Origin of the sequence: Cohnella zeiphila (assembly GCF_014212055.1) — a bacterium.
GTDB classification, from domain to species: Bacteria; Bacillota; Bacilli; order Paenibacillales; family Paenibacillaceae; genus Cohnella; species Cohnella zeiphila.
Genome location: NZ_JACJVO010000010.1, coordinates 115,344 through 164,332, shown reverse-complemented (window position 1 = coordinate 164,332; position 48,989 = coordinate 115,344). Strand labels below are relative to the sequence as shown.

The window sequence follows — 48,989 nt, the reverse complement described above, 5'->3', positions numbered from 1 at the left end:
CATTATCACAGCACAACGACAAATCTCCATAATCAATATTGACTAGAGAATAAATTCGTCATATTATGAGGCGGGAGTCGGGAATACGTCCGAAAGCTCAGGATTCGCAATAGCGTCATCGAAGCGGAGAGAGAGGGAGAGGCCTTGGATAACGTACTGGAGAACGGGAAAACGCTTCTCAGCATTCGCGGCCATATGAGCGGTCTGACGAAGAAGGAGCAGAAGGTGGCGCAGTATATTCTGGAGCACGCCCAGGAAGTCATTTACCAGTCGGTTACGGAATTGGCGGAGCGGGCGGACATCGGCGAGACGACCGTCCTGAGGCTTTGCCGCAAGCTTAAGTTCAACGGTTTTCAGGACTTTAAGCTGTCGCTGGCGCAGGACCTGGTCAAGCCGTTCGAGCGCTTGCCGATGGAAGTGGCCGAAGGGGACGATCCGGTAACGATCAGCCAGAAGCTGATCTCCAGCCACTATCAGATTCTGGAGCAGACCCACGAGCTGCTTCAGCCGGGAGAGTTGAACCGGGCCGTGGACGCGCTGATCCGGGCGGACCATATCGATTTCTACGGAGTCGGCTCGTCCGGGTTCGCCGCCATGCAAGCCGCCAGTACGTTCATGCGCATGGGCAAGAACAGCTGCTATACGGCGGATACGCATTTTCAAGCGATGAAGGCGGCGCTTATGAAGCCCGGCGACGTGGCGGTCGGCATCTCCATTACCGGCAGCACCAAAGATACGATCGACAGCTTGACTCTGGCCCGAAAAGCGGGAGCGACGATTCTCGCGATTACGAGCAACGCGCGCTCGCCGATCGTCAAGCTGGCGGATATCGTGCTGCTGACGGTGGCGCGGGAGAATCCGTTCCAAGGCAGCTCGATGTCCTCGAAGCTGTCGCAGATGACCGTGATCGACGTCCTGAGCGTCGCCGTGTCGCTTGGAATGAAGGACGAGGCGTTCAAATACCGGGAGACGACGGCCAAGTCGATCGCCAACAAGATGATCTGACCGCAAGGAAAAAGAGAATACTCAAGATTGTTTGGAAGATATTCGATAGAGACGAAGAACCCTCCCTTCTATGATGGTTACAGGCGCTTCCCCATGCGCTGACCAACCTATAAGGGAGGGTTTTTGCATTGACGTTGCTTAACAGGAAGACGGCGGCCCTCGGGATCGCCGCGATGATGGCCATTGTGCCTCTGGCAGGCTGCGGTTCGTCCGACAACGGCAACAACGGGTCGGCTTCGTCCAGCGCGCCGGCGGCTCCGAGCGCCAGCCCGAGCGCGAGTCCGAGCGCAAGTCCAACCACAAGTTCAAGCGCAAGTTCAAGCGCAAGTTCAAGCGAATCGGCGAGCGCCGGCCCGAGCGCGTCGCAGACGAAGCTGACCGGCGACTTCGAGATTCAATATTTCGTCGGCGGCTACGGCGACAAGTGGTGGAAGAAGGTCATCTCCGACTTCAAGGCGGCGAACCCGGACCTGAACGTCATCGAGGACGGCGGCCCGAAGATCAACGACCAGAACAAGCCGCGCTGGATCGGCGGCAACCCGCCCGACTTCGTCTACATCGACGGCCCGAACCTGAACGACCGCCAGATGGTCGAGGACGGACAGCTGGAAGACCTGACGGACTGGCTGCAGACGGCGACGAACGTCGACGGGGACAAGATCCTCGACGTTCTCGCGCAAGCTCCGCAGCAATACGACGGCAAAATCTACAACATTCCGCTCGTGCTGAACTCCTGGGGCATTTTCTGGGACAAGGCGCTGTTCAAGGAGAAGGGCTGGGCCGAGCCGGCCAACTTCGACGAGTTCTTGCAGGTCAGCGACACGATCAAGGCGGCCGGCATCACCCCGTTCATCCATACCGGCAAATATCCCTACTATATCAACGGCGCATTCCTGTACCCGGCGATCGTCTCGAACAACAACGACGATTATACGATCCTGCAGGACATGGCCGCCAACAAGGTCGACGCCTACAAGAGCCCGGCCGTGCTGGCCGCGCTGAACCAAATCGTGCAGCTGCGCGACAAAGGGTTCATCGACAAGGCGTCCATTCAGATCAACCACACCGACTCGCAGATGCTGTTCCTGCAGCATAAAGACGCGTTCATCCCGAACGGCCTGTGGCTGCCGAACGAGATGGCGAAGGACGTGCCGCAAGGGTTCGACTTCGGCTTTATTCCTTCGATCACGCAGAAGGCTGGCGGCAAAGTCGTCGCGAACACGTCCACGGCCACCGTCGCGATCGCCAAGAAGGCGAAAAACCCGGACGCGGCCAAGGCGTTCCTGCAGTTCATCTTCTCCAAGGCGCAAGCTTCCCAATGGGCGGAGCTGAGCGGCGCGCCTTCCAACATCAAGGGCGACATCAGCAGCTCGAACGCGCCGAACTTCGTCAAGGACGCCGCCAAGTATTTGACGGACCCGAACACGGTCGTCATCCCGACGATCACGTTCAACGCCGACGTCGACAAGGCGATGCAGGACGCGACGGACGCGCTCACGATCGGCAAGATCACGCCGGAGGAATGGGTCAAGCGCGTCACCGACGCCGTCGCCAAAGTTCAATAACGCTGCGGCAGCCTCACTAAGCGCGAAGGGCGCCCCCGGGGCGGAACCCGGGGAAGCTCTTCGGCAAATCGACCGGAAAGGACGGCGGGCGGATGAAGGCGAGGTCTTCCAACTGGCAGCGCGGCGTGTTCATCGGGACGTTCATCGTTCCCACCTTCGTGTTCTTTTGCATATTCACGATCTATCCGGTCGTCCGGGCGCTCTATTACTCGCTGTTCGACTGGTCGGGCATGTCGGAAAACAAGACGTTCATCGGGCTCGGCAACTTCCGCGACATGTTCCGGGACCCGATCGTCTGGCGGGCCATCGGCAACGACTACTTCCTCGTCGCCGGCAAGATCGCCGGCATCATGCTCGTCGCGACGTTCTTCGCCGTGGCGCTGACGCGGTTCCGGTTCCGGCTGGCGGGCTTTTTTCGCTCGATCTTCTTCATCCCCAACGTCATCTCGGTCGTCGTCATCGGCGTGCTGTGGAACTTCATCTACAACCCGCAGATCGGCTTCCTGAACGCATTCCTGTCGCTGTTCGCGAAAGAGAAGGTCACGATCGCGTGGCTCGGCTTCGCTTCGCACACGATCTGGATGCTGCTTCCCCCGGCCGTATGGGCGGGCATCGGCTTCTACATGATCCTGATGATCGCGGCGATCCAGAACGTGCCGGAGTCGTTCTACGAGGCGGCGGAGCTGGAGGGGGCGGGGCAGTGGCATCAGTTCTCCCGCATTACGGTGCCGCTCATCTGGGAGCAGATGAAGGTGTCGATCGTCAACATCATGATGACGACGCTGAACGGCTCGTTCGTCATCGTCTGGATCATGACGGAGGGCGGGCCCGACAATTCGACCCAGGTCATGGGCTCGTATTTGTATCAGATGGCGTTCCGCCAGTACCACTTCGGCTTCGCGGCGGCGCTCGGCGTGCTCATTCTGCTGCTGTCGCTCGCGACGACGGTCGCGCTGCAGCGGCTGCTTCGCCGCGAAGTCGTCGAGCTGGGCTAAAGGAGGAAGACCGCGATGCGCAACGCCATTCGCAACCCCGTTTTAAGGGCGGTTTTCTACGCCATACTCGTCCTCTGGGGCGTCTCCGTGCTTTATCCGCTGCTGTGGACGCTGCTGGACGCCTTGAAGGACAACCGGCAATTCTTCTTCCATCTGCCGTGGGCGCTGCCCGACGCGCCGCTGCTCTGGTCCAACTTCTCCTATGTCTGGAACAAGTACAACTTCGATACGTACTTCTTCAATTCGCTGATCGTGACCGGAGGGTCCACGCTGCTCGGGCTGCTGCTGTCCGCTTCGACGGCGTACGTGCTGGCCCGCTACAAGTTCAAGGGAAGCGGCGCGCTGTACCTTCTGTATATCGCCTCGATGATGGTGCCGTTCATTCTCGCGCTCATCCCGCTGTTCTTCCTGATGAACTCGTTCCATCTGATCAACACGGAGATCGGACTCATCTTCGTCTATGCGTCCAGCGTGCTCGCTTTCGGCATTTTCGTGCTGGTCGGCTTCTTCCGATCGCTGCCGAAGGAGCTGGAGGAAGCCTCCATCATCGACGGCGCCTCTTACTACGGAACGTTCTTCCGGGTGATGCTTCCGTTGTCGCAGCCCGGCCTGGTGACGGTCGGCATCGTCAACGTGCTGAACATCTGGAACGAATATATCGTCGGCACGATTCTTCTCAACGACCCGAAGCATTACACGCTCCCGGTGGAGATCGGCGTCATGCAGGCGGAGATGCAGTACCGCACCGAATGGGGACCGCTGTTCGCGGCGCTCCTATTCACCATCATCCCGGTGCTGATCGTCTACATCGCGTTCCAGCGCAAGATCGCCAGCGGCATTACGGCCGGCGCGATCAAATAGAAGGCGCGGCTTCAAAATAAGCTCCCTTCCGTTCGAATTCCGAACGGGAAGGGAGCTTTTGCGTATGAGAAGCCGCGCTTCCTAATAAATTTGGAATACGGGACGAGAGAGACGACGCCGACCGATCGTTCCGGGAGGGGGAAGGGGATGTGGAATCGGCTGAAGCCGAGGAAGATGTATGCCAGCCTGTTTCTCTACTCTTGCATGGCCGTGTGCCTGCTCGCCCTGGCGTTTACGATCTACCTGAACCGGCTGTTCGCGCAGAGCGCGGCGGAGGAAATCCGCAAATCCAATCAAGAGAAAATCCGTCAGGTCGTGCAAACGTCCGAATTCACCCTGCAGAAATTGCGTCAGTTCGCCCTTCGGATCTATTCGGACGATAATATCTCGATGTGGCTGAACGCGAATCCGGACCATTATTCACCTCTGCTGCTGTACAGAGCGGCCGCAAGCGTGCGGGAGTTTGCGAGCAGCGAGCCGTTCATTCACGGCATCGACTTGTTCAATTTTACCCTGAATCAAATTTACGCCTCTTCGGACGCCAGTCTTTATACGCCTCGGGATTTCGACGACCCGTCTTTGCTGGGCGCCGTCAGAAGCAAAGGAACGACGCCGTATCTCCAATTTTTCGACCATGAGGCGAACGGTAAATCCTATCTCGCCCTTATCGTTCCGGCGGCCGGCCAGAACCGGAGCTATCAGGGCTATGCGGCGATTCTGTTCGATAAGCCGCTGCTCGACGAGCATATGCTGCAAGTCTCCCCGCAAGACCAGAACAAGATGATTGTCGAAGGCCCCAACCAGGAGTACCTGCTGGGAAATGCCGATGCGCGAATGGCGGCGGATCTGGCGGGCGCGAAGAAGCCGCCCCGGGATTCGTCCGGCTGGGAATGGTCCTCCGGCGGGGATATCTGGTCGGTTCAGTCGGCCAAGCTGCCGATCGAGGGCTGGACGGTTTATCATTTGTCCCCGATCTCGGCCTGGCAAGCCGCCATGAGCCGCATTCGGACGAATCTGATCGCGGCTTCCATCGCCCTCGTCCTGTCGCTGCTGCTGTTTCTGTTCTGGCAATCGTATCGCCGGTTGAAGCCGATCAGCGACTTGACGGCCCGACTCCAGACGAAGCTGGGATCGGACGAGCGGCCTATGACGGCTTCGACACGGCGGGCAGGCAGCGAGATCGATTGGCTGCACTCCGGCTTCGACAGACTGATCGGCCAGCTGGAACGGCTGGACCTGTCGCTTCGAAGCAGCAAGGCGATCGTGAAGGAAGATTTGCTCCGGCAGTGGATTCTCGGCTCCAAAGCTTCCGGCCCCGCGGCGCAATTCATTCAAGAGGAGACGAAGATACTTCGGACGGGCGCGTTTCGCATCGCGGTCATCCGTCTGGAATCGTACGGGCGATTCAAGGAGTATTACGACTTCGCTTCGCGCAAGCTTCTACGCTACTCGCTGGGCAACATCGCGGCCGAAGTGCTGGCGAACCACGGGTTTGCCGCGGAGACGGTCGATTTCGGCTCCGATCATCTCGCGGCGCTCGTCCCGGCATCCGCTACGGACGATGAGCCGGGCCGTCTCCTGGAGGCGATGGAAGACGTTCGGCTGCAGATCAGGCGTTGGCTGAAGCTGGAGCTTCAGGCGGCGGTCGGACCGGTTCTTGGCGAAGAGGCCGACCTTCAACAGATTTACGGGCGCGTTTACGAGCTGACCCAGCTTGCCTTTCTAATCGACGAAGACCGGGTGTTCACCTTGGAGGACATGGAGCGGTATCGGCCGGCGAAGGAAAGCGGACTGGATGAACAGCTGCTCAAGCAAGCCGTTCATGCCGTCCGTTTGCGCAATGCGGACGCGCTGCGCGCCGGCCTGGACGGCCTGACCCGGCACATGCAATCTCTCGACTACGAGGAGTGCAGGCTTCAACTGACCCACATGATCTATTCGATCATGAGAAGCCTGAGACACGACAAGACGCTCCAAGGAATGAAGAGCATTCATGCTTTCCTCGAACGGTTCTCGACGATCGGCGAGGTCAAGGAATGGCTGCTGCGGGAGCTGCTGGAGAGGATGGAGATGGATCGCCCGCGAAGCGGCTCCGTCCGCAAAGAAGAGATCGTCGCCGAAATGAACGAATACGTGCGCGGCCATCTGCACAACCCGATGCTGTCCGTGGACGATGTCGCCGCCCACGTTCATTTGTCCGTCAACTATGCGCGGCAGATTTTCAAAGAGTACCATCCGCTGTCCTTGTCCGAGCATATAACGGATCAACGGATCAAATATGCGATGCACCTCCTGGCGACGACCGAATGGACGATCGCGGACATCGCCGAACAAGCCGGCTTTCAGACCAAAAGCACGTTCTTCTCGCTGTTCCGACGGGCGTCCGGCATGACGCCGGGCCAATTCCGGTCGAGGCGGGCCGCCGGGCGGGACGAACCGGACTGACCTGCAAAATCGCTACCGTCCCCGCCGTTAACATCCGTACCGTTCGGTAAATCCCGTACTGTACGGAAGACCGCGCGACCGGGTATGATCGAACTCGCAAGCCGGGCAACCGGCGCCATCCGCCGAACGGCGTCCTTGTTCGGAAGAACGTGATCGGGAGGGATTCGGGTTGAGATTCGGTCGGAAAAGGTTCTGGTTGGCCGCCGCGCTATCGGTGGTACTCGCCGCGGCTTTGGCCGCTTGCGGCTCCAACGGCAAGTCGCCGCCCTCCGAAGACAGCAAATCTTCGGCTTCCAAAGACACACAATTGAAACCGGTTACGCTCAAAATTTTGTTCCCTGGAGATCCGCCGGCGAATTGGGACGAAGTCAAAGCGGAGATGGAGAAGCGGATGGCCGGCACGCTGAACGTGAAGCTGAACGCCGTGTTCATCCCCTGGTCCGACGTTCGCCAGAAGCGCCAAGTGGCGCTGTCCTCCGCCGAAGATTACGATCTGATCTGGGACAACGACCCGGCGCAGAACATCGCCGCCGGCCTATACGAGCCGCTGGACGATCTGATCGGCCGATACGGACCGGACATCCAAGCCGTCCGCTCGCCGGAGCTGATGGAAGCGAACAAAGTGAACGGCAAGCTGTACGCGGTTCCGCTGGAGGTGAACTTCATCCGCCCGTGGACGTTCGTCATCCGCCAAGATATCCGCGAGAAGCTCGGCGTCAAACCGATTGCCAGCTACCAGGAGCTGATCGACTTCATGTATCTGGTGAAGGAGAAGGTCCCGGACATCACGCCGTATATTCCGAACGGCACCGAGCACATCGGCTTGAAGCTGGCGGGCATGCTCGATCCCTCGGCGAATCTCGCGGGCGTGCTGAGCTATCCCGGGTTATATACGAAAGGCAACGACGGCAAAATCTATAATCTGTTCGACGATCCGGACCCCGCGATCATGAGCTCCTTCGAACAGAACCACAAGCTGTACCAGGACGGCGTCTTGGCGAAGGACGCATTGACGCTGCGCAATTCGGAGTTCGCCAAAGGCAAGGCGGCGGTGTCCACCTTCAACGACTTCGGCATCAACCTGAGCACCCGTACCGCTCTGGAAAAAGCGGTCCCGGGAGCGAAGGCGGAGGCGTTTACGCTCTACAAGCCGGACATGAAGCTGAGCTCCACCTACAAAGCGGGCAACTTCATCGCGGTTCCGGTCGTGAGCCGGAACAAGGAGCGGGCCGTTCAATTTTTGAACTGGCTGAACCGGAAGGACAACTACGACCTGCTCGCGTACGGCATCCAGGGCAAGAACTGGGAAGACGCGGGAGAAGGGCTGTATAAGCCGAGCCAGGATCAACCGTATGCGGGCATTCCGTTCGCTTGGGGGTGGAATTCGAAGCTGGACCGCATCGATGCCAGCCTGCCGGAGGACGTCATCGCGCTTAACAAGTGGGAGCGGGACCCGGGCAACTTTACGCCGGATATTTTGACGGGCTTCACCTTCGACCCGAGCCCGGTCGCGAACGAGGCGGCGCAGCTGGCCAACGCGGGAAGCGAGTACTACGATCCGTTCGTGATGGGCGTGACGGATCCGAAGGAAGGGCTCGCGAAGTTCAAAGAGGCCGCGTACGACAATGTGAAGAAGGTGCAGGCGGAGGTTCAGAAGCAGCTGGACGCCTATCTCGCCGCCAAGAAGAAGTAAACGCGCCGGCAGGCATTCCAAGCGAAGGGCGGGGATCGTCATGGGGATCGGGCGGGAGCTAATGAAGAACAAGTGGCTTTACGCCATGTCGCTTCCCGTAGTCGTCTATGTGTTCATCTTCTCCTACCTTCCGATGTCCGCCCATCTGCTCGCGTTCAAGCTATTCATCCCCGTGAAGGGGCTGTGGGGCAGCAGATGGGTCGGGCTTGACAACCTGAAGTTTTTTTTCGCCGGCCCCGATTGGCTGGGCGTGACGCTGAACACGATCTTTCTGAACCTGCTGTTCATGGCGGCCGGAACCGTTTGCTCTCTGGCCATTGCGCTGCTGCTCAATGAAATCCGGCTCGTCTACTTTAAGAAGGTGACGCAATCGCTCGTCATCCTGCCGCACTTCATCTCCATCGTGGTCGTGAACTTGATGGTGGTCAACTTCTTTAACGGCCAGGACGGCCTGATCAACCGGATGCTTGGCCGGGTTGGCGTCGATCCGGTGTACTGGTTCCAGACGCCGTCCGTCTGGCCCTGGCTGCTCGCGCTGATCTTTGTATGGAAGGGAGCCGGATGGGGTTCGATTATTTATCTGGCCACGTTAACCGGCTTCTCCGAGGAATATTACGAGAGCGCCAGAATCGACGGAGCGAGGAGCTGGCAGATGATCCGGCATATTACGCTGCCGCTGCTGCGGCCGACCATTATCGTGCTGACGCTGCTCGCGCTGGGGCGCATCTTCTACGGCGATTTCGGCCTGATCTACGGCATTATCGGGGACAACTCGCTGCTCTATCATTCGACGGACGTGATCGACACATATACGTACCGGTCGCTCCGCTCCACGAATATGAACAGTTACAGCAACGCGGCGGCGGTCGGGCTTTTTCAATCGGTCATGGGACTGGTCACGATTCTGTTCTTCAATTGGGCGGTGCGCCGGGTCGACAACGACTCGAAGCTGTTCTAGCTCCGTAGGAGGTGGCGGTTATGAAAACCAGGCTGCGCGATTCGTCCCAACTGACCGTGTCGGTCGCCGCTTACGTGTCGATCGGCGCGTTCGCCTTGTTCTGCCTGATTCCGTTCTGGCTCGTCTATATCGGTTCGTTCACGGCGGAGAGCCAGATCGTTCAAGGCTTCCGTCTGTTCCCGACCCGATTCTCGATAGACGCCTACCGGTTCCTGCTTCAGGGCGCCCAAATCTACCGGAGCGGTTTTGTCTCGATCTTCGTTACCGTCGCGGGCACGGCCGGAGCCGTGCTCCTCACGTCCATGTTCGCTTACGTCGCCGCGCATCCGAAGGTCAAGTACCGCTATGCGCTGTCATTCTATATTTACTTCACGATGCTCTTTCCGCCCGGCTTGGTCGGCTATTACTTGCTGATCTCCAATTGGCTCGATCTGCGGGACTCGATGCTTGCGCTGCTGCTGCCGCTGCTCTTCTCCGCCTTCAATTCGTTCCTGATGACCGCGTATTTCCGGACGCTGCCCTTTGAGCTCAATGAAGCGGCGACGGCGGACGGCGCCCACGAGCTGTATATCTTCTTCCGGATCATCTGGCCGATCTCCAAGCCCGTGATCGCGACGATTGCGCTGTTTTACGCTCTCTCGTACTGGAACGATTGGTTCAACGCGCTGATGTTTATCGACAATCCCCATCTTCATCCGCTGCAGATGATGCTGCGCAGAATCGTGTCCAACTCGCAAAATCTGGATTATCTCAATACGAATGTCAATCTGCCCGTCTCCGCGACAAGCGTGCAGCTTTCGGCAGTCGTCCTGACGATCGGGCCGATCGTCTTCTTGTATCCGTTCCTGCAGCGTTATTTCATGAAAGGGATGACCATCGGAGCGGTAAAAGGATAACGAAGGGAGGTGGTGTTATCGGCGAAAAGGATTTCCGTAAAATTGTAAGCGTATACAAACTTTGGGGAGGTATCTGCATGCTCGTAAGGCCGCGGGAAAATAAAAAAGGAGGAATTCGCGATGCGAAGCGGGAACAAGCGGTTGGCGAGATGGGTCGGCAAGCTTCTGTTGGCGCTCGCGATCGTGCTGCCGGTCGTCTCGACGGAAAGAGATCATGCGAATGCGGCGGGCGAACTGCTGAAAACCGGGAATTATTATTACGGCTTGACTCCGAACGCAGGCCAATCGCCGGACTACGGTGCCACGGGACTCGTGTCTTCGGCGAACGGCGTCCTAATGGACGGCTTGACGACGACCTACGCCGGATGGATGGGGAGCGCAACGGCTCCGGGATCCGTGCAAGTCGTCATCGATTTGCTCAAGGATTATCCGCTTGACTCCATCGGGCTCGTCCTGAACGCGCCTAACGTTTATTGGGGATTCAAGGAGGTCGCCGTCAAATACCGTAGCGAAGAGACGCCGGACTATTATTATATCGCCGGGAAGTATGCCAAGACGGGCACCGACTTGAAAACTTCGGTCACTTTTCCGCTGGGGAACCAGGAGGCTCGGTATATCGTCATCGACCTGAAGCGCACGCAGCCCTATCAGCACATTCCGCTTACGGAGGTTCAAATCTACGAAGGAACGGGCGACGAGGGAACGGAATCGGCTCCCGCTACGGTCGAGCAGATGCAAGCCGAGCTGAAGAAGGATGCCTTGATGGCCGACAAGTACGGTCAATGGATCTATGAGGACTGGGACGGCAAAGTCGCGAGCGACGAACAGCTGCGGCAGGAATACGCCGATGAAGCGGCCGCTTTGGAGAAGACCAAGCGGGACCGGAGCCTGTACGACCAGTACGGAGGCATCAAGAGCGGCGGGCAATATAAGAACACAGGATTCTTCAGGCTGCAGCAGATCGACGGGAAATGGTGGTTCCTTACGCCGGACGGATACAAGTTTATTCTGAAAGGAGTGGATGCCGCGAGCATATGGGAATGGGGTTACGGCACGCCGCTCAAAAAAGCGGACGGCACGCCGCGAGGCGTGTTCGAGGAGCTCCCGGACCCGAACCAGTATGCCCAGGCTTATGCGAATGACGCGAACGGCGAAAGGGTAAGCTTCGTGGTCGCCAACGTGATGAAAAAATACGGCGACGACTTCGAAGCGAAGTGGGAGGATCTGACCAAGAAACGGCTGATCGACTGGGGATTCAATGCCTTCAGCAAGTGGAGCAAGCCGAATCATCTCCCGTACTTCCCGTATGTCGACGTGCTGACGGATCCGGCCAGCTTGAAGCGGATTCAATGGACCTACGACGTGTTCGACCCGAATGCGCCGGCGATCATCGAAGATGCGCTCAAGGAGCGGTTGAAAGCGCTGAGAAGCGACCGGTGGCTGATCGGCTACACGTACGACAATGAAGCCGGCTGGAGCGCCGATATCGTCAAGATCGTCCTGACCTACGGCTCGGATTCCGCGGCCAAAGACGCTTTCGTCGACCAGATCGCCGCCAAGTACGACAACGACATCGCTGCGGTCAACACGCTTCTCGGAACGAACGCCGACTCGTTCGACGCATTGAAGGATACGCCCATCGACATCGCGAAAGTGCCGGCGGCGGACGTGTCGGCCTACATCCGGCTCGCTTCCCAGACGTATTACTCGACGATCAAAGGAATTATCAAAAAGTACGATCCGAACCATCTGTTCCTAGGGTCGGCGATCGTTCCGACGTGGCGCACCAGCCTCGATTGGGACGCCGCGGCGATGGATTATGTCGACGCCTTCTCCGTCGACAACTATACGAACGATCCGAACTGGATCGCCCGTTATGCAGTCTATAACAAGCCGCTTCTTAACCTGGAATACACGTTCAGCACGTCCGCGCACGGCTATTCCGCGGTCAATGCGGCGACGAACGTGTCTGGCGTGGAGGAGAGAGGGCAGGCATTCAAGCAATTCGTCGAAGGCGAAGTTTCGAGTCCGTTCTTTGTCGGTTCGGGTTGGTTCAGCTATTACGATCAGGCCGTTACCGGGCGGCGGGACAACGAGAATTACAACCTCGGCCTCGTGAACCAGCAGGATCAGCCTTATACGGACATGGTCCAGATCATGAAGAGCGTCAACGCCGGCTTGGAGGCCGTTCATTCCTCCTAATCCCGCGAAGCCCCCTTCCGATTCAGCCGATCGGAAAGAGGGCTTCAATACTTGTTTATTCGGTGGCTCATTTAACGAACACGATTCATCTCCATCACTTCGCCAATCCCCGTAAGCGGTGCGATATTGTACCGCAAGCGCGCCGGCTCGCCGCCGAAGTCCGGCGAATGAGCTCTCGATGCGATGATTTGCATCGTTAGCGCGCCGTGCCGGGCTTCGGAATGCGCAGCTAACGATGATTTGCATCGCAAGCGCACCGGCCCGCCGCCGAAGTCCGGCGAATGAGCTCTCGATGCGATGATTTGCATCGTTAGCGCGCCGTGCCGGGCTTCGGAATGCGCAGCTAACGATATTTTGCATCGTTAGCGCACCGGCGGCAGGTAAGCCCTGCGAATTGGGCATGCAGGTCCCACAAACTTTGTTAGTCCATCATGCCGTCGCTATTTTTTGGGGTCGCTTGATCAGCCGAGCCGAATGAGCCGGACCCCGTGGGGCGGCACGGATACGTTGATTTCGGGTTCGGTCTGTTCCCAGACGATGTTCCGCCACAGATCTTTGGCCGGCAGGCCGGACGGAGCGCCGATCGCCGATAAGGGCAGGGCGACGTCGATCTCCTGCTCGCCTACGTTGAACAAGGCGGCATAGCGATAACCGCGCGGCCCTTCGGCCGTCCACGCGATCCGGTCTCCGTCCCGGTACGCCGGCCGGGCGTTCTTTCCTTCCCGATGCAGCTCGAGCGCGTCGCGATTGATCAGCAGCGACAAGGTCCAGTCATCGTTGTCCCGCATCTCCCCGCCGAAGAACAAAGGGGACCGGAAAAGCATCCAAAGCGACATCATCGTGAGCTGCTCGTCCTTCGTGAACCGGGTCCACCGGTCCGCGCCGCCGCCGTCGACCGACCGGATGCCGATGTGCCCGAGCGGCAGCATGTCGCAGTCCGGCCAATTCCCGGGAGCCGGGCGGCCCTGCCACTGCTCGCAGCGGTCGAACATATCCAGGAGAAGCTCCCAGCGGTCCCAGAAGTCGTCGGTCATCCGCCACATGTTGGCGTGAGCCTCGAAGAATTCCGCCTCGCGGACCGGAGCGGGGCCGGGAGACAAGCTGAGAACCATCGGCCGGCCGCACTTGTCGATCGCTTGCCGAATCAGCGCGATCTCCGGCAGGTGAGACCCATAAAGCCTGGAAGCGGCGATGTCGTCCACCTTCACGAAATCCACGCCCCATTCGGCGTACAGTTGGAACAGCGAATCGTAATAAGCCTGCGCTCCTTCCTTCGCCGCGTCCACGCCGTACATGTCGGTGTTCCAGGGGCAGATCGAATTGGAGTGGGCAATCTCCCGGGCCGTGGCGGCCGTTCCCAGGATCGGCGTCCCGGCATGCGCCGCCTGTCTCGGAATCCCGCGCATGATATGGATGCCGAACTTCAAGCCCAAGCCGTGCACGTAATCGGCCAGCGGCTTGAAGCCTTTTCCTCCCGCGGCGGAAGGGAACCGGTTCTCCGCGGGCATCAGCCGCGAATAGCCGTCCATCTCGAGCGGCACGAACGGCCGGTATTGCGATGATACCGCGCCGGGCTCATACCATTGGATGTCGACGACGACGTATTCCCAGCCGAATTCCTTCAGATGGCGGGCCATATATTCCGCATTGCCCCGAACCTCCGTCTCGGTCACGGCTGCGCCGTAGCAGTCCCAGCTATTCCATCCCATCGGGGGCGTTCCGGTAACGTCTCGATGATTCATGAGTCAGCCTCCTTATGCGATCTCCGTGGCATGATATTGCCTCTCCAGATCATCATAAAGGCTGGCCGCCGCCGAATTCCACCGTAATTAATGCAAGCGAATAGCACGATATTGCTCTTCTTGAAGCACGCTAGTCGAAGAAGAACCGGGTATACGGGAGCTGCTTGCCCGACCGGAAGACGGCGGGCGTCTGGCCGGTGAGCCTGCGGAACACCTTGATGAAGTAGCTGCCGCTGGAATAGCCCACGGCCGCGGCGATCCGCTCCAGGCTCCAATCCGTGTGCCGCAGTAGCTCGATCGACTTTTCCACCCGGACCTTGCTGACGTATTCTCCCGGGGTCATGCCGACGTACCGGGAGAACATCCTTAAGAAATGGTATCTGGACAGGCCGAGGTCGGAGGCGAGCTGCTCTTGCCCGATCATCCGGCCGTAGTGACGGTCCATGTAATGGACGGCTTCCTTGACGGCCGGCGGCCACAGCGAATCCGACAGTCCCTTGGCGCGGGCGAACCGGGTCAGCTCCATCAGAAAACGGTAGGTGTGGGAGGACGCGGAGAACGGGTCGGCGATCCGGCCGGAGCCGGCATCCCAGATCAAATCTCTCAAGGCGCGAATCGGGCCGCTTCCTTGAGGCAGGAAGGGAGCTTCTCCGATCCGGTCCTTGACGCCGGTCCATAGCGAAAGCGCCATCCGGGGGCGAAGCAGGATGTAGATAAATTCCCAGGCGGGCGAGTCCTCGGGAAGCCGGTACCGGTGACGGCCGGGGATCTCCACGAGGAAAGCCTGTCCCGGCATCAGCCGGTGCAGGCGCTCTTCCACGGCAAGTTCCCCGCAGCCCTCGATCGTATATTGGAACAGCAGCAGCGGACCGTCCGTTCGGGCCAGCCCGTCCCAATCGTAAGCCGTCTGCGTCTCCCGCTCATGCCCCACCGCGAACAGCTCGCACAGCGGCAGCTCGTCCGCCGCCGCAAAGCGAAAGCCGAACGTCCCGAACGCTCGCCCGTCTCCCGTCATGCCCGATCTCCCCTTCGGTCGTCCGTCTTCATATGAAAAATAGCACGGTTTGTGTGCTTTTCACAAGACAACAGGCGGCGCAATTTAGGAGGCGGAGCGGATTTGCAAAGGCGGGGAAATGACTCATCCTAAAAAAGAACGACGACAATGCCGAGAATGGGGGAAAACGAATGGACGATGCGCGCGAGAGAACGGTCAAGTTTCACTTCGATAACGGCTACTTCGGGGAGCCGCTGTCCTACGGCCCGGTCAAGCTGTACCAGGTCGGCGATCTGAGCTGCGAGGGCGGGTACCGTATCGGCCTGCACCAGCAGGTCTGCTACGAGATCAGCTATATCGTCTCGGGCAAAGGCGTCTACGAGACGGACGGCGCCGCCTGCGAGGTGCGGGAAGGCGATCTGCTGTTCAATTACCCCGGAGAAATGCACGACGGCCTCGCCGACGCCATCGAGCCGTTCCGCTACTACTATGTCGGGTTCCAGTTCGACTTCTCCGGGGAGCAGGAAGATCATCCGCTGCGCCCGCTGCAGGAGCTGCTGGACAAGCGCAAGGAGCGGCGGGTGAAGGAACGGCTGGACATCGCCCACCCGTTCGCCGGCCTGCTCGCCGAGCTGCATCATCCCAGCAGCGGTTCGGGGCTTATGATTCACGCCTTCCTGCATCAAATCATCGTGCTCGGCTGCCGCAATCTGTACGAGCATACCGGACCGGTCGTGCCCTCCTACGCCCAGATCGACGAGGAGAAGCGGCTGGTCTACGAGCTGGTCCAGTACATCGACACGAAGCTGCTTCGCATTACCGAGTTGTCGGAGATCGCCGACGAGCTTTATTACAGCTATCCCCACCTCTCCCGCCTATTCGCCCGCGAGACGGGCCTGACGATCAAGGAATACTTTGACCGCAAGCGCTTCGAGCAAGCGATCCTCTGGCTGCAAGGCGGCGAATTCAGCATCACGCAAATCGCCGAGCGGCTGCATTACCGCACGATTCACACGTTCAGCAAAGCCTTCCGCAACAAGTTCGGCATGTCCCCGACGATGTACAAGCAGTGGCTCGCAAGCGGCAAAAAATGACCAATGCCCGATCAACCCAGGCTAAAGAATGCGCCATTCGTCCTTGCTATGATGGTTACTACCAAAGGAGGAGATGTGCAGCCATGGCCAGTCTGAAGGTAGCCGTCATCGGCTGCGGGACGATCGCCCGCAGCCAGCATATTCCGGCTTACAACCGCAGCGAAGCGGCGCAAATCAAGTACGTGATCGACGTGGAATTGGAGCGGGCGCGCAGCGCGGCCGAGCTCTGCGAAGGGGCGATCGCGCTGGCCGATTACCGCGAGATGCTGGCCGACGAAGAGGTGGAGGCCGTCTCGGTCTGCACGCCGAACGCGGCGCACGCTCCGATCGCCATCGATTGCCTGCGGGCCGGCAAGCACGTGCTGTGCGAGAAGCCGGCGGCGACGACGGCGCAGGAAGCGCGCCGAATGCAGGAGGAAGCCCGCAGCAGCGGAAGGATGCTGAACATCGGCGTCGTCAACCGCTTCAACAGCTCCGTAAACCGGATCAAAGCGATGATCGAGCAGGGCGAGCTCGGCCGAATCTACCATTGTTACGGTTCGTTCCGCGCGCATCGTTCGATTCCCGGCCTCGGCGGCCCGTTCACGACGAAGTCGATGTCCGGCGGCGGCGTGCTGATCGATTGGGGCGTTCATTTCCTCGATCTGATGCTGTACGCCATCGGCCAGCCGCAGATCGAGACGGTGTCGGGAGCGACGCACGGGCTGCTCGGCCGCAACCTGAAGGAGTACGCCTATGTCGACATGTGGGCCGGCCCTCCCGATTACGGCGGCGTTTATGACGTGGAGGATTTCGTTACCGCCTTCATCCGTACCTCCGGCCCGACGCTCTCGCTGAACGGCGCCTGGGCGCAGAACATCGGCGAATCCGCCATGTTCGTCGAATTCCTCGGCGACAAAGGCGGCGTCAAGCTGGACTACGGCGGCGGCTTCACCTACTACACCGCACGCGACGGCGCGCTATGCGAAGTCAAACCGACCTTCCGCATGGCCAACGCGTTCCAGGAGGAGATCGACAGCTTCCTCTCCAGCATCCGCACCGGCATTCCCAACCAGGCGCATATCGACCGGACGATCGTCACCTCCGAGGCGATGGACGCGATCTACCGCTCGGCGGCGGAAGGCGGGGAGGTGCGGCTGTGACGGCTCGGAAAATCGGCTTCATCGACTACTTCCTCGACGAATGGCATGCGAACAACTACCCCAGGTGGATTCGCGAGGCGGCGGGCGGCCGCTGGGAGGCCGCGCTCGCTTGGGCCGAGCTGGACGCTCCTCCCGACCGCGGACCGGGCGCGACGGCGGCGCGCGGCACCGAACAGTGGTGCGCGGAGCATGGCATCGAACGCGCGGCTTCGATCGGCGAGCTGATCGGGCGCTGCGACGCGATCGTCGTGCTGTCGCCCGACCATCCGCAGCATCACGAGCGGCTCGCGGCCGAGGCGCTGCGCTCGGGCAAGCCGGTGTACGTCGACAAGACGTTCGCGCCGAACCGGGCGGCGGCCGAGCGGATGTTCGAGCTCGCGGCCGAGTGCGGCACGCCGCTGTTCTCCAGCTCGGCGCTGCGTTTCGCGCGCGAGCTGGAGCCTTGGCAGGCGGAGCGCGGCCGCGCGGCGGAGAGCCGCGCCGCGTTCGTCCTGGGAGGAGGCGGTTTCGACCATTACGCCGTCCACAGCTTCGAGATGCTGACCGTGCTGATGGGCACAGGGGCGAAGCGGCTGAAGGCGTACGGCGGCGCGGAGCTGTTCACCTACATCGTCGACTACGGCGACGGACGGCAGGGCACGGTCGTACAGACGCCTCCGGCTCCGTTTCAGGCATCATGCGCGGCGGCGGACGGCGGCACGGCGTTTTTCGCGGAGTGCACCGACTACTTTCCCAGGCTGATCCGGGAGATGCTGGCGTTTTTCGATAGCGGCGGCGCCCCGGTCGAGGCCGCGGAGACGATCGGGACGATGGCCTTGATCGATGCCGCGCGGCTGGCGCGGCAGAAGCAAGACGAGTGGATGAACCTGTAAGATTGGCAAGGCCGCAGACAAATATCGTGGAAATGAGGGATTCGAATGTCCAAGAACATCCGTTTTACCCGCACAACGACATTTGCCATGCTGGCGGGCGCGAGCCTGCTGCTCGCTTCTTGCAGCGGAGGCGGCAATTCCGGCAACGGGGCTAGCGAGGGAGGCTCCGCCTCCTCACCGGGCGCCTCCTCGCCAAGCGCCTCCGCAAGCGCGCCCGAAAGCGCCGCCGCATCGCCGGCGAGCGCTTCCCAGGCAAGCGCCTCTCCGGCAAACGCGTCCCCGCAAGAGAAGGTAACTTTGAGCTTCTGGTACGGCTGGACCGGGCCGGAGGGCGAGGCGATCGAGAAGCTGATCAAGCAGTTCAACGACTCCCATCCGAACATTACGGTCAAAGGCTTGAGCCAGAGCGATTATCAGAAGCAGCTCACCGCCATCACCGGCGGCAACCCTCCCGACATCGCCTCGCAATTCGGCCAGAACGTCGCCGCTTGGGGAACCAAGGGGGCGATGATCCCGCTCGACGATTACATAGCCAAAGACAACGTCGATCTGAACGACTTCATCCCCGGAGCGCTCGTCAGCAGCCAGTACGACGGGCATACGTACGCGCTGCCGATCGCGATGCATTTCACGATGCTGTTCTACAACAAGAAGATGCTGGCGGACGCCGGCTACAGCGCGCCTCCGGCGACGATGACGGAGCTGAAGGAGTACGCCGAGAAGCTCAGCGTCGTGCAGAAGGACGGCCGCCTCGAGGTGCTGGGCCTGTGGCCGGGCATCGATTCCTATACGTTCTCGCAGGTGTACGGCGGCAAGTTCTGGGATCCGGACACGAAGCAGGTTACGCCGGACGATCCGGGCTTTAAGCAGGCGGTGCAATTTTCCAAGGACCTGTGGGACAAATACGGCAGCGAGAACCTCGACCGCTTCTCCGCGTCGCTCGGCAAGTACCAGTCGGCGCAAAATCCGTTCTTCAGCGGCAAATACGCGATGACGATCGACGGAGAATGGCTGCCGACGTTCATCAAGCAGTTCGCTCCCAGCCTCGATTACGGCATTGCCCCGATCCCGTACAGCGAAGACCATCCCGAGCTGAAGAACGCCGGCAACATCAACACGAGCGTGCTCTACATCCCGAAGGGCGCCAAGCATCCGGACGCCTCCTGGGAGTTCATCAAATGGTTTACGGATAAGCAGCAGCTCGTCCAGTTTACGGCCGCGCTCGGCAATCTTCCGACCCGCGCCTCGACGCTTGACGATCCGTCTTACGACGCGGTGCCGGGCTTCAAGGAATTTACCGATTACGCGAAAAGCCCGAACCTGAAGTCGTTCCCGTCGCTTCCGTTCTTCAGCGAGTACAGCGACGCCCTGACCAAAGCGGTCAATGACATCCTGCGCGGCAAAACGACGATCGACGACGGGCTGGCCGGCGTGAAGAAGACGATCCAGCCGCTCGTCAAGTAAGGCGGCCGGGATGAGCACCCGCACGCTGGACCGCCCCGTCAAGCAAAGCACGCCGCGGCAGCGCAAACGGCGCATCTTCTGGACCGGGGCCGCCTTCGCCTCGCCTTGGATCATCGGGTTTCTCGCGTTTACCGTTTATCCTTTTTTCGGCTCGCTGTATTACAGCTTTACGAGCTACGATCTGTTCTCGGCGCCGAAGTGGATCGGTCTGGCCAACTACCGGGCGATCCTATCCGACCCGAGCTTCTATAAGGCGCTGAGCAATACGTTCTACATGGCGTTCATCGCGATGCCGATCGGTCTGGTCGCCAGCTTGCTGGTCGCGCTGCTGCTCAATCTGAAGGTGCGCGGCATCACCTTCTACCGCACGCTGTATTACGTTCCGGCGGTCATCCCGATCGTGGCGAGCGCGATCCTGTGGACCTGGCTGCTGAACCCGGATTACGGTCTGGTCAATATCGTCCTGCGCTCCGTCGGGCTGAACGATCCGGCCTGGCTGCTCGACCCGAATTACACGAAGCCTTCGCTCATCATGATGGGGCTGTGGGGCTCGGGGGCGGGCGCGCTCATCTTTCTCGCGGCGCTGCAGGGCATTCCGCAGCAGTACTATGAAGCGGCCTCGATCGACGGGGCCGCCTGGTACCGCCGCATCTGGCACATTACGCTGCCGGGGTTGTCGCCGATTCTGCTTTTTCAGTTCCTGATGGGACTGATCGGCGCGATGCAAATTTTCACCGAGTCGTTCATCCTCGGCGGCGGCGCGAACTCCGGCACGATGGGCGGGCCGGACCAGTCGCTGTTCTTCTACGCCATTTATTTATACCAGAACGCCTTCATCTATTTGAAAATGGGTTACGCCTCGGCGCTCGCCTGGATCCTGTTCGTGATCGTCGTGCTGCTGACGCTGGTTGTGCTCAAAACATCGGCCCGCTGGGTTTACTACGGAGGGGATTGACATGAGCCGGACGAGTCCGAAGACGACAACCGTCGCCGCCGCCGCTGTTCCCGCCCGCTCCGTCCGTTCGCGGCGCAAGCTGCTGACGCGCACGATCGCGCCTCATACGGCGCTCATCCTTGTCGGTTGTCTGTTCCTGTTTCCGATCGTGTGGCTGTTTCTGACCGCGGTCAAGACGCCGGAGGAGATTTTCGCCGTGCCGCCGTCGCTGCTTCCGGAGCATTGGCGCTGGTCGAATTACGCCGACGCCGTGTCGGCCATTCCGTTCGGCCGCTATATGGGCAACACGCTGCTGCTTTGCGCGATCAACATCGCCGGACAGCTGCTGTCCGCGCCGCTCGTGGCCTATTCGATCTCGAAGATTCCGTGGTCGGGGCGGGGCCTCGTTTTCTCGCTGATCGTGGGGACGATGATTTTGCCGGGACAGGTGCAGCTCATTCCGGTGTACATCATCTTCTCCAAGCTCGGCTGGGTCGGCACGTTCCTTCCGCTGACGATCGGCAGCTTCTTCGGAGCACCGTTCTATATCTTCCTGCTGCGGCAGTTCATGCTCGGGCTGCCGACCGAACTGATCGAAGCGGCGAAGATCGACGGCGCCTCCGAACTGCGCATTTACGCCCGGATCATGCTTCCGCTGCTGCAGCCGCCGCTGATGACGATCGCGCTGTTTACGTTCGTCGCGTCCTACACCGATTTTATGGGGCCGCTTATCTATTTGAACGACGCGTCCAAGTGGACGATCACCGTCGGCCTGCAAGGCTTCCTGCAGGATCACGGGGCGCAGTGGGAGCAGCTGATGGCCGCATCCGCTCTGGTAACGCTGCCGATGATCGTGCTGTATTTCTTCGGGCAGAAGTACTTCATGAAATCCGGCTCGGCGCTGACGGGTCTCAAATGAGCGGCGAGCCGGGTCTTCCGGAAGGCAGGAGAATCCGCGCGGCGGGAATGCCTGACGATGGAGGAGGAAGCGTGGAGACCGCGCATGGAGGCGGAGGAAGGACGGCAAGCGGGGAGAGGAAGCTGGAGCACCTGGAGGGAATGCGCGGCATCGCGGCATGCGCCGTCGTGCTGGCGCATTTCTTCCAGGTGCTGCTGCCGGCCATGTTCGAGCGCAACCCGGCCATCGTACATACGGCGTTTGACCGTTACGCTCCGCAGACGCCGCTGAACGGGCTGTGGAACGGCAATTTCGCCGTCTGCCTGTTTTTCGTGCTGAGCGGGTACGTGCTGAGCGTGAAGACGTTCCGCGGCGGCGGCCGCAAGGCGGTGGCGGAGAGCGCGCTGCGCCGCTACTTCCGGCTGGCGCTGCCCGCGCTCGCGTCGGTACTGCTGATCTGGTGCCTGATGGCGGCCGGCTTGTCTTTCTATCCGGAGACAAGACAGCTGACGCTGGCGACGATGCCCGATCCGTGGAGCGTGACGCCGACGCCGGCCGAGGCTGCGGGGCAGACGCTGTGGCACACCTTTTTTCGCTACGGCATGGCCTATAATCCGGTGCTGTGGACGATGACGTACGAGTGGTTCGGCTCGCTGTCGGTGTTCGCCGTGCTGCTCGCGTTCGGCGGCAGCCGGGGGCGCGGCTGGTCCTTCGCGCGTTGGCTGGTTTACGCGGCGGGGCTGCGGCTGACCTGGAACACGTACTACCTGGGCTTCTGGCTCGGCATGATCGCTTGCGAATGGTCGCGTTCCGGCGCTTGGCCGTGGCGTTCGAACGGTGAAGTTTCCGGCTCGAGTTCGCCGGATAACGAAGCGGAAGCGGGCGACGGCCGGGGCGCGGGGGCGCTTCGGAAGCGCCGGATATTCGGCGGCGTCGCGGCCGGGGCTTGCGGCGCAATCGGCTTTTACCTCGGCTCCTATCCGTACGTCGTTCCGCCGGGCCCGTGGTACGGCTGGCTGCCGGTCGGCCCCGGCTCTCCGCTCGATCCGATCGGCTGCCGCATCTTGGGCTCGTTCCTGCTGCTGCTCGGCCTGCTGCTCAGCCCGCGGGCGCAGCGCCTGCTGTCGGGCGGGGCGATGAGAACGCTCGGCCGGCTTTCTTTTTCTATTTATCTCGTTCATTTCGCCGTGCTGTGCAGCTGGTCGAGCTGGCTGTTCGCAAGGCTGCATTCGGCCTTTCCCTACCCTTCGGCGGTCACGCTAGCCATCCTGCTGTCGATCCCCCCGATCGCCGCGCTCGCCGTCGCTTTCGAGCGTCTGATCGACCGGCCGCTCGTACAGGGCCTGAAGCGGCTTCGGCTCGGCCGAGGCCGAGCCGCGCTTCGCCGGCAGCCCGGGCGGACACGCTCGCATTCGGGCTAGGAGGAGACGAGGAACGAATGCTAGATGGATTCTTCGGCAGCGCCCGATCCTGCTTCCGGAATCCTCTCGGTTTGGTTAGGGAGAGTCTCTCCGATGGGCCGTACGTGCCGGAGACGCGTCGCGACAAGGAGGATCGTGCCCAGCATAATCGCTCCGCTGGCTGCCGCAACAACGTGCATCCCGCCGTCGAAGGCCTCGCGGGCACCGGTGAGAAGCGCCGTCCCGATCCGCTCGGGGAGGCCCTCCGCTACGGTCGCGGCACCGGCCAAGCTGTCGCGGGACGCTTGTACCGCGGACGCCGGCAAGCCGGCAGGAATGGCGTCCGCGACTCGGCCGCGGTAAATGACCGTGCCGATGCTGCCCAGGACCGCGATGCCCAGGGCGAAGGCGAATTCGCCGCTGGTCTGCAGCATGGCCGCCGCCGATCCCGCCTTCTCGGGCGGAGCCGAGCCGATGACCAAGTCGCTTGAAAGACTCGGAAGCGGGGCCGAGCCCAGGTTAAACAAGGCATACCCGACCACCAGAATGGCGGGATGGGATTCAGTCCCCGCTTGGGTCAGCAGCAGACAGCCGATTGCCGAGATCAAGAGGCCCATTCCGATAAGGCGGGCGGGGCGGATTCGGCGCGCGACGAGCGGCGAGATGAACATCCCGGCCATCGAACCAAAAACTCCGGGAAGCATGTACAACCCCGACGCAAGCGGCGACATTCCTTGCACGAATTGAAGGTACTGCGCGACGAAGAGCATGGTTGCGCCTGTCAGCGTAATCCCGAACATTCCTCCCAAGGAGGCGCCGAATCCGGGGCTGGCAAACAAGCGAAGGTCCAGCAAAGGGGACGTCAGACCGCGCTGCCGCGACACGAATGCCGCACCGAGGACGGCGCCTGTCAAGATGAACAGCAACGGTACGATCTGCAGGCCGTGCTTGGCGATTTCCTTTAGGCCGTATATGGCCGGCAGAATGGTTCCCAGCGACAAGAAGACGCTCGTCCCATCCAACCGGCCGGCTTCTGGGTTACGGTACTCGGGCAGCAGCAGCGGCCCGGTTACGATCAGAAGCAGCATGACCGGTACGCCCATCAGGAAGATCGAACCCCACCGGAAATGATCCAACAGGATGCCCCCGACGACCGGTCCAAGCGCCATGCCGCCCATGGAGCACGTCAACCATATGCCGACGGCAAGGGAGCGCTGCTTGTGGATGCGGAACATGTTGCTTATCAACGCCAGCGTCGAGGGAGATACCGTCGCTCCGGCGATGCCAAGCAATGCCCGCGCCCCGATAAGCATCTCGGCGCTGCGGGAAAAGGATGCCCATATCGAGGCGATTCCGAAAACCGCCGAGCCGAACAACAGCAGCTTGCGGCGGCCGATCCGGTCGCCCAGCGTGCCCATCGTAATCAAGAATCCAGCGAGCATGAAGCCGTAGATGTCGACGATCCACAGCTGCTGGGCGCTGTCGGCGCCGAGATTGGCGGCAATATGCGGAAGCGCGAGGATCATGACGGAGAGGTCGATCGAGACAAGAAGAGCGGGCAGAGCCAGCACCGCAAGCCCCGTCCATTCCCGAATGCCTGCTTGTAACTCGGTTCCTTTGGCAACGTTCATCATTTGTCCTCCTTGGGTCGTCTCTGGATAAAACCTCGCTCATTTCGGAAGGTTCCCAACTTTCCAATCCTCGTGTCATGACCCTCTCCTTTTTCGCGCGAGACATTACCGGCGTGTTTGATGATAAGACATGACGTCGGGTAAGCTTCAAGCGTTCATAGAAAGTTTTTGAGACAAAGACAAAGACGCCTCTCTTTTTCAATGGCGTAAGCCATGCGTGCAAGCGTCCGAGCATGATCCGGTCTCGCGCTCTAACGAAACTACGCGATCTTATTTGGTGGAAAAGAGGGAGGAGTGCGTTCTAACGAATCCTAGAAGGCTTATTTGCCAGTTTCACCAGGGAATCGGCCGCCCTTTGCCCGAATAAGGTCTCTCTGTTTCGTTACGTTTGGGCTGATCTTGATTTTGCCGGAATAGCGCCGCTGAGTTTCGTTAACGTTTGGGCTCGCTCCCCCTTTTGCCGAACCGACCTTCAACCTCCCGCCAAAGTTTGTTATAGTTTTAGAAGCAAAACGTGTCTGGGAGGAATGTATGGAGTTCATCAAAAACCTGCTTGCCGATTTAGGAGTCCGGGCCGAGACGGCCGTCTATCTTTCCAATGCGATCATGATCGCGGCGATTGCGGCGTTGTGCATACTGGCCAGCTTTATTACGAAGAAGGTCGTGATCCGGGTTATTGCCCACTACATTCATAACAACCGAATGAAGTGGGATAATTATATGCTGGAGCGGAAGGTCATCCATAAGCTCTCGCACTTCGTTCCCGCCGTCATCATTTATTATTTTTCCTTCTCTTTCCCGTCGTACCAGCACTGGATCGGGAAAGGCGTCGTCATCTACATGATCGTCGCGGCGATCCTCGTGTCGGACGCCCTCCTGAGTTCCGTGAACGACTATTACACCACCTTCGAGATTTCCAAGAGCAGGCCGATCCGGGGCTATATTCAAGTCGTGAAAATTTTCGTGTTCGTCATCGGCGGCATTCTGGTCATCTCCAATCTGATCGGCGAGAGCCCGCTTATTCTGCTCAGCGGAATCGGCGCCTTGTCGGCCGTCGTCATGCTGATTTTCAAAGATTCGCTGCTCGGTCTGGTGGCGGGGGTGCAGCTGACGTCCAACGATATGGTGCGCGTCGGCGATTGGATCGAGATGCCCAAATACGGCGCGGACGGAGATATCGTCGACATCTCGCTCAACACGGTGAAAGTGCAGAACTTCGACAAGACGATCACGACCATTCCGACGTATGCGCTGATCTCGGATTCGTTCAAGAACTGGAGAGGCATGCAAAAATCCGGCGGGAGGCGAATCAAGCGCGCGGTTTGCTTGGATATGAGCAGCATCGTTTTCTGCACGCCCGATATGATCGGGAAATTCAAGCAAATTCATTTTCTCAGCGGCTATTTGAGCGAAAAGGAGAAGGAAATCGAACGGTACAACGAGGAAAACGGGATCGATCGCTCCAGCAAAGCGAACGGCCGGGCGATGACGAACGTAGGCGTATTCCGGGCGTACATCGAACGTTATCTCGAACATCATCCCAAGATTCACAAGGGCATGACGCGGATCGTCCGGCAGCTCAGCCCCACGGAGAACGGCTTGCCGCTCGAGATTTACGCCTTCACGAACGATACGGCCTGGAACGTGTACGAAGGGGTGCAGTCCGACATTTTCGACCATATCTTCGCCGTGGCGCCGGAATTCGGCCTTCGGGTGTTCCAGAATCCGTCCGGTCACGACATGAAGCATCTGTTGCGGGCGGAGCCGTCCTGAGTCGCGGCTTGTGCGAATCCCCACGCCGGATATAAAAAGAGCCAAATCGGACATCGAATTCCCGGGAACCGTTGGGGTATGATGAAGAGGATCATGCGCATGTCCGGCATCGGCGGCGCCATACCACCACAATGGAGGTTTACCATTCGATGACATCCACGAACAAGGTCCGCATCGGCCTGATCGGCGCGGGCAATATCGGCAACGTACATCTGCAGGAATTCGGCAAGCTGGCGGGCGAGTGCGAGATCGCGGCCATTACGGACGTTTATTTGCCGCTGGCGCAGCAGCGCGCGGAGCAATACGGCATCAAGACGGTGGCGAATTCACCGGAAGAATTGATCGCCCGGGACGACCTGGACGCCGTTATCATCGGGGTTCCGAACAAGAGCCACGCGCCGCTGGCCATCCAGGCGCTCGAGCACGGCAAGCACGTGCTGCTGGAGAAGCCGATGGGTCTTGACGCGGCGGCCGCCAAGGACATCGTACGGGCCCAGAAGCGCACCGGCAAGGTGCTGATGGTCGCCCATCAGATGCGCTGGGAGGCGCTTCCGCTGCAAGTGAAGGCGCAGATCGAGCGCGGCGAGCTGGGCGACATCTACACGGCCAAGACCGGCTGGTACCGCCGCAAAGGCATTCCGGGCTGGGGCACGTGGTTCACGCAGCATGCGGAATCCGGCGGCGGCCCGCTGATCGACATCGGCGTGCATATGCTGGACCTGGCGTTCCACCTGATGGGCGAACCGAAGCCGGTGTCCGTTTACGGGTCGACGTACGCCGAATTCGGTCCCCGCAAGAAAGGGATCGGCACGTGGGGCAAGCCGAACTGGAACGGCATCTACGACGTCGAGGACCTGGCCACGGCCATCATCAAGATGGAGAACGGCGCTTCCTTGACGCTGGAAGTGAGCTGGGCCGTTCATATGAATACGGACAGCAGCCCGTTCGTGCACCTGATGGGCACCGAGGGCGGCGCTTACTTGAGCGGGAACGAAGGGAAGTTCCTGACCGAGCGGTTCGATCAGGCGGTCGACATTCCGCTTGTCGCGCCCCAGGAAGACGAAGGGGCGCGCGTTCGCCTCAGCCGCCACTTCCTCGAGTGCGTCCGCGAAGGCAAAACGCCGTGGACGTCCGCCGAGACGGGGCTGCGCAGCAACCTGATCATCGACGCCATCTACGAATCCTCCCGCAGCGGCGGCGAGGTCAAGCTCGACTGGAGCCTGTAAAAAACGCCATTTGTCGGCAAGCCGCTCCGCAAGGTCTTTCGGACCTCGCGGGGCGGTTATTTTGTTGTTCCGGATATGAGAAGGCCCGATTTATGGTAAAATGGCAAAGAACGAATTTTGTCGAATCGTGCCGTTATATCGTCGAAAGGAAGTGCCGTACTTTTCAAGCATGGAACTTTCAAGGAGAAAAGGGAGAGGGGTCAGACTCTCCTTTATTATATTCGCCGTCGTCTTCATCTCGGTCGCCGCGACGCTGGCGCTGAGCACCGCGGTCGGCTACCGGATTCAGAGCCGCGCTCTCACGCGCAACACGCTGGACCTGAACCGGATTACCGCCAACGAGCTGAGCCGCACGACGCAGACGATCATCCTGTCGATGCAGGATACGCTGAAGTCGGCGTCGGAATCGATCTCGGGCGGACCTTTGCCGGAGCCGGCCGTTCAACGGGAGATCGACTTCCTGCGCGCCTCCGTCCCTTACTTCAATTCGGTCGTGCTGGTAAACGCTGGCGGCACCGTCGTATCGACTTCGCCCGAGGCTCTGAACATCAAAGGGCAGAAGCTGACCTCGACGCAAGCGAAGCAGGCGCTGGCGGGCAAGAAGCCGATGATCTCGGCGCCGTATAAGGCGGCGACCGGCCGAATGATCGTCCTGGCCAGCTACCCGGTGTACGATGAGAACGGGGTTTACGCGGGCTTTATCGGAGGATCGATCTATCTGCAGGAGAAAAACGTGTTCCAGAACATTCTGGGCAAGCAGGAAGATAACAAGAACGGCTCCTACTACTACGTTGTGGACGCTTCCGGCAATCTGATCTACCATCCGGAAGCGGAGCGGATCGGGGAGAACGTCTCCGCGAACCCGGCCGTCCGGTCGATCATGAACGGCATCGGAGGCCAGATGGCCATCCGCAACACGGAGGGGATCCGCTTCCTGGCCGGTTTCTCGATCGTGCCCGCGGTAGGCTGGGGCATCGTCTCCCAGACGCCGGCGAGTAGCGTCGACTCGGACGTCGGTCAGACCGTTACGCGGATGGCGGCGGTCTCGGCTCCCCTCGCAGCCGTTCTGCTCCTGCTCGGCCTGCTTGTCTCCAGACGGCTGGCGGCGCCGATCAACCGGCTGGCGCAGCTGGCGTTCCGTTTGAACCGGGGAGAGGCGGCGGTCGACATGCCGGAAGCGCCGCGTTATTGGAATTATGAGGCGAACGAGCTTTACCAGGCGGTGTCCGGAGCGTTCCGGGCGCTGAACCAGAAGGCGGAGGATTTCTCGCGGGAAGCCCATACCGACCAACTGACCGGTCTGACCAACCGGCGGATGATGGATCTGATCGTCGGCCGCTGGATCGGCCAGCGGCTGCCGTTCGCCGTTATCATGCTGGACCTCGATCGCTTCAAGTCGGTTAACGATACGTACGGGCACCTGAAGGGCGACGAGGTGCTGCGGTTCCTGGCCCGGATCATGACGGAGGAGAAGCGGGACGAGGATTACTGCTGCCGCTACGGGGGCGAGGAGTTCGCCGTTTTGCTGCCCTATGCTTCGGCGGAGCAGGCGTTCGAGGTCGCCGAGAGGATCCGCGCGAGAACGGAAGGGGAGATCAGTCCGGTGGGCAAAGCGATGACGCTGTCGCTGGGCGTCTCCTCTTTCCCGGCTGGCGCGGAGGACGCGGAGTCGCTGTTCCGGCAGGCGGACGGCGCGCTCTATCAGGCGAAGCAGACCGGCCGGAACCGGACGGTGCTTTACCGGGAAGCGGCGGCGGGAAGCGAGAACGGCTTCGGCGATTAAGCGAGCAAGCGAAAAAGCAGTCGGCACGCCCGGAAAGGGAGGCCGGCTGCTTCTTTTTTTCTCGGTCGGCTTACACTTCTACCAGGGCGGAGCGGCGCAGTGCGGTTGCTTCGTCGATTTTCCGGAGGAACGCGGACGTTTTTTCCGTATATTCTTTGGGATGCATCCGGAAAATCATCTCGTGCAAAGCTCCGGGCACGATCCACAGTTGGGAATTCGGATTCCGCTGGGCGGCCGCCACGTTCTCCGAGATACTGGCGGGCGCCTTGTCGTCAGCCGTACCGTAGATGACGAGAACCGGATATTCGAACTCCGTGGACTGGGCGGTTCCGGCCGGAATTTGGTTCAGGCGAACGCCGCTGAACGCCGGGATAAAACGGTTCAGCAGCTCCACGCTGAGCGCTTTGGGCATGGAGACGTAACGGCGGACGTTGTCGTAGATCGTATCCGCGTCGGGAATGAACGTGCTGTCCAGAATCATGCCGTCGATCAGGTCGGTATCGAGCGCGGCCTGCAGCGCCGTTCCCGCGCCCATCGAGAAGCCCCAGACGACGATCTCGTCGCTGCCCTGCGCCCGCGCGAACTGAAGCGCTCCGATGAGCTGCCGGGACTCGTTCACGCCGCCCGTCGCCGGAAGCCGATGCTTCTCGTCGGCATAGCCGTAATCGAACATCAGCACGTTATAGCCGAGGCCGTGAAGCAGGCCGGCGACGTTGTACATCGACACCCAGGATTCTTCCCGGTTCGTCCCATAGCCGTGGCTCAGCACGACGGTTTTGGCGCTGGCGCCGGCGCTGGGAATCCACCATCCGCTGACGTCGGAACGATTGTCCGCATCGGGAAAAACAACGTCCGAATAGGCGAGATGGAGGGCTTTCATCGGGTTCGAAGCAAGCGGGGCGACGTTCGGGTGAGCGAACATCCAGGCCAGCGTCGCGTAGAAGGCGACGGACATGACCATAGCCGCGGCCAGAACGGAAGCTACCGCTATGGATAGGCGGCCGGTTCTGCGGCGGTAGAGTGGGAGGGGGAACGCGACGGTGCCGGGGGCGGCGGAGAACGTCACGGATTCCATCGGGGATCGGCTCAAGGTTGTCGCGCTCATCTGCGGTCGCCTCCGATGTTGAATGAATTTTCATAAAACTCTCATTATTCTCATCGTAGAATGGAAACTTGAAAGCGTCAACAAGCCTTGTCGAATTGTAAGATGCGCGTAATCGAACTGTAACGGGGGCCTTCCAGCATTTACGCGCGGAGCCGGTCGGGTTATACTAGGTGTACCAAGGTTTCGTGGAGTGAAACGATTGGAGGGAAGCAAATGGAAGACGAGAAGCCGACGATTCGGGCGGTGGAGCGGGCGCTTGACGTGCTGCTCTGTTTCACGGCGGGAACCGAATGGGGATTGACGGAGATCTCGCAGCGGGTCGGTCTGCATAAGAGCACCGTTTTCCGGCTGCTGGCGACTTTGGAGCATAGAGGGTTCGTCGTGCGGGACGAGGCGACGGAGAAGTACCGGCTCGGCTTGCGGATCCTGGAGCTGTCCGCCCATACGCGGGCGGACGATCCGGCGGTGCTGATGCTCGGCGAGATGGTGCGGCTGCGCGACCAATTGGGCGAGACGATCAGCCTGTACGTGCGCGACCGGAAGGACCGCGTGCGCATCCAGGCGGTGCAGAGCGAGCAGGCGGTCCGCCGGGTGGCGCCCATCGGCGCGCGGCTGCCGCTCTCCGTCGGCGCGTCCAGCAAGGTGCTGCTCGCCTTCGCCGAGCCCGACGTGCGCGACGCGCTGATCGCCGACTGGTCTTGGCCGAGCGAGCGGGACAAGGCCGCGTATCTCGGCCAGCTGGCGGAGATCGTGGCGCAGGGCTACGCGACCAGCTTCGAGGAGCGCGAGCCTGGCGCGGCGGCGGTGTCCGCGCCGATCTTCGACCGCTCCGGCAAGCTGCATGCGGCGCTGTCGGTGTCCGGGCCGTCGAACCGGCTGACGCCGGACGTCATGCAGGATCGAGCTCCCGCCATCATCGGCGCCGCGAAACGAATGGGTACGCTGCTTGGATAAACGACAAGACCGCCAGGGAAAATTCCGCTGGCGGTCTTGTCGTCTATAGGTTGGGCCGATAGTAGCCGAGATAGCCGAGAAAATCGGCTAACGGGGCTCCGGAGCGGGCGCGCAATGCCGAGATAGCCGAGAAAATCGGCTAACGGGGCTCCGGAGCGGGCGCGCAATGCCGAGATAGCCGAGAAAATCGGCTAACGGGGCTCCATAGCGGGCGCGCAATGCCGAGATAGCCGAGAAAATCGGCTAACGGGGCTCCATAGCGGGCGCGCAATGCCGAGATAGCCGAGAAAATCGGCTAAAGCCGCCCCTTAACCGTACGCCGCCAAGCTGTTCCCCACGCCTATCGTTACGCAGCCGCGCCTGGCTTCTCCTGCAGCGAGCGCAGGAAGTCGATGGCGTCCGTCAACGAGGACACTTTCACCAGCTTCGGCTTCAGCTTCAGCTTTTTCACCGTCGCTTCGGCGTCGTTCCAGTTGCTGTAGTTGCCGGATTTGACGTACGGAACGAGGAAGTAGTCGGCCTTCTCCCGATCCGCCGCCATCAGCTTGTACTGGATGCCCCCGATCTGTCCGACCGTTCCGTCCGCGGCGATCGTTCCGGTGCCCGCGACGCGGTAGCCGCGGGACAGGTCGTCGCCGGTCAGCTGCGCGACGATCTCCAGCGTCATCATCAGGCCGGCCGACGGACCGCCCGTATCGTTGAAATCGAACTTGATCGGATCGGGCGGGGTCACCTTCAGGACCGCCCCGCGATAGAAGCCGACCCCGGTCTGTCCCGTCGGGCTCATCTTCATGAGCGGCACCTTGGCCTCGAACGGCTTGCCGCCGCGCGTTCCCTTCAGCGTCACGGTGTCGCCCGGTTTTTTGGCTTGCACGATGCTGCTGAACTGCTCGGCCTTCTTGGCCGGCTGTCCGTCGATGGACGTGATGATATCCCCTTCTTGAAGACCGCGCTCCCGGGCTTGAGACCCTTCGACGAATGCCTGCACGATCACGCCTTCTTCTTCTACCGGCAAATCCCGCTTGAGCGCTCCGTATGCGGCCATCAGCGCGCCGTTCTCGGAGTCGTCCCTCATCCAGGCGAGCAGGTTGCGGTAGGCTTCCAGGTTGACCGTTCCGCCGGTCGCTTTGGCCTGGGTTTGAATATCCAGCCGCGGATTCAAATACGCATAGATCAGATCGAACGCGTTGGGCCGGGAACGGGTCGCTACGGTCGTGAACAGCAGCGCTCCCTTCTCGTCGAGAGCATGGCCCGTCTCGACCCGCGGATGCACGGGCTCCGCCGATCCCGGGCCGGAGATGACGTAAGGCCAGCTCCAAAAGTATGTAACGATCAGCAAGATCGCGACGAGGCCGCCCGCCATGGAAGTCCAATTGCGTCTCAACCAATGATTCGTCCGGGCCATCCGGGCTCACCTCCGAACCTCATTATAGCGCAACTGCTCGGCCGGTAACAAAAAGGTGCCGATGATCGGCTCGCGCCGTTCCGATCCGTTCTCTGGTCAGCTCCGGGCTTCATCGGCTACAATGACGGAGTGGGAGGTGCGACAATGGAACCGAATCTCCGCATGAGGGCGGACGGAACGTTCACCATCGTGCATTTTACCGACCTTCATTGGCAGAACGGAGAGAAGGGGGATCTGCGTACCCGACGGCTCATGGCCGACGTGCTCGAAGCGGAAAAACCGGACTTCGTCGCCCTGACGGGAGACTTGATCTTCGGAAGCCGCTGCCGCGATCCCGCCGAATCGCTCAGGCAGGCGATGGCGGCGGTCGAACAGGCCGGCGTTCCCTGGGCCGCCGTATTCGGGAACCACGACGACGAGGGCGCGCTCGGCCGGGCGGAGCTGATGGACGTCCTTCGGGAACGACCGCGCTGCCTGTCCTTGTCGGGTCCCTCGGACGTGGACGGGATCGGCAACTTCGCGCTGACGCTGACGAATTCCCGCGGCATGGCGAGCCACTCGCTCGTCTTCCTGGACAGCGGCGGCCGCTCCTCCGAAGATTCGCTGCCCGGTTATGACTGGATCCGTCCGAGCCAGATCGAGTGGTACCGGCGGATTTCGCGCGAGCGGGCCGATCGGAATCGGGGCGCGGCGCTGCCTTCTCTTCTCTTCTTTCATATTCCGTTTCCCGAATTCGAGCAGGTCTGGAAAACGCAAGCCTGCTACGGAACCCGCAACGAGAAGCCGGCATGTCCGCCCGTCAACTCGGGTCTATATGCGGCGCTCCTGGAGCGGGGCGGGACGCTGGGGGTCTTTTGCGGGCATGATCATACGAACGATTACTGGGGCGAGCTCGGCGGCATCCGGCTCTGCTACGGCCGGGCGACCGGTTTTCAAGGTTACGGGAAAATAGGGTTTCCGAGAGGGGCGAGAGTCATACGGCTGCAGGAAGGAAAAGCCGGCTTCGAAACATGGGTCCGTCTGGAAAACGGTTCGACGATCCGCAAGCCGAAGCTTCACCGCCCGCGCAGATGGCCCTGACGAAAAAAAGTCCCGCGGGAGACGTTCTCCCTGCGGGACTTTTGCAGATACGGGGAATCAGCCTTGCTGCGACAGCATTTGACGGAGCACCGTCTGCAGAATGCCGCTGTTGCGGTAGTAGTCGACGTCGACCATCGAGTCGAGGCGGACGATCGCCTGGAAGTCGAACGTCGTTCCGTCTTCGCGGGTAGCGGTGACGGTGACGCTCTGGCCCGGCTGCACGTCGTTGCCGAGACCGGCGATGTCGAACGTTTCGCGGCCGGTGATGCCGAGCGTCTTCCAGCTTTGGCCCGGATGGAACTGCAGCGGCAGAACGCCCATGCCGACCAGGTTGGAACGGTGAATCCGCTCGAAGCTCTCGGCGATGACCGCCTTTACGCCGAGCAGGAACGTGCCTTTGGCCGCCCAGTCGCGGGAAGAGCCGGTGCCGTATTCCTTGCCGGCGATGACGACCAGGTTCGTATGGCTGTCCTGATACTTCATCGACGCGTCGTAGATGGACATCACTTCGTCCGTCGGCAGGTACGTCGTCACGCCGCCTTCCGTGCCCGGAGCCACTTGGTTGCGGATCCGGATGTTCGCGAACGTGCCGCGCATCATGACCTCGTGGTTGCCGCGGCGGGAACCGTACGAGTTGAAGTCCTTGCGGTCGACGCCATGCTCGGTCAGGTACTTGCCCGCAGGGCTGTCGACCTTGATGTTGCCGGCCGGAGAGATATGGTCCGTCGTGACCGAATCGCCCATCAGCGCCAGTACGCGGGCGTGCTTGATGTCGGCGATGTCGCCCGGCTCGGAACCGAGGTTCTCGAAGAACGGCGGGTTGGCGATATACGTCGACTTCGAATCCCATTCGTACAGCTCGCCCTTCGGCACCGGAATCTGGTTCCACTGCTCGTTCTGCGTGAACACGTTCGCGTATTTGGCGCGGAACATGTCCGGAGTCAGCGATTGGCGCACAGCCGCTTGAATCTCGTCGTTCGTCGGCCAGATGTCCTTCAGGTATACCGGCTCGTTCTTGCTGTCGTAGCCGATCGGGTCGTTGGCCAGGTCGATGTTGACCGTTCCCGCCAGCGCATAGGCGACGACGAGCGGCGGCGATGCCAGGTAGTTGGCCTTGACTTGGGCATGCACGCGGCCTTCGAAGTTCCGGTTGCCGGACAGGACGGCGGCGACGGTCATGTCGTTCTCGGCGATCGCGTCGCTGACTTCTTCCGGCAGCGGGCCGGAGTTCCCGATACAGGTCGCGCAGCCGTAACCGGCGACATAGAAGCCGATTTTCTCCAGGTAAGGAAGCAGGCCGGCCTTGGTCAAGTAATCGGTGACGACGAGCGAACCCGGGGTCAGCGAGCTCTTCACGTAAGCCGGCTTGGTCAAGCCGCGCTCGACCGCCTTCTTCGCGACGAGCCCCGCGCCCAGCATAACGCTCGGGTTGGACGTGTTCGTACAGCTCGTGATCGCGGCGATGACGACGGCGCCCGTGGTCAGCTTGCTGACTTCGCCGTTCTTATGCTTGACTTCCGCACTTTGCGCGATCTTCTCGTCGGACAGGCCGTAGCCGCCCTTGTCGATCGGAGTGCGGATAATCTCGTTGAATTCCTTCTTCATCGAGCTCAGCTCGACGCGGTCCTGCGGACGCTTCGGACCGGCGAGGCTCGGCACGATCGTGGACAGGTCGAGCTCGAGCACGTCGGTGAACACCGGATCCGGCGTGTCGTCCGTGCGGAACATGCCTTGCGCTTTATAATAAGCTTCGACCAGCTCGATCTGCTTGTCGTCGCGGCCGGTGAGCCGCATGTAGTTCAGCGTCTCGTTGTCGACCGGGAAGAAGCCGATCGTCGCGCCGTATTCCGGCGCCATGTTGGCGACCGTCGCGCGGTCGGCCAGGCTGATGTTGGACAGGCCCGAACCGAAGAACTCGACGAACTTGCCGACGACGCCCTTCTTGCGCAGGATTTGCGTGACGGTCAGCGCCAGGTCGGTCGCGGTCGCGCCTTCGGCCAGACGGCCGGTCAGGCGGAAGCCGATGACTTCCGGCGTAACGAAGTACAGCGGTTGGCCCAGCATGCCGGCTTCGGCTTCGATGCCGCCGACGCCCCAGCCTACGACGCCGAGACCGTTGATCATCGTCGTATGGGAGTCCGTGCCGACGAGAGAGTCCGGATAGACTTCGGTGACGCCGTTCTTGTTCTTCGTCGCGGCCACGGAAGCCAGGTATTCCAGGTTGACCTGGTGAACGATACCGGTTGCCGGAGGCACGGCGCGGAAGTTATCGAACGCCGTTTGCGCCCAGCGCAGGAAGCGATAGCGCTCTTCGTTGCGCTCGAACTCGATGTCCATATTGTATTTCAGCGCGTCGGGGGTGCCGAACGCGTCGACCATGACGGAGTGGTCGATGACGAGATCGACCGGAACGAGCGGGTTGATCCGCTTCGGGTCGCCGCCCGCTTTCTTGACCGTCTCGCGCATGGCGGCCAGGTCGACGACGACGGGCACGCCCGTGAAGTCTTGAAGCACGATCCGTGCGGGAATGAACGGAATTTCCTTGTCTTCGCGGCCGTTCGCCCAGCCCGCCAGTTGCTTGACGTGCTCAAGCGTGATGGCGCGGCCGTCGAACTGGCGGATCGCCGCTTCGAGCAGCACTTTCATCGAGAACGGAAGCTTCGATACCGGACCGAGCCCCTGATCTTCGAGACCTTGCAGATTATAATACCGGTACGTCTGGCCGGCAGCCTGCAGGTCCCCCTGAACCTGATAAGGCAGGTTAGACAATTCCATCAACCTCCAAATAGAGTTTCGCACAATGAAACCCGATTTCAAAAAACAATCTTCTGCTTAAGTATACCGTTTGACGCGTTCTCCGTAAAGACCATTTCGCCTTTTCCAGGCTGCACAGATTTGTAGTTTGCCACAAGTTCTTCGGTCTTCATCCGTTCGGAAGCGTTGACGGCGGCGAGGCGACGATCGGGATAAAAACCGGCGAAAGAGAGGAACCAAGCTGCCCGCATGGCGGGGAAAAGGAGGCGAAGGGCATGAGATGCGAGGAGGCGGCATAGGATGGAACCGATACGATTCTGCTTCATACGGGAGGTATGTCCGATGCCGGGACAGGGAAGCGGTTGGCGGGAAGCGCTGGTCGAATACGTGAACGCAAGGAACGAGGAGGATCTGCTGGGACCTTCGGCCTCGTACCGCCGCGTGCCCGATCCCTTGCATCGGTCGCGGCTGCTGGGGCGGCAGGCGGGGCTGTCGCGGCGGGGAGGGGCGTCCCGCGTCAAGCCGGTCCGCAGCGAGATCCGGGCCCGGCTGCTGCACCGCAGCGAGAAGCCGTCGGAAGCGGTCTGCGACGTCAGGCTTCACCTCCTTCATTCCTACGGGGCATGGCAGGAAGAGCGGATGGAGACGGAGAGAATCGCGTTCGTGCGCGGCTCCCGAGGCTGGCGCATCGACCGGATCGAGCCGCTTCTGACGGAGAATCGGGCGGAAGCCTGGCAGCCGGAAGGGGACGCGGAGGAACTCGTCGGCTACGAGCACGCGGTCATTCCTTCCGTCCCCTATCTCAATCCGGCGGCGACCCAGTCGTTCAAATCCCGGGTTTACGCGGGGCCGGGAGCGGCGGCGGGGAGAGGGGACGGATGGTTCGATCCGTCGAAGCGGGCGGCCCGGTACCGCCGCGAGGAAGCGGCCGCTTACGCGGATCGGTGGTGGGATCGGCCGAATCCCGAATACGAGGAATTCGAAGTCAACTGCACGAATTTCGTCTCCCAGTGCATCTTTGCAGGGGGAGCGCCGATGAACTATACTGGGAGAAGGGAAGCGGGCTGGTGGTATCGGGGCCGCGACAAAGGCCGCGAGCTGTGGAGCTACAGCTGGGCGGTGGCGAACGGTCTGCAATCGTACTTTTCTCACTCTTATTCTCATTCCTACGGTTTGCGCGCGGAAGCGATGGAGTCGCCCAAAGATCTGATGCCGGGAGACGTCATCTGCTACGATTGGAGCGGAACCGGCCTGTACCAGCACAACACGGTCGTGACGGCGTTCACGCCGGACGGAATGCCGCTCGTCAACGCGAATACGGTTCCCAGCCGGCACCGTTATTGGGATTACCGCGATTCCTACGCCTGGACGGAACAGACCCGGTACCGGTTCTATCATATTGCCGACGAGTTCTAACGCCCGGCGGCACCGTTTGCCTTCATTCATTTGACTTCATCGTTGATCCGGAGGACATCCATGGGACAAAAAGTACGCGTCGGCCTCGTTTACGGCGGGCGCTCGGGAGAGCACGAAGTGTCGCTGCAGACGGCGCTTGCGGTGCTCAAATCGTTTGATTACGGCCAATACGAGATCGTTCCTTTTTATATTACGAAAACGGGGCAGTGGCGCTCCGGTCCTCTTCTGGAGGCGCCTCCGGCGGCGGTGGCGGAACTGCAATTCGGCGGTGCCGGAGCGGCGGACGCCCCGAGCAATGGGGGCGCTCTGCTGCCGGTACTGCAGGGAATGTCCGAACTCGCGGCGCCGGCCGAAGGAGGGGCGGCTGCGCCGGAAAGCCGGGCCGTCGACGTGATGTTTCCGCTGCTGCACGGCACGTTCGGAGAGGACGGCACGATCCAGGGGCTGTTCGAGATGGCCGGCCTGCCGTACGTCGGCGCGGGCGTGCTCTCTTCCGCCGTCGGCATGGACAAAGCGGCGATGAAGACGATGTTCGCCCAAGCGGGGCTGCCGCAGGTCGGCTATCGTCACTTCACGCGCTTCCAGTGGCGGCGCCGGAGGGACGCCGAGCTGGCGGGCATCGAAGAGGCGCTCGGCTATCCGTGCTTCGTCAAGCCGGCCAACCTCGGGTCGAGCGTCGGCGTCTCCAAGGCGCGCGACCGGCAGGAGCTGATCGACGCCGTGGACGAGGCGTTCCGCTACGACCGCAAGGTGATCGTCGAGGAGTTCGTCGACGCGCGCGAGATCGAAGTGAGCGTGCTCGGCAACGACGAGCCCCGCGCTTCCGTGCCGGGGGAGATCGTCAGCTCGAACGAATTTTACGATTACAAGGCAAAGTATGTCGACGGCAAGTCGGTCATGGTCATTCCGGCCGAGATTCCGCCGGAGACGGCCGACGAGGCGCGGGAGATGGCCGTTCGCGCGTTCCTCGCCATCGACGGGTCGGGCCTGTGCCGCGCCGACTTTTTCCTGCGCAGAAGCGACGGGAAGCTGTTCCTGAACGAAGTCAACACGATGCCGGGATTCACGCCGTTCAGCATGTATCCGCTGCTGTGGCAGGAATCCGGCGTGCCTTACCGGGAGCTGCTGGACACTCTGATTCGGCTGGGCATCGAACGATTCGAGGAGAAGCAGTCGATCGATTACGGCACCGGCGAGCCGTCCGCGGAATGAGCGGACCGCCGCTCGCCTTGGCGCGTTCGAAATTTTCGTCGGCGTCCGCACGGCCTTGGGGCCGGGCGCGGAAGCCGATTTCTTTTTGCGCGCGGGAGCAGGCTGCCTTATAATAGCAACAAATGCTTAGGCGGAGGTATGAGAATGGGATTTCAAACCGAGTTTAATTCGGTATGCAAATTCAAATCCGACCAGGAGCTTTACGAGCTGCTCGAATACGGACGCGGCAAAATGGTCAAGAAGCAGTTCCGGGTATTCCCGACGGGACAGAAGGTCATCGCCTACACCCCGAACAACGAGGCGGTCGCCATCGTCAAGATCCTCGCGTCCATCGCGGAGATCAACTTTCAGGGGGAAGAAGTCACGCAGGTCGAGATGGAGCTGGTGCGCCGGCTGACCGAGGAGGAAGCGCGCGTTCAAACGGCGTTGGCCCATGAGATGTTTTTCGGAGAGAATTCGGGCGGCTGACGGCCGGCTTTCCGACAAAAGGATGCGAACTTGATGGTGTTGGCTTGGGCTTGCATCGTATTGATCGGAGCCGTCTCGGCGGTATTCGGCAGCATCGTCGGGCTGGGCGGGGGCATCGTGATCGTGCCTTCGCTCGTGCTGCTCGGCCCGTCGCTGTTCGGGGAGACGATCTCCGCCCAGCATGCGGTCGGAACTTCGCTGGCCGTTCTGATCTTTACGGCGATGACGGCGACCTGGACCTACAAGAAGCAAGGCAAAGTCGACTTCCGCTCCGGATGGCTGATCTTCGCCGCCAGCGGACCGGGCGCCATGGCGGGCGCGCTGCTCACGAACAAGATTCCGCAGGGACCGTTTCAGCTGTCGTTCGGAATCTTCATGCTCGCGATGTTCGGGCTGATGGTCGTCCGCGAGAGGATGAAGCCGCTTCGGATTCAGTGGCGCATCCGGCGCTCGTTCACGGACGGCCAGGGCGTACGGTACGAGTACGGCTACAATCTGGCGTCCGCCCTGCTGATCGGAGCGGGGGTAGGTCTCTCCTCCGGCTTGTTCGGCATCGGCGGCGGCTCGCTGTTCGTTCCGCTGATGGTCATCTTGTTCCGCTTTCCTCCTCACGTGGCGACGGCGACATCGATGTTCGTCATCTTCCTGTCGTCGGTTCTGGGGAGCGGCGTGCATCTCTGGCACGGCAATATCGACGGGGCCTTGTTCCTCGCGCTCGCTCCCGGAGCGATCGTCGGCGGGCGGATCGGCGCGATCGTCGCCTCCAGGCTGACGGGGAAACAGCTGATGTGGCTGCTGCGGGCGACGCTGCTTCTGGTGGCGATCTACTTGATCGTGAAGGGCCTGAGCGAATGACGAAAAGTCGAGGAAATGGGACAAAGCCGGAACCGCGTCGTTTCCGGCGACGTATAATTGAGGAGAATGGCTTGGCCAACTTCAGACGAACGAGGCCTGAATATACAGGGAATCAGAGGGGATGTTCATGACGGACAACGAGGCGGTTATCGGCGGCAAAAGCTTCACGGCGGTTGCGGTGAACTGCGCCTCCAAGGCGGGGGAGTGGATCAAGAGCCGGATCGGCCAGGTGGCGGAGCCGGACTTGAAGATTTCTCTGCACGATCTGGTGACGGAAGTGGACAAGGGCTCCGAGCGGCTGATCCGCAATTTGATCGGGACCCATTTTCCGGAGCATTCGTTCTTGGGCGAAGAGGGAGTGGAGCCCGGTCCGGAGGCATCCGTGAAAGCGTTGCAAAAAGTAAGCGCGGAAGAGTATTTATGGATCGTGGACCCGATTGACGGGACGACGAATTACGTGCACGGCTTTCCGTTCTTTACCGTGTCGATCGCGCTGGCTCACCGAGGAAAAGTGATCGTGGGCGTCGTTTACGACCCTTCGCGGGACGAGTTGTTCGTTGCGGAGCGGGGCAAGGGGGCGTATGTGCACGGCCGGAGAATGAAAGTGTCGGCGGAGACAACGCTGGACCGGAGCCTGGTGGGGTCCGGTTTTCCGGCGGAGCATCAGGTGGCGCTCCCGCGCAACTTGAAGCAAATCCAGACGATGGCCCCGCAAGTGCGCAATATTCGCACCGCCGGCTCGGCCGCGCTTCAGATGGCTTATGTAGCGGCCGGACGGCTGAGCGGCTTCTGGGAGATCGGGCTCAACTCCTGGGATCTGGCGGCGGGGTCGCTGCTGGTGGAAGAAGCGGGCGGCACGGTCACGGACCAGTCGGGAGATCCGTATCATCTCGGCGTCCGCAACGTGGCCGCCAGCAACGGCCATATTCACGCCGATTTCCTGAAGGAGCTGGCCAAAGCTTAGCCGGCTCGGAATACATGATCGCGCAGCCCGATGCTCATCCTATCGGGCAAAGGAGGCGATGCGCATGGCGAACGGAGAGAAGCGTGACGACGGCGCGAATCGGATGCCGGAGGGCGAGAGGACGTCTGCGGACGAGGGGAGCTTTTCCGAAGCGGAAGCCGAGCTGGCCAAACGGCTGACCGAAGGGCCGATGGACGGCGAAGCGCCCGAGCAGGAAGCGGTGGCGCGGCTGTCGCCCCGCTGGGAAGTCCGCATCCAGTCGGAACGCGACCCGGTGGCGGAAGAGACGACGAAGTACCGCAAGCTCGCCAAGGAAGTCGACGATCGGTACGACGACCGGTAGAGACGGATGCTTGCATTAGATAAGGGCGGTGCGAGAACGAATTCTCGCACCGCCTTTGTTGTCGGGCCGAGTACCGAATGCCGCGCCACGCGCCATAGGTGAAAATCGCCGTTGGCATGCGCGTTCCGCGTCGTTTTCGATGGCCGGTTACTGTACAGGCTCACCGAAGACGCGTCGCGCTCGGAGGACTGCGCTTTCGGGCGCGGACGAGACGCTAACGAAACTGAGCGGCGCTATTCCGGCAAAACCAAAGGATGGGCGGGCGTAACGAAACGTATGAACCTTATGAGACGGATAGCTGTTGTTTTTCCGACCTAATGGGGCCAATAACGTCGCTCAGTTTCCTTAAAACGTAAACCTGCTTCTGCGGAGTCGAATAAGAACGTGAGGTTTCGTTAGCGGCGGAACAGAGCGATTGCAGGGCCCAGACAACCGAGCAATCAACCTGCGGCCGGCGCTAACGGTTGCAGGGCCCGGACAACCAAGCGAGCCTTTGCGGATATTCGTTTATCGGCTCAGCGGTTCGATGGCCGAACGGTCCCGCCGGCACTACTCGTAGCGACAAAAGAGACGGACGTTCCGCGGCCCGGCTCGCTTTTGATCTGCAGGCCTTGCCCGTACCGTCTTTTCAAGCGCAGATCCGTATTCGACAGTCCGATCCCCGACTTGCCTGCGGACTCGCCGGCGAGAACGCGCCGCAGCGTCTCCGCATCCATTCCGGCCCCGTCGTCCACAACGGCGATTTCCGCGTACGTTCCGAAGTCCGCAAGCTTGATCAGCAGGCGCCCTCCGCCGGCGCGTTTCATCACTCCGTGTCTCACGGCATTCTCCACCAACGGCTGGATCGTGAGCGGCGGAAGCGACAGCTGCGCGGTATCGTCGATGTCCCACGCGATCCGAAGCCGGTCGCCGAAGCGTTCCTTCTCGATGTGCAGATAAGAACGGACGATGCTTAGCTCCTCTTCGACCGGGATCAGTTCATCCATCCGGTGAAGCTTGAATTTGTTCCTCAGAAAATGACCGAACGCTTCGAGCAGGCTGCGCATCCGATCCGAATCGACCTCGCTCAGGGCGGCCACCGAATTGAGCGCGTTGAACAAGAAATGGGGCTGAATCTGGGCCTGAAGCCAAGCGGCCTCCATGCGAAGCCTCTCGCGCACGGATTGCTTTACATCGGTCAGCGATTTGACCCTCGACCGCAATTCCATCGCGTCCACCGGCTTCGTCACGTAATCGTTGGCGCCGGCCCGGAATCCGTTCTCGATGTCTTCGGGCTGGCTTCTCGCCGTAAGCAGCAGAACGGGAAGGTCCGTGACCGAATGCCGCCGCCGAATCGAGCGCGTCAACTCGTAGCCCGACATGCCGGGCATCATGACGTCCGCCACCACGAGATCCCATTCTCTCTCGTCCAACATCGCCAGCGCTTCCTTGCCGCTGGTCGCCGTTTTCGTCTCGTAGAGCCGCTCCGGCGAAAGAATCGACTCGACGACCTTCAGGTTGACCGGATCGTCGTCGACGACCAGAATTCGCGGAAGGTCGGGAGGGGCGCCCGGTTCCGCCGGGCCGTTCGAGCCGCCCGAAACTTCGGAAGCGGCCGCTGCCTCAGCCGCGGCGAGCGCCGGATCGGACGCCGATATTTCCGTTTCTTTCCGCGCGTCATCCGGGACGTCGGATAGCGGCAGCGTAAATACGAACTCGGTCCCTCGGCCGGGAACGGATTCGGCTCGAAGCGTTCCCCCATGCAGCTCCACCAGCTGTTTGCTGATGCTCAGGCCGAGACCGAAGCCTCCTTCGATCATCGTCCGGTCGGGATCGCCCTGCTCGTATGGCTCGAACATGCGGCGCATCGTCTCCTCGTCCATGCCGGCTCCGGTATCCGATACGGCGATATGCGCCTTGCCGTCCCGAACGTGCCCTTGAATCGTCACTTCCCCTTCGGCCGTAAATTTCACGGCGTTATGAAGCAGGTTGAACAGAATTTGAATGACGCGGTTCTCGTCCGCGAAGACGAGCGGGAACGAGTCCGGAATCCGATTCGTCAGCCGCACCGGCTTTCCTTCCGTCATCAAGCGGAACATATCCAGCACGCCGGCGGCGATCGACTGGAGGCGAAAGCTGCTTCGCTGCACCCGGGGCGCGCCTTCCCGCAGACTCATCACGTCGAGAAGGTCGTTCAGCATAAGCGACATGCGCCGCCCTACCGACAAGACCGTCTCCAAATCTTTGACGCTTTCCGGACGAAGCAGGCGCTGCTCTCTTTCCAATACGGCTTGCGACACGTTCAGGATGCCGTGCAGCGGATTTCGCAGCTCGTGCGACGTATTGGCCAGAAATTGATCCTTGAGCTTGTCGGCCCGCTGAAGCTTGTCCGCGAGCTTTACGGTTTCGGAATGCACTTGGAAATAACGCCGGATCCAGACGGACGCGAAGCATGCCATCGCAGCGATGAGATCGAACGGGTAATAGACCACCTTGATGCTGGTAACGAGATAGTATTCCAACCAGACCAGGTGGCTCGCAAATGCGAGAATGGCCAACAGCCAAGAGACGCTATCTTTAAGATTGCGGACCGAGGCGCGGAACAGGGCGACGACGGTCAACCCGACCGAAATGGCGAACGTCGCCACGAACAACGGTTGAAGCTGCATGATCGGGCGGGTATCCAGAAGCAAAGCGAGCGCTCCGGCAATCCCGCAAAGAACCGCGTGCCACGAAACGATTCTGCGCCAGGATGCCGGCAATTGGGAAGCCACGCATCGAAGCAGGGAGAAGGCGACGCCGGTCAAGGCGAAATAAACGAGCTTGAAGCTCCAGGCGTATCCGATGGGGAACCAGAAGGACAGCAGCTTCTCTTCGCTTCCGAGCAAATTGTTCGCCATCGCGAATACGGCCAACAGGGCGAAGTAGAGAAGACTGTTCTCCCGCCTTCCCGCCAGAAACAGAATGAGCGCGTAGACCGCCTGCATCAGGAAAACGACGGCGACCATTTCCTGCATGGACATGGACAGCCGGGATTCCCGGTCGACTGCGTTCTCGGTTCCGAATCGGACGGAACGGATCATGCCGCTGTCGCGAGGATCCTCATAGTTGGCGGCTTCGACCGCAATCTCGATCACGCCGTCGCGATCGGGGGTGAAGGAGGCGGAATAAGGGTTGTTCCCGGGCGAATAGTCTTTCTTGTCCGCCGCGGGTTGTCCGGATTGGCCCAGCAGCCGGCCGTTCACGTACAGCATCGAGGAGCTGCGGACGCTTGTCAGGCGAATGGCGTAGGTGTAATCCTTCCCGGGATCGACCCGAATGACGAGCTTATACGTACCGTACCCGTAAGGGCTGTCGGCTCCGGCCCGCAAAGAATCGTTCCAGCCGCCCGGAACCTGGACATAATCGGGCGCCGCCCGGCCCTGCGGTTCTTGCGAATCGGCCAGCAAGGAGCCGGGGTAGAACGCCCACTGTCCGTCCAGCGAGATCGTGCCCCCGTCCGCCGCGTTCCATTCCCGCAAATCCAGCTGCCCTTTTACGGCATGCCAAGTCTGCTCGTGATGAAACGCCGAGAGCCAAGCAAGACGAGAAACGGTCAGGACGACGACGAATAAGATCGGCCACACCGCCATATTCCATTTTCCGGATCCGATCGAACGTTTGAACAAAGGGATGATTCTCCTTAAAAAGAAAGAGGACCTCGGCTCCCAAGCGAAAGCGTTGAGAGGAGATCCGTTTAGGTAAAGTCTACCATAGGGGACGTCAAAAGAAAATGGAAAGCCCGGTTCCCGAGACTTGGCTCGCCTATCAGACGCCGAGCTTGGTCCGGATGAAGGAGATGAACTGAGATGCCTGGGGAACGAGCTCGTCCTCCTTGCGGTACGCCAGGCTGATGGTCCGAAGCCGGACCTTTCCCGGCAAATCCCTCATCGCAAGCGTGCCCTCCGCCGCTTCCTTCATGACGCTGCGCCAGGGAAGGATGCCGATGCCCATGCCGTGCTTGACCGACTCCTTGATCGTCTCGATGGCGCCGAGCTCCATTCGGACGTTCCAGCGCAAGCCGTTCTCCATCGCCCACTGCTCGGACAGCTCGCGGGAGGTGGACCCCGGCTCGTGCACGAGGAACGCTTCCCCGCTCAAATCGTCCAACTCGACGACGGCTTTGGAAGCCAGGGGGTGAAAAGGAGGCACGACCAGCTTCAGATCGTCGTCGGCCAGCTTCACGATGTGGAGGTCGGACTCGACCCGTTCCGGCAAGGAGACGACGGCGACGTCGATCTCGCATCCGCGCAGCAGGCCGAGCGCATCGCCCGCCTGCTTGACGGTGAGCAACGGAATAGTGCGGGGGAACCGCTGCTGGAATTCGGCGAGATAGGCGGGCAGGAAATAGGTGGCCGGCGTATAGCTGGCGCCGATCCGCAGCTTGCCCCTTCCCGATTCCTTGTAGTCTCGCATAAGCTGCTGCGCTTCCTCGAACAGCGAGGATATTTTGCGGGCGTAGGGTAGCAGTTCTTCTCCCGCATCGGTCAGCACGATCCGGCCGGACCTGCGGCGCAGCAGATCCACGCCGAGCGCCTCCTCCAGCTTCCTCAGATGGAAGCTGACCGTCGGCTGGCTGAGCCCGAGCGACTCGGCCGCGTCGGTCATCGTCCGGCAGGCCGCCGCCTGGCGGAAAACCCGCAGTTGCTGAACGTTCAACGTTGTTCCCCCTCCCGGATGCTTGTTCATTTTCAATATAGATAACATCTATGAAATGATCAATATACATAGACAATGTTTAACTTCCGTTTATCATTCCGCTGACGTTCCGCTGACAATCCCCCTTTAAAGTGAAGCTATACCAAATGATCGCTAGGGGGATATCACCGATGAATCCAATTCGCAACAACCGCGCGCTGACGGCGGCCACTCTGCTCGGATTGACGATGGTCGCAGCCGCATGCGGCAATTCGGACAACGGCAGCAACGGCGGCAACGCGGGCGCTTCGTCCGCTCCGGCATCCACGGAGGCCGCTTCCACGGCTCCCGCGTCCGAGTCGGCTTCCGCTTCTCCGTCGGCCTCAGACGCCGGCGCTTCTCCTTCCGCCGCCAACGGCAACGGCGAGACGCTGACCGTGTATCTGAACGATTTCGACGACATCGTCAAGCCGATGTTCGAGGAGCAGACCGGCTACAAGCTGAACATCGTCTCGGGCAACGGCGCCGAGATCATGTCCCGCATCGAAGCCGAGAAGGGCAACCCGCATTGGGACGTCGTCTGGATGGACTCGATGCCTTCGATCGAAGGGCTCGACGAGTCGGGCCAGCTGCTCGACGGATGGGCGCCGAAGGGAGCGGACAAGCTGACCGACTTCGCGAAGAAATTCGTGCCCGCCAGCCAAGGCTACTACCCGACCGGAACGCACGCCGCCGGCGTCATCGTGTACAACACGGGCAAGTTCGATGAAGCGAGCGCGCCGAAGACGTGGAAGGACCTGGCCGATCCGAAGTTCAAGAACATGGTCGGGATGGCGGATCCTGCCGTTGCGGCTCCCGCTTACCCGTTCGTCGCGTACTTCTTCCAATCGCTCGGCATGGATGCCGGCAAGGACTATTTCAGCAGCCTGATTAAGAACGGCGTTCACGTCTATCCGAAAAATCCGAACGTGACCGACGCGCTGAAGGGCGGAGAAATTCAAGTGGCCGCGCTGCAGGAGAGCAACGCGTATGCGTACAAGAACGGCGGCGCGCCGATCAATATCGTATGGCCGGAAGACGGATCGCCGGGCTCCGTGCGGGTGGCGGCCATTCAGAAGAACACGCAGCACGCGGACGCGGCCAAAGCGTTCGTCGAATTCCTCCTCGACCCGAAGACGCAGCAAGCTCTCATCGACAAGGGCGACGAAAGCTACTTCGAGCCGAGCATTCAAGGCGTAACGGCGAAGCCGGACCGCGACGCGAACGCCAAGCTGGTCGTCGCCGACGCCCCTTGGGCTTCCAAGAACGAAGCCGAGATCAAGATGTGGTTCGCCGACAACTCGGTGAAGTAAGCCGATGATATCGCGCCTCTTCGCTAACGGGAACAGGACGGGCTGGCTGGTGCTGGCCGTCCTTGTTCTTCTTATCCTGCTTCCGCTGGCGGCCGTCGTCATCCAGGTGCTGCTGCCCGGCGTTTTCTTCGGGGAATGGAAGCTGGGCGATCTGTCGCTCTTGCTCGATGTATTCAAACGCCCGCTTTGGTATCAGTCGCTCAAAAACACGCTGATTCTCGGCCTGGGAACGACGGTGCTCGGCACCGCGATCGGAGCCGCGCTGGCGACGATCCGGTCCAGATGGACGTTCCCGGGCGCACGGCTGCTCGACACGGCCGTCTGGCTGCTGCTCATTACGCCGTCCTTCATTCTGGCGCAGGGCTGGGTCATGTTCGCGGCCGCGAACGGGCTGGCGAACCAATGGTTCGGCTGGCATTGGGTACACGGCGCCGTGTTTACGCCCATGGGGCTTATCGTCGTCATGGCGCTCAGCAAATTTCCGTTCGCTTATCTGTCGGTGCATACGGCGCTGGAGTGGCGGGTGGACCGGCTCGGCGAAGCGGGCCGCCTGAACGGAGGGCGTCCGTGGACGGTCTGGCGGACGATCGAGGCTCCGCTGCTGCTGCCGGCCTACTGCTCCGGCGCGATGCTCGTCTTCATGGATACGGTCGGGGACTTCGGCCTCCCGGCTTCGATCGCGGCGGTGTTCCGTTTTCCGACGTTGCCGTATTCGATCTATTCGGCGCTGTACACGTCGCCGATCCGTTTCGACATGGCCGGCGTACTGAGCTTTTATCTCGTGCTGCTGATCGCGCTCGCCATGGGCTTGCAATTTTACGTAATGCGCAAGTCCCGATTCGATTTTTTGAC

General features: G+C 61.0%; 39 protein-coding genes (1 of these 39 only partly in view). 29 read left to right on the top strand and 10 right to left on the bottom strand.

The window, feature by feature from the left end; all coding sequences use genetic code 11:
• Positions 1-144: 144 nt before the first annotated feature.
• The 9 genes from H7C18_RS10355 (at position 145) to H7C18_RS10315 (ending at position 12,620) form a co-directional block, all read left to right on the top strand.
• Complete coding sequence (locus H7C18_RS10355; RefSeq protein WP_185128973.1) at positions 145-1,005, top strand: MurR/RpiR family transcriptional regulator; 861 nt, start codon at positions 145-147, stop codon at positions 1,003-1,005.
• 128 nt (positions 1,006-1,133) lie between these two features.
• Positions 1,134-2,570, top strand: coding sequence for an ABC transporter substrate-binding protein (locus H7C18_RS10350; protein ID WP_238357615.1), 1,437 nt, complete (start codon positions 1,134-1,136; stop codon positions 2,568-2,570).
• Positions 2,571-2,662: 92 nt separating this feature from the next.
• A complete protein-coding gene (locus H7C18_RS10345; protein ID WP_185128972.1) occupies positions 2,663-3,565 on the top strand; it encodes a carbohydrate ABC transporter permease in 903 nt (300 codons plus the stop codon).
• Positions 3,566-3,580: 15 nt separating this feature from the next.
• Positions 3,581-4,426: a carbohydrate ABC transporter permease gene (locus H7C18_RS10340; protein ID WP_185128971.1), complete on the top strand. Its 846-nt coding sequence runs from the start codon at positions 3,581-3,583 to the stop codon at positions 4,424-4,426.
• Positions 4,427-4,573: 147 nt separating this feature from the next.
• Positions 4,574-6,871, top strand: a complete 2,298-nt coding sequence (locus H7C18_RS10335) for a helix-turn-helix domain-containing protein (protein WP_185128970.1) — start codon at positions 4,574-4,576, stop codon at positions 6,869-6,871.
• 169 nt (positions 6,872-7,040) lie between these two features.
• Positions 7,041-8,564, top strand: a complete 1,524-nt coding sequence (locus H7C18_RS10330) for a DUF3502 domain-containing protein (RefSeq protein ID WP_185128969.1) — start codon at positions 7,041-7,043, stop codon at positions 8,562-8,564.
• Between the two features lie 61 nt (positions 8,565-8,625).
• Positions 8,626-9,522, top strand: coding sequence for an ABC transporter permease (locus tag H7C18_RS10325; RefSeq protein WP_238357614.1), 897 nt, complete (start codon positions 8,626-8,628; stop codon positions 9,520-9,522).
• 20 nt (positions 9,523-9,542) lie between these two features.
• The gene (locus H7C18_RS10320) at positions 9,543-10,418 is read left to right on the top strand and encodes a carbohydrate ABC transporter permease (RefSeq protein WP_185128967.1); all 876 of its coding nucleotides are present in this window, start codon (positions 9,543-9,545) and stop codon (positions 10,416-10,418) included.
• Positions 10,419-10,538: 120 nt separating this feature from the next.
• On the top strand, positions 10,539-12,620 hold the full coding sequence (locus H7C18_RS10315; protein ID WP_185128966.1) for a hypothetical protein: 2,082 nt from the start codon (positions 10,539-10,541) through the stop codon (positions 12,618-12,620).
• 71 nt (positions 12,621-12,691) lie between these two features.
• Here the strand turns inward: H7C18_RS10315 and H7C18_RS10310 are convergent, their stop codons facing one another.
• From H7C18_RS10310 to H7C18_RS10300, 3 genes are all read right to left on the bottom strand, one after another.
• Complete coding sequence (locus H7C18_RS10310) at positions 12,692-12,928, bottom strand: hypothetical protein (RefSeq protein WP_185128965.1); 237 nt, start codon at positions 12,926-12,928, stop codon at positions 12,692-12,694.
• A 153-nt stretch (positions 12,929-13,081) separates the two neighbouring features.
• Complete coding sequence (locus tag H7C18_RS10305) at positions 13,082-14,362, bottom strand: glycoside hydrolase family 27 protein (RefSeq protein WP_185128964.1); 1,281 nt, start codon at positions 14,360-14,362, stop codon at positions 13,082-13,084.
• Between the two features lie 130 nt (positions 14,363-14,492).
• Entirely contained in the window at positions 14,493-15,377 is an 885-nt protein-coding gene (locus H7C18_RS10300; RefSeq protein WP_185128963.1) for an AraC family transcriptional regulator, read from the bottom strand.
• 170 nt (positions 15,378-15,547) lie between these two features.
• On the opposite strand from H7C18_RS10300, the gene H7C18_RS10295 reads away from it, so the two are divergent.
• The 7 genes from H7C18_RS10295 (at position 15,548) to H7C18_RS10265 (ending at position 23,181) form a co-directional block, all read left to right on the top strand.
• A complete protein-coding gene (locus H7C18_RS10295) occupies positions 15,548-16,450 on the top strand; it encodes an AraC family transcriptional regulator (RefSeq protein ID WP_185128962.1) in 903 nt (300 codons plus the stop codon).
• Between the two features lie 83 nt (positions 16,451-16,533).
• On the top strand, positions 16,534-17,592 hold the full coding sequence (locus H7C18_RS10290) for a Gfo/Idh/MocA family protein (RefSeq protein WP_185128961.1): 1,059 nt from the start codon (positions 16,534-16,536) through the stop codon (positions 17,590-17,592).
• Positions 17,589-18,464: a Gfo/Idh/MocA family oxidoreductase gene (locus H7C18_RS10285; RefSeq protein WP_185128960.1), complete on the top strand. Its 876-nt coding sequence runs from the start codon at positions 17,589-17,591 to the stop codon at positions 18,462-18,464. The genes H7C18_RS10290 and H7C18_RS10285 overlap by 4 nt, the downstream gene beginning before the upstream one ends.
• Positions 18,465-18,509: 45 nt before the next feature.
• A complete protein-coding gene (locus tag H7C18_RS10280) occupies positions 18,510-19,928 on the top strand; it encodes an ABC transporter substrate-binding protein (protein WP_238357613.1) in 1,419 nt (472 codons plus the stop codon).
• Between the two features lie 10 nt (positions 19,929-19,938).
• Positions 19,939-20,883: a carbohydrate ABC transporter permease gene (locus H7C18_RS10275; protein ID WP_185128959.1), complete on the top strand. Its 945-nt coding sequence runs from the start codon at positions 19,939-19,941 to the stop codon at positions 20,881-20,883.
• A 1-nt stretch (position 20,884) separates the two neighbouring features.
• Entirely contained in the window at positions 20,885-21,781 is an 897-nt protein-coding gene (locus H7C18_RS10270) for a carbohydrate ABC transporter permease (RefSeq protein WP_185128958.1), read from the top strand.
• A gap of 71 nt (positions 21,782-21,852) precedes the next feature.
• Positions 21,853-23,181, top strand: coding sequence for an acyltransferase family protein (locus H7C18_RS10265; protein ID WP_185128957.1), 1,329 nt, complete (start codon positions 21,853-21,855; stop codon positions 23,179-23,181).
• Positions 23,182-23,201: 20 nt separating this feature from the next.
• Here the strand turns inward: H7C18_RS10265 and H7C18_RS10260 are convergent, their stop codons facing one another.
• Positions 23,202-24,791: an MFS transporter gene (locus H7C18_RS10260; RefSeq protein ID WP_238357612.1), complete on the bottom strand. Its 1,590-nt coding sequence runs from the start codon at positions 24,789-24,791 to the stop codon at positions 23,202-23,204.
• 531 nt (positions 24,792-25,322) lie between these two features.
• Between H7C18_RS10260 and H7C18_RS10255 the strand changes: the two genes are divergently transcribed.
• From H7C18_RS10255 to H7C18_RS10245, 3 genes are all read left to right on the top strand, one after another.
• Positions 25,323-26,564, top strand: coding sequence for a mechanosensitive ion channel family protein (locus H7C18_RS10255; protein WP_185128955.1), 1,242 nt, complete (start codon positions 25,323-25,325; stop codon positions 26,562-26,564).
• Between the two features lie 149 nt (positions 26,565-26,713).
• Positions 26,714-27,790 carry a Gfo/Idh/MocA family protein gene (locus H7C18_RS10250; RefSeq protein WP_185128954.1) on the top strand — a complete coding sequence of 359 codons (1,077 nt, stop codon included), beginning with the start codon at positions 26,714-26,716 and terminating at the stop codon, positions 27,788-27,790.
• Between the two features lie 169 nt (positions 27,791-27,959).
• Positions 27,960-29,573, top strand: coding sequence for a sensor domain-containing diguanylate cyclase (locus H7C18_RS10245; RefSeq protein WP_185128953.1), 1,614 nt, complete (start codon positions 27,960-27,962; stop codon positions 29,571-29,573).
• Between the two features lie 70 nt (positions 29,574-29,643).
• Here the strand turns inward: H7C18_RS10245 and H7C18_RS10240 are convergent, their stop codons facing one another.
• Positions 29,644-30,678 carry an alpha/beta hydrolase gene (locus tag H7C18_RS10240; protein ID WP_185128952.1) on the bottom strand — a complete coding sequence of 345 codons (1,035 nt, stop codon included), beginning with the start codon at positions 30,676-30,678 and terminating at the stop codon, positions 29,644-29,646.
• A gap of 213 nt (positions 30,679-30,891) precedes the next feature.
• Between H7C18_RS10240 and H7C18_RS10235 the strand changes: the two genes are divergently transcribed.
• Positions 30,892-31,632, top strand: a complete 741-nt coding sequence (locus tag H7C18_RS10235) for an IclR family transcriptional regulator (protein WP_185128951.1) — start codon at positions 30,892-30,894, stop codon at positions 31,630-31,632.
• Positions 31,633-31,978: 346 nt separating this feature from the next.
• Here the strand turns inward: H7C18_RS10235 and H7C18_RS10230 are convergent, their stop codons facing one another.
• Positions 31,979-33,037, bottom strand: a complete 1,059-nt coding sequence (locus tag H7C18_RS10230) for a YlbL family protein (protein ID WP_185128950.1) — start codon at positions 33,035-33,037, stop codon at positions 31,979-31,981.
• Between the two features lie 144 nt (positions 33,038-33,181).
• Here H7C18_RS10230 and H7C18_RS10225 point away from each other — a divergent pair, with 144 nt between their 5' ends.
• On the top strand, positions 33,182-34,117 hold the full coding sequence (locus tag H7C18_RS10225; RefSeq protein ID WP_185128949.1) for a metallophosphoesterase family protein: 936 nt from the start codon (positions 33,182-33,184) through the stop codon (positions 34,115-34,117).
• Positions 34,118-34,174: 57 nt separating this feature from the next.
• On the opposite strand, the gene acnA is transcribed toward H7C18_RS10225, so the two are convergent.
• Positions 34,175-36,892 carry an aconitate hydratase AcnA gene (gene acnA, locus H7C18_RS10220; protein WP_185128948.1) on the bottom strand — a complete coding sequence of 906 codons (2,718 nt, stop codon included), beginning with the start codon at positions 36,890-36,892 and terminating at the stop codon, positions 34,175-34,177.
• Positions 36,893-36,930: 38 nt separating this feature from the next.
• Entirely contained in the window at positions 36,931-37,197 is a 267-nt protein-coding gene (locus tag H7C18_RS10215; protein WP_185128947.1) for a hypothetical protein, read from the bottom strand.
• A 16-nt stretch (positions 37,198-37,213) separates the two neighbouring features.
• On the opposite strand from H7C18_RS10215, the gene H7C18_RS10210 reads away from it, so the two are divergent.
• The 6 genes from H7C18_RS10210 to H7C18_RS10185 all read left to right on the top strand — a co-directional run bounded on the left by H7C18_RS10210 (position 37,214) and on the right by H7C18_RS10185 (position 42,129).
• Positions 37,214-38,287: an amidase domain-containing protein gene (locus H7C18_RS10210; RefSeq protein WP_185128946.1), complete on the top strand. Its 1,074-nt coding sequence runs from the start codon at positions 37,214-37,216 to the stop codon at positions 38,285-38,287.
• A gap of 60 nt (positions 38,288-38,347) precedes the next feature.
• On the top strand, positions 38,348-39,499 hold the full coding sequence (locus H7C18_RS10205; RefSeq protein WP_185128945.1) for a D-alanine--D-alanine ligase: 1,152 nt from the start codon (positions 38,348-38,350) through the stop codon (positions 39,497-39,499).
• Positions 39,500-39,643: 144 nt separating this feature from the next.
• Positions 39,644-39,967 carry a hypothetical protein gene (locus H7C18_RS10200; protein WP_185128944.1) on the top strand — a complete coding sequence of 108 codons (324 nt, stop codon included), beginning with the start codon at positions 39,644-39,646 and terminating at the stop codon, positions 39,965-39,967.
• A 33-nt stretch (positions 39,968-40,000) separates the two neighbouring features.
• Positions 40,001-40,822: a sulfite exporter TauE/SafE family protein gene (locus H7C18_RS10195; RefSeq protein ID WP_185128943.1), complete on the top strand. Its 822-nt coding sequence runs from the start codon at positions 40,001-40,003 to the stop codon at positions 40,820-40,822.
• A gap of 127 nt (positions 40,823-40,949) precedes the next feature.
• Entirely contained in the window at positions 40,950-41,786 is an 837-nt protein-coding gene (locus H7C18_RS10190) for an inositol monophosphatase family protein (RefSeq protein ID WP_185128942.1), read from the top strand.
• Positions 41,787-41,850: 64 nt separating this feature from the next.
• Entirely contained in the window at positions 41,851-42,129 is a 279-nt protein-coding gene (locus tag H7C18_RS10185) for a hypothetical protein (RefSeq protein WP_337913267.1), read from the top strand.
• A gap of 515 nt (positions 42,130-42,644) precedes the next feature.
• Here the strand turns inward: H7C18_RS10185 and H7C18_RS10180 are convergent.
• Both H7C18_RS10180 and H7C18_RS10175 read right to left on the bottom strand, forming a co-directional pair.
• Positions 42,645-45,776 carry a hybrid sensor histidine kinase/response regulator gene (locus H7C18_RS10180; protein ID WP_337913265.1) on the bottom strand — a complete coding sequence of 1,044 codons (3,132 nt, stop codon included), beginning with the start codon at positions 45,774-45,776 and terminating at the stop codon, positions 42,645-42,647.
• Positions 45,777-45,915: 139 nt separating this feature from the next.
• Positions 45,916-46,806 (bottom strand): LysR family transcriptional regulator, encoded by an 891-nt coding sequence (locus H7C18_RS10175; protein WP_185128941.1) that lies wholly within the window; start codon positions 46,804-46,806, stop codon positions 45,916-45,918.
• Between the two features lie 170 nt (positions 46,807-46,976).
• Here H7C18_RS10175 and H7C18_RS10170 point away from each other — a divergent pair, with 170 nt between their 5' ends.
• Both H7C18_RS10170 and H7C18_RS10165 read left to right on the top strand, forming a co-directional pair.
• Complete coding sequence (locus H7C18_RS10170; protein WP_202887002.1) at positions 46,977-48,137, top strand: extracellular solute-binding protein; 1,161 nt, start codon at positions 46,977-46,979, stop codon at positions 48,135-48,137.
• A 4-nt stretch (positions 48,138-48,141) separates the two neighbouring features.
• Positions 48,142-48,989: the 5' portion of an ABC transporter permease gene (locus H7C18_RS10165; protein WP_185128940.1), read on the top strand. The gene runs 838 nt beyond the window's last position; only the first 848 of its 1,686 coding nucleotides appear in the window; it begins with the start codon at positions 48,142-48,144; its stop codon lies beyond the right edge, outside the window.

Bases quoted from the DNA above. Each gene is read 5' to 3' on its own strand.
- H7C18_RS10280 (WP_238357613.1), top strand. From the start codon at position 18,510: ATGTCCAAGAACATCCGTTTTACCCGCACAACGACATTTGCCATGCTG.
- H7C18_RS10270 (WP_185128958.1), top strand. From the start codon at position 20,885: ATGAGCCGGACGAGTCCGAAGACGACAACCGTCGCCGCCGCCGCTGTT.
- H7C18_RS10255 (WP_185128955.1), top strand. From the start codon at position 25,323: ATGGAGTTCATCAAAAACCTGCTTGCCGATTTAGGAGTCCGGGCCGAG.
- H7C18_RS10230 (WP_185128950.1), bottom strand. From the start codon at position 33,037: ATGGCCCGGACGAATCATTGGTTGAGACGCAATTGGACTTCCATGGCG.
- H7C18_RS10310 (WP_185128965.1), bottom strand. From the start codon at position 12,928: ATGCAAATCATCGCATCGAGAGCTCATTCGCCGGACTTCGGCGGCGGG.
- H7C18_RS10195 (WP_185128943.1), top strand. From the start codon at position 40,001: ATGGTGTTGGCTTGGGCTTGCATCGTATTGATCGGAGCCGTCTCGGCG.
- H7C18_RS10295 (WP_185128962.1), top strand. From the start codon at position 15,548: ATGGACGATGCGCGCGAGAGAACGGTCAAGTTTCACTTCGATAACGGC.
- H7C18_RS10240 (WP_185128952.1), bottom strand. From the start codon at position 30,678: ATGAGCGCGACAACCTTGAGCCGATCCCCGATGGAATCCGTGACGTTC.
- H7C18_RS10245 (WP_185128953.1), top strand. From the start codon at position 27,960: ATGGAACTTTCAAGGAGAAAAGGGAGAGGGGTCAGACTCTCCTTTATT.
- H7C18_RS10250 (WP_185128954.1), top strand. From the start codon at position 26,714: ATGACATCCACGAACAAGGTCCGCATCGGCCTGATCGGCGCGGGCAAT.
- H7C18_RS10200 (WP_185128944.1), top strand. From the start codon at position 39,644: ATGGGATTTCAAACCGAGTTTAATTCGGTATGCAAATTCAAATCCGAC.
- H7C18_RS10170 (WP_202887002.1), top strand. From the start codon at position 46,977: ATGAATCCAATTCGCAACAACCGCGCGCTGACGGCGGCCACTCTGCTC.
- H7C18_RS10210 (WP_185128946.1), top strand. From the start codon at position 37,214: ATGCCGGGACAGGGAAGCGGTTGGCGGGAAGCGCTGGTCGAATACGTG.
- H7C18_RS10300 (WP_185128963.1), bottom strand. From the start codon at position 15,377: ATGACGGGAGACGGGCGAGCGTTCGGGACGTTCGGCTTTCGCTTTGCG.
- H7C18_RS10340 (WP_185128971.1), top strand. From the start codon at position 3,581: ATGCGCAACGCCATTCGCAACCCCGTTTTAAGGGCGGTTTTCTACGCC.
- H7C18_RS10215 (WP_185128947.1), bottom strand. From the start codon at position 37,197: ATGAAGCAGAATCGTATCGGTTCCATCCTATGCCGCCTCCTCGCATCT.
- H7C18_RS10345 (WP_185128972.1), top strand. From the start codon at position 2,663: ATGAAGGCGAGGTCTTCCAACTGGCAGCGCGGCGTGTTCATCGGGACG.
- H7C18_RS10320 (WP_185128967.1), top strand. From the start codon at position 9,543: ATGAAAACCAGGCTGCGCGATTCGTCCCAACTGACCGTGTCGGTCGCC.
- H7C18_RS10205 (WP_185128945.1), top strand. From the start codon at position 38,348: ATGGGACAAAAAGTACGCGTCGGCCTCGTTTACGGCGGGCGCTCGGGA.
- H7C18_RS10235 (WP_185128951.1), top strand. From the start codon at position 30,892: ATGGAAGACGAGAAGCCGACGATTCGGGCGGTGGAGCGGGCGCTTGAC.
- H7C18_RS10315 (WP_185128966.1), top strand. From the start codon at position 10,539: ATGCGAAGCGGGAACAAGCGGTTGGCGAGATGGGTCGGCAAGCTTCTG.
- H7C18_RS10290 (WP_185128961.1), top strand. From the start codon at position 16,534: ATGGCCAGTCTGAAGGTAGCCGTCATCGGCTGCGGGACGATCGCCCGC.
- H7C18_RS10260 (WP_238357612.1), bottom strand. From the start codon at position 24,791: ATGAACGTTGCCAAAGGAACCGAGTTACAAGCAGGCATTCGGGAATGG.
- H7C18_RS10185 (WP_337913267.1), top strand. From the start codon at position 41,851: ATGGCGAACGGAGAGAAGCGTGACGACGGCGCGAATCGGATGCCGGAG.
- H7C18_RS10275 (WP_185128959.1), top strand. From the start codon at position 19,939: ATGAGCACCCGCACGCTGGACCGCCCCGTCAAGCAAAGCACGCCGCGG.
- H7C18_RS10305 (WP_185128964.1), bottom strand. From the start codon at position 14,362: ATGAATCATCGAGACGTTACCGGAACGCCCCCGATGGGATGGAATAGC.
- H7C18_RS10190 (WP_185128942.1), top strand. From the start codon at position 40,950: ATGACGGACAACGAGGCGGTTATCGGCGGCAAAAGCTTCACGGCGGTT.
- H7C18_RS10325 (WP_238357614.1), top strand. From the start codon at position 8,626: ATGAAGAACAAGTGGCTTTACGCCATGTCGCTTCCCGTAGTCGTCTAT.
- acnA (WP_185128948.1), bottom strand. From the start codon at position 36,892: ATGGAATTGTCTAACCTGCCTTATCAGGTTCAGGGGGACCTGCAGGCT.
- H7C18_RS10225 (WP_185128949.1), top strand. From the start codon at position 33,182: ATGGAACCGAATCTCCGCATGAGGGCGGACGGAACGTTCACCATCGTG.
- H7C18_RS10335 (WP_185128970.1), top strand. From the start codon at position 4,574: ATGTGGAATCGGCTGAAGCCGAGGAAGATGTATGCCAGCCTGTTTCTC.